Annotated in this window: 46 protein-coding genes and 1 pseudogene (1 of these 47 running past the window's edge); 22 read left to right on the top strand and 25 right to left on the bottom strand. The window is 51.1% G+C overall.

Annotation, left to right across the window (positions count from 1 at the left end; translation table 11 throughout):
* The 3 genes from BUF15_RS15600 to BUF15_RS15590 form a co-directional block, all read right to left on the bottom strand.
* Positions 1 to 2,084, bottom strand: the 5' portion of a protein-coding gene (locus tag BUF15_RS15600) for a PAS domain S-box protein (RefSeq protein ID WP_084554050.1). Its footprint begins 805 nt before the window's first position; 2,084 of the gene's 2,889 nt are visible here — the first part of the coding sequence; the start codon lies at positions 2,082 to 2,084; its stop codon lies beyond the left edge, outside the window.
* A 188-nt stretch (positions 2,085 to 2,272) separates the two neighbouring features.
* Positions 2,273 to 6,823, bottom strand: coding sequence for a two-component regulator propeller domain-containing protein (locus BUF15_RS15595; protein WP_073614635.1), 4,551 nt, complete (start codon positions 6,821 to 6,823; stop codon positions 2,273 to 2,275).
* A 171-nt stretch (positions 6,824 to 6,994) separates the two neighbouring features.
* A complete protein-coding gene (locus BUF15_RS15590; RefSeq protein WP_073614709.1) occupies positions 6,995 to 7,633 on the bottom strand; it encodes a LysE family translocator in 639 nt (212 codons plus the stop codon).
* Between the two features lie 344 nt (positions 7,634 to 7,977).
* On the opposite strand from BUF15_RS15590, the gene BUF15_RS15585 reads away from it, so the two are divergent.
* Genes BUF15_RS15585 through mmuM form a run of 5 tightly spaced genes read left to right on the top strand, consistent with a single transcriptional unit; the run spans position 7,978 to position 15,357 of the window.
* The gene (locus BUF15_RS15585; protein WP_073614634.1) at positions 7,978 to 9,180 is read left to right on the top strand and encodes an efflux RND transporter periplasmic adaptor subunit; all 1,203 of its coding nucleotides are present in this window, start codon (positions 7,978 to 7,980) and stop codon (positions 9,178 to 9,180) included.
* A 3-nt stretch (positions 9,181 to 9,183) separates the two neighbouring features.
* The gene (locus BUF15_RS15580) at positions 9,184 to 12,318 is read left to right on the top strand and encodes an efflux RND transporter permease subunit (protein ID WP_073614633.1); all 3,135 of its coding nucleotides are present in this window, start codon (positions 9,184 to 9,186) and stop codon (positions 12,316 to 12,318) included.
* Positions 12,319 to 12,322: 4 nt separating this feature from the next.
* A complete protein-coding gene (locus BUF15_RS15575) occupies positions 12,323 to 13,750 on the top strand; it encodes an efflux transporter outer membrane subunit (RefSeq protein ID WP_073614632.1) in 1,428 nt (475 codons plus the stop codon).
* A gap of 8 nt (positions 13,751 to 13,758) precedes the next feature.
* The gene (locus BUF15_RS27765; protein WP_073614631.1) at positions 13,759 to 14,388 is read left to right on the top strand and encodes a TetR family transcriptional regulator; all 630 of its coding nucleotides are present in this window, start codon (positions 13,759 to 13,761) and stop codon (positions 14,386 to 14,388) included.
* A gap of 15 nt (positions 14,389 to 14,403) precedes the next feature.
* Complete coding sequence (gene mmuM, locus BUF15_RS15565) at positions 14,404 to 15,357, top strand: homocysteine S-methyltransferase (protein WP_073614629.1); 954 nt, start codon at positions 14,404 to 14,406, stop codon at positions 15,355 to 15,357.
* A 128-nt stretch (positions 15,358 to 15,485) separates the two neighbouring features.
* Here the strand turns inward: mmuM and BUF15_RS15560 are convergent, their stop codons facing one another.
* The gene (locus BUF15_RS15560; protein WP_073614627.1) at positions 15,486 to 16,349 is read right to left on the bottom strand and encodes a YitT family protein; all 864 of its coding nucleotides are present in this window, start codon (positions 16,347 to 16,349) and stop codon (positions 15,486 to 15,488) included.
* 170 nt (positions 16,350 to 16,519) lie between these two features.
* Here BUF15_RS15560 and BUF15_RS15555 point away from each other — a divergent pair, with 170 nt between their 5' ends.
* Entirely contained in the window at positions 16,520 to 17,050 is a 531-nt protein-coding gene (locus BUF15_RS15555; RefSeq protein ID WP_073614625.1) for a nitroreductase family protein, read from the top strand.
* Between the two features lie 30 nt (positions 17,051 to 17,080).
* Here BUF15_RS15555 and BUF15_RS15550 read toward each other — a convergent pair whose 3' ends face one another.
* From BUF15_RS15550 to BUF15_RS15540, 3 genes are read right to left on the bottom strand one after another with little or no spacing between them, the layout of a single operon-like run.
* Positions 17,081 to 17,290: a SlyX family protein gene (locus BUF15_RS15550; protein ID WP_073614623.1), complete on the bottom strand. Its 210-nt coding sequence runs from the start codon at positions 17,288 to 17,290 to the stop codon at positions 17,081 to 17,083.
* Positions 17,280 to 18,197, bottom strand: a complete 918-nt coding sequence (locus BUF15_RS15545) for a MinD/ParA family ATP-binding protein (RefSeq protein ID WP_073614622.1) — start codon at positions 18,195 to 18,197, stop codon at positions 17,280 to 17,282. The genes BUF15_RS15550 and BUF15_RS15545 overlap by 11 nt, the downstream gene beginning before the upstream one ends.
* A gap of 16 nt (positions 18,198 to 18,213) precedes the next feature.
* Complete coding sequence (locus BUF15_RS15540; RefSeq protein ID WP_073614620.1) at positions 18,214 to 18,534, bottom strand: hypothetical protein; 321 nt, start codon at positions 18,532 to 18,534, stop codon at positions 18,214 to 18,216.
* A gap of 414 nt (positions 18,535 to 18,948) precedes the next feature.
* Between BUF15_RS15540 and BUF15_RS15535 the strand changes: the two genes are divergently transcribed.
* Positions 18,949 to 19,149: a hypothetical protein gene (locus BUF15_RS15535; protein WP_073614619.1), complete on the top strand. Its 201-nt coding sequence runs from the start codon at positions 18,949 to 18,951 to the stop codon at positions 19,147 to 19,149.
* A gap of 94 nt (positions 19,150 to 19,243) precedes the next feature.
* On the opposite strand, the gene BUF15_RS15530 is transcribed toward BUF15_RS15535, so the two are convergent.
* Entirely contained in the window at positions 19,244 to 19,810 is a 567-nt protein-coding gene (locus BUF15_RS15530) for a hypothetical protein (protein ID WP_073614617.1), read from the bottom strand.
* Between the two features lie 185 nt (positions 19,811 to 19,995).
* Between BUF15_RS15530 and BUF15_RS15525 the strand changes: the two genes are divergently transcribed.
* Both BUF15_RS15525 and BUF15_RS15520 read left to right on the top strand, forming a co-directional pair.
* Positions 19,996 to 20,787 carry an epoxyqueuosine reductase gene (locus BUF15_RS15525; RefSeq protein WP_200802398.1) on the top strand — a complete coding sequence of 264 codons (792 nt, stop codon included), beginning with the start codon at positions 19,996 to 19,998 and terminating at the stop codon, positions 20,785 to 20,787.
* A 29-nt stretch (positions 20,788 to 20,816) separates the two neighbouring features.
* A complete protein-coding gene (locus BUF15_RS15520) occupies positions 20,817 to 21,176 on the top strand; it encodes a tRNA-binding protein (protein ID WP_073614614.1) in 360 nt (119 codons plus the stop codon).
* 14 nt (positions 21,177 to 21,190) lie between these two features.
* Here the strand turns inward: BUF15_RS15520 and BUF15_RS15515 are convergent, their stop codons facing one another.
* On the bottom strand, positions 21,191 to 21,952 hold the full coding sequence (locus BUF15_RS15515; protein WP_084554048.1) for an SIR2 family NAD-dependent protein deacylase: 762 nt from the start codon (positions 21,950 to 21,952) through the stop codon (positions 21,191 to 21,193).
* 143 nt (positions 21,953 to 22,095) lie between these two features.
* Between BUF15_RS15515 and BUF15_RS15510 the strand changes: the two genes are divergently transcribed.
* On the top strand, positions 22,096 to 22,578 hold the full coding sequence (locus tag BUF15_RS15510; RefSeq protein ID WP_073614707.1) for a putative molybdenum carrier protein: 483 nt from the start codon (positions 22,096 to 22,098) through the stop codon (positions 22,576 to 22,578).
* A gap of 209 nt (positions 22,579 to 22,787) precedes the next feature.
* Here the strand turns inward: BUF15_RS15510 and BUF15_RS28370 are convergent, their stop codons facing one another.
* Positions 22,788 to 22,940: a PEP-CTERM sorting domain-containing protein gene (locus tag BUF15_RS28370; RefSeq protein WP_407642623.1), complete on the bottom strand. Its 153-nt coding sequence runs from the start codon at positions 22,938 to 22,940 to the stop codon at positions 22,788 to 22,790.
* 1,631 nt (positions 22,941 to 24,571) lie between these two features.
* Here BUF15_RS28370 and BUF15_RS15495 point away from each other — a divergent pair.
* Positions 24,572 to 25,516 (top strand): hypothetical protein, encoded by a 945-nt coding sequence (locus BUF15_RS15495; RefSeq protein WP_073614611.1) that lies wholly within the window; start codon positions 24,572 to 24,574, stop codon positions 25,514 to 25,516.
* 130 nt (positions 25,517 to 25,646) lie between these two features.
* Entirely contained in the window at positions 25,647 to 25,949 is a 303-nt protein-coding gene (locus BUF15_RS15490) for a Dabb family protein (RefSeq protein WP_073614609.1), read from the top strand.
* Between the two features lie 118 nt (positions 25,950 to 26,067).
* Here the strand turns inward: BUF15_RS15490 and leuD are convergent, their stop codons facing one another.
* Positions 26,068 to 26,712, bottom strand: a complete 645-nt coding sequence (gene leuD / locus BUF15_RS15485; protein WP_073614607.1) for a 3-isopropylmalate dehydratase small subunit — start codon at positions 26,710 to 26,712, stop codon at positions 26,068 to 26,070.
* 59 nt (positions 26,713 to 26,771) lie between these two features.
* Complete coding sequence (leuC, locus tag BUF15_RS15480; protein ID WP_073614605.1) at positions 26,772 to 28,175, bottom strand: 3-isopropylmalate dehydratase large subunit; 1,404 nt, start codon at positions 28,173 to 28,175, stop codon at positions 26,772 to 26,774.
* A gap of 97 nt (positions 28,176 to 28,272) precedes the next feature.
* Here leuC and BUF15_RS15475 point away from each other — a divergent pair, with 97 nt between their 5' ends.
* Together BUF15_RS15475 and BUF15_RS15470 are read left to right on the top strand one after the other, a co-directional pair.
* A complete protein-coding gene (locus BUF15_RS15475) occupies positions 28,273 to 29,136 on the top strand; it encodes a LysR family transcriptional regulator (protein WP_073614604.1) in 864 nt (287 codons plus the stop codon).
* Between the two features lie 39 nt (positions 29,137 to 29,175).
* Positions 29,176 to 29,772, top strand: a complete 597-nt coding sequence (locus BUF15_RS15470; protein WP_073614603.1) for a hypothetical protein — start codon at positions 29,176 to 29,178, stop codon at positions 29,770 to 29,772.
* Positions 29,773 to 29,778: 6 nt separating this feature from the next.
* Here the strand turns inward: BUF15_RS15470 and BUF15_RS15465 are convergent, their stop codons facing one another.
* The 3 genes from BUF15_RS15465 to BUF15_RS15455 form a co-directional block, all read right to left on the bottom strand.
* Entirely contained in the window at positions 29,779 to 30,780 is a 1,002-nt protein-coding gene (locus BUF15_RS15465) for a fatty acid desaturase (RefSeq protein WP_073614602.1), read from the bottom strand.
* 196 nt (positions 30,781 to 30,976) lie between these two features.
* Entirely contained in the window at positions 30,977 to 31,402 is a 426-nt protein-coding gene (locus BUF15_RS15460) for a hypothetical protein (protein WP_073614601.1), read from the bottom strand.
* The gene (locus tag BUF15_RS15455) at positions 31,402 to 32,757 is read right to left on the bottom strand and encodes a rhodanese-like domain-containing protein (RefSeq protein ID WP_084554072.1); all 1,356 of its coding nucleotides are present in this window, start codon (positions 32,755 to 32,757) and stop codon (positions 31,402 to 31,404) included. Before BUF15_RS15455 ends, BUF15_RS15460 begins: the two co-directional genes overlap by 1 nt.
* A gap of 428 nt (positions 32,758 to 33,185) precedes the next feature.
* On the opposite strand from BUF15_RS15455, the gene BUF15_RS15450 reads away from it, so the two are divergent.
* The 3 genes from BUF15_RS15450 to BUF15_RS15440 all read left to right on the top strand — a co-directional run bounded on the left by BUF15_RS15450 (position 33,186) and on the right by BUF15_RS15440 (position 35,292).
* Complete coding sequence (locus BUF15_RS15450; RefSeq protein ID WP_073614599.1) at positions 33,186 to 33,905, top strand: hypothetical protein; 720 nt, start codon at positions 33,186 to 33,188, stop codon at positions 33,903 to 33,905.
* 325 nt (positions 33,906 to 34,230) lie between these two features.
* The gene (locus tag BUF15_RS15445) at positions 34,231 to 34,608 is read left to right on the top strand and encodes a PilZ domain-containing protein (RefSeq protein WP_073614598.1); all 378 of its coding nucleotides are present in this window, start codon (positions 34,231 to 34,233) and stop codon (positions 34,606 to 34,608) included.
* Positions 34,609 to 34,680: 72 nt separating this feature from the next.
* Positions 34,681 to 35,292, top strand: a complete 612-nt coding sequence (locus BUF15_RS15440; RefSeq protein ID WP_073614597.1) for a nitroreductase family protein — start codon at positions 34,681 to 34,683, stop codon at positions 35,290 to 35,292.
* A 69-nt stretch (positions 35,293 to 35,361) separates the two neighbouring features.
* Here the strand turns inward: BUF15_RS15440 and BUF15_RS15435 are convergent, their stop codons facing one another.
* From BUF15_RS15435 to BUF15_RS15425, 3 genes are all read right to left on the bottom strand, one after another.
* Complete coding sequence (locus BUF15_RS15435; protein ID WP_143170735.1) at positions 35,362 to 35,586, bottom strand: hypothetical protein; 225 nt, start codon at positions 35,584 to 35,586, stop codon at positions 35,362 to 35,364.
* Positions 35,587 to 35,828: 242 nt separating this feature from the next.
* Positions 35,829 to 36,485: a CBS domain-containing protein gene (locus BUF15_RS15430; protein WP_073614595.1), complete on the bottom strand. Its 657-nt coding sequence runs from the start codon at positions 36,483 to 36,485 to the stop codon at positions 35,829 to 35,831.
* Between the two features lie 14 nt (positions 36,486 to 36,499).
* The gene (locus BUF15_RS15425) at positions 36,500 to 38,128 is read right to left on the bottom strand and encodes a DUF342 domain-containing protein (protein WP_073614594.1); all 1,629 of its coding nucleotides are present in this window, start codon (positions 38,126 to 38,128) and stop codon (positions 36,500 to 36,502) included.
* Between the two features lie 332 nt (positions 38,129 to 38,460).
* Here BUF15_RS15425 and BUF15_RS15420 point away from each other — a divergent pair, with 332 nt between their 5' ends.
* On the top strand, positions 38,461 to 39,411 hold the full coding sequence (locus tag BUF15_RS15420; protein WP_073614593.1) for a universal stress protein: 951 nt from the start codon (positions 38,461 to 38,463) through the stop codon (positions 39,409 to 39,411).
* Positions 39,408 to 42,116 (top strand): cation-translocating P-type ATPase, encoded by a 2,709-nt coding sequence (locus tag BUF15_RS15415; protein ID WP_073614592.1) that lies wholly within the window; start codon positions 39,408 to 39,410, stop codon positions 42,114 to 42,116. The genes BUF15_RS15420 and BUF15_RS15415 overlap by 4 nt, the downstream gene beginning before the upstream one ends.
* Here the strand turns inward: BUF15_RS15415 and BUF15_RS15410 are convergent.
* Together BUF15_RS15410 and BUF15_RS15405 are read right to left on the bottom strand one after the other, a co-directional pair.
* A complete protein-coding gene (locus BUF15_RS15410; protein ID WP_073614591.1) occupies positions 42,085 to 45,954 on the bottom strand; it encodes an MFS transporter in 3,870 nt (1,289 codons plus the stop codon). The two genes, BUF15_RS15415 and BUF15_RS15410, sit on opposite strands and share 32 nt — an antisense overlap.
* 187 nt (positions 45,955 to 46,141) lie before the next feature.
* Positions 46,142 to 46,924, bottom strand: a complete 783-nt coding sequence (locus BUF15_RS15405; RefSeq protein ID WP_084554046.1) for an esterase/lipase family protein — start codon at positions 46,922 to 46,924, stop codon at positions 46,142 to 46,144.
* Positions 46,925 to 47,117: 193 nt separating this feature from the next.
* Here BUF15_RS15405 and BUF15_RS15400 point away from each other — a divergent pair, with 193 nt between their 5' ends.
* On the top strand, positions 47,118 to 48,578 hold the full coding sequence (locus BUF15_RS15400) for a sigma 54-interacting transcriptional regulator (RefSeq protein WP_073614590.1): 1,461 nt from the start codon (positions 47,118 to 47,120) through the stop codon (positions 48,576 to 48,578).
* A gap of 60 nt (positions 48,579 to 48,638) precedes the next feature.
* Here BUF15_RS15400 and BUF15_RS15395 read toward each other — a convergent pair whose 3' ends face one another.
* The 3 genes from BUF15_RS15395 to rd form a co-directional block, all read right to left on the bottom strand.
* Positions 48,639 to 49,043 (bottom strand): (deoxy)nucleoside triphosphate pyrophosphohydrolase, encoded by a 405-nt coding sequence (locus tag BUF15_RS15395; RefSeq protein ID WP_073614589.1) that lies wholly within the window; start codon positions 49,041 to 49,043, stop codon positions 48,639 to 48,641.
* Between the two features lie 305 nt (positions 49,044 to 49,348).
* A complete protein-coding gene (locus BUF15_RS15390) occupies positions 49,349 to 51,142 on the bottom strand; it encodes an NAD-dependent malic enzyme (RefSeq protein ID WP_084554044.1) in 1,794 nt (597 codons plus the stop codon).
* Positions 51,143 to 51,762: 620 nt separating this feature from the next.
* Entirely contained in the window at positions 51,763 to 51,924 is a 162-nt protein-coding gene (rd, locus tag BUF15_RS15385; protein ID WP_073614588.1) for a rubredoxin, read from the bottom strand.
* A gap of 273 nt (positions 51,925 to 52,197) precedes the next feature.
* Here rd and BUF15_RS15380 point away from each other — a divergent pair, with 273 nt between their 5' ends.
* Positions 52,198 to 53,301 (top strand): M24 family metallopeptidase, encoded by a 1,104-nt coding sequence (locus tag BUF15_RS15380; RefSeq protein WP_073614587.1) that lies wholly within the window; start codon positions 52,198 to 52,200, stop codon positions 53,299 to 53,301.
* 468 nt (positions 53,302 to 53,769) lie between these two features.
* Here the strand turns inward: BUF15_RS15380 and BUF15_RS15375 are convergent, their stop codons facing one another.
* Together BUF15_RS15375 and tnpA are read right to left on the bottom strand one after the other, a co-directional pair.
* Positions 53,770 to 55,173, bottom strand: coding sequence for an arylsulfatase (locus BUF15_RS15375; protein WP_456151406.1), 1,404 nt, complete (start codon positions 55,171 to 55,173; stop codon positions 53,770 to 53,772).
* Between the two features lie 1,427 nt (positions 55,174 to 56,600).
* Positions 56,601 to 57,025, bottom strand: a pseudogene (gene tnpA, locus BUF15_RS15360) (IS200/IS605 family transposase).
* A gap of 91 nt (positions 57,026 to 57,116) precedes the next feature.
* Here tnpA and BUF15_RS15355 point away from each other — a divergent pair.
* The gene (locus tag BUF15_RS15355) at positions 57,117 to 57,635 is read left to right on the top strand and encodes a hypothetical protein (protein WP_073614581.1); all 519 of its coding nucleotides are present in this window, start codon (positions 57,117 to 57,119) and stop codon (positions 57,633 to 57,635) included.
* Positions 57,636 to 57,671 lie beyond the last annotated feature (36 nt).

Here is a 57,671-nt window from a genome sequence, read left to right as displayed (position 1 = left end):
ACCATCCCCATAGTCTCGCCCGGTATCCAGGCGAGCTCAATGTCCTCGCCGATAAGACGACGCAGCATGCTCAACATGCCGCTGACGGTCTCATTGAGATCGAGCACTTGAGGCGTGACCGTCTGTTTGCGGGCGAATGCCAGAAGTTGCTTTGTCAGGTTGGCGGAATGCCTGGCTGCCTTGCTGATTGCCTGAAGACTTGCATAAAGCGGCTTATCTGGTTCCATATGCTGGAGTGCCAGGTCGGTATGGCCAAGAATGACCCCAAGCATATTGTTAAAATCATGGGCAACTCCACCCGCCAATCGACCTACAGATTCCATTTTCTGCGCTTGCGTCAGTTGCTGCTGCAGCCTGGTCTTTTCCTCCTCTTGTTGTTTTCGCTCGGTGATGTCGTTAAAGAGTACAGCCACTTTGCCCTGTGACATCTGAAAGACATACACTTCAAAAGCACCGGATATTTCGCCATCATTAAACGTAATCTGCTCAGTTCGCCAGTTTTCTCCATAGAGAGCAGCACGACGGTAGCGATATGGAATTTCGGTCTCCTTGAGTGGTGGAAAAGCATCTTCAAGTGTCATGCCGACAAAATTTGCATTGTCAACACCAAGCATTTTGTCGGCGGCGGGGTTTGCACCGATGAAGATCAGACGGTCGTTGTCCTGCAGTTCGTACATGTGGATGCCCATGGGCGACTCGTGCACGATATTGCGAAAAGTTTCTTCACTTTGCTGTAGTTCTTTCTCCGCCTTCTTTCGATCAGTGATGTCTCGGGCAACGGCATAGATGAAATGACCTTCAGGTGCCCTCGAACACCATTCTATCCATCGGTAACTGCCGTCTTTGCACCTGTAGCGGTTTTGAAAATATTCAGTGTTCTTCCTATCTTCAAGCCTGGCCATTTCGTTAAGAGTCGTCTCGATATCGTCCGGATGCACCAGGTCTAAAAAACTCCTGCCGACAAGTTCGTCTTCGGAATACCCCAGACTTTTCTGCCATTGAGAATTGACCTTTACAAAATGGCCATGTGTTGTGGCAATGCAGAGAAGGTCGAGGCTCAGATTAAAGTACCGCTCAAGTTCCTGGTTCTTTTCCTGCAGCGCCTGTTCCATCGCTTTTTGCTCGGTGATATCATTTCCGACACAAAGAATATCGACGACCTCACCGACGGCATTGAAAGAAGGCTTATTGGTCCAGGAAATCCAGGCATGCGTGCCGTCACGGCGAACATTTTCGAATTCGTAGGTTTTATGGAGTTCAGACAAGTTTCCGATATAGTCAGTGAAAGCATGCAGATCTGTGTTGGCCGGGTCAGTGGCTTGGAGGATAGTCCCCACCACATTTCTCCCGATGATTTCGTCGGCGGTATAACCAAAAAAACGCTGAGCGAATTCATTCATGAACAGGATCCTGCCTTGACCGTCCATTCGCAAAATAATGCTGTTGGCATTTTCCACTAACTCACGGTATTGCTCTTCACTCTTTTGCAGCTTGTCGAGAAACCGCTTTCTGTCAATAGCCACCGCAATATGATGAGAGACTGCCACCAGAATCTGTAGATCAGATTCATTATACAACAAGCCGTCAGTGTAACTTTGTACAGCAATAACACCAATAACCTCGTCGCGAATGAAAAGCGGACTGCCCATCCAGACAAGCGGCTGCGACCCCCGTATGCCATTTTGTGAAGCACGCCTCTGCAGGGCCTCGGTTCGCATCAGCAATGGTTTGCGCTCTTTGACGAGAAGACCGGTGAGTGATGTGCTGGTATCGAAATCACTGATAGAAGGATAGACTCGGTCTACTGTGTCGACATGATAGGGAAAATATAAGGTTTGCTGCCTGCTGTCGACAATGGCAATGAAGAAATTGGTGACATCGATAACGCTACCGAGCACCATATGTATGGTTCTATACAGTTCGTTAAGATCTTCTGTTGTATTGACCGCGTCGGCAATAGCGAAAAGAACCCGGTTGATTTCTTCGGCATAGCTGGAGGCTGGTGCCAATGAGGATGATGAGTCGTGTCCTTTGGGCTGCTTCCTCTCCGACTCTTGCGTCTTTCTCGTGCTGTGATCAACCATAGGGTTTTATGCTTTCTGTGGCTGTCTCTTATTACCGTTCATATCTTTTTCGGTAGGAGACATATATTTACAGCAGAAATTGAGTCTCATTGACGGCTATTCATTAAAAAAATCATACCATGGGGGGCAGAATTATCATAACACAATAGGGATTTATCCCGACCATGCGGCCCTCTGGTAAGGGTTGGTTAAGGCACCTTCGGTTTCCTGTTTTCAAGAATGGTGCGGATGGTGGCAGCAAGTTCACCCTTGTCAACCGGTTTGAACAACAGGCCCTCAACAGCCAGGTCTTCACTGGTTTGTTCCTGCAGTTTTTCGCTGAATCCGGTCAGCAGGATGACCGGCAGATCCGGCCGGAGGCTCTTGGCTTGCCTGGCAAGTCTGTCGCCGGTGAGTTCCGGCATGGTCATATCAGAGATGAGCATGTCAAACTGATCGGGGTTGTTGGAAAAGAGGGCAAGCGCTTTTCGGCTGGAGGTGATGGCGGTAACCTGGTAATCGAGCGCACTCAGGATCTGTCTATAGATATCCACCAGCATTGGCTCGTCATCGACAAAGAGGATATGTTCACGACTGCCGGCGCGGACACTGGTGACTAGCGCAGGTTGGGGCAATTGTTCCGCCTCGGTAGAAGGAATCAACACAGTAATGATGGTACCCTTGTTTGCCGGACTCTGTACCTCGATCGCCCCTTGGTAGCTTTGGATAATGCCGTGGACCACGGCAAGACCGAGCCCTGTGCCCTTTGCCTTGTCCTTGGTAGTGAAATAAGGGGTGAAGATGTTTGCCAGATGTTCGGTGGGAATACCTTCACCGGTGTCGGCTATTGTCAGGCGGATATAATGACCTGGCTGCAGGTGTGGAAGGAGTCGACGGTCATTTTCTTCAAGAACCAGGGCATCGAGGGCTACGTTGATATCGCCACCGTCGGGCATTGCCTGGGCACTGTTGGTACAGAGGTTCATGATGATCTGGTGAACCTGGGTCGGATCGGCGGTTATGTTGGGCAGATTCTCGCTGATCTTGGCGTTGATACTGATCGACGCTGGAAGGGTAGATCGTAGCAGTTTCAGCGCTTCCTCGACCACCGGTGCGATCTGCATGGGTTCCAGCTTTCGTTCGTTGCGACGGCTGAAGGTGAGAATTTGTTGTACCAGATCCCTGGCTCTGGCCCCGGCGAGGCTGATCTGTTTGACCTTGGAAAAAAACGGAGAGTCTTCTTTCATTTCCAGGAGCAGTAGATCGCAATAACCGATAATGGCCGCCAGGATGTTGTTGAAGTCGTGGGCGATACCGCCAGCAAGGGTTCCTATGGCCTCCATTTTCTGGGCTTGGTACAGGGCGCTCTCCAACCTGTTTCTTTCTGCTTCTGCGTGCTTTTTGTGGGAGATGTCAAGAAACATGGCACGGATAGCGCTGACGGTACCGTCTTCTGCCATTTCCGGACTGGCGTGGAGCAGGCAGTCGATGGTTCGACCGTCACGGGTAAGCAGCTGCCGTTCTTCCGGCTGGAAGGTGCGGTTAACGATCTGGTTGTAATTTTTGCGGGCGAGAATCAGTGATCTCGAAACTGGGGCGTAATAGTTGGAGAGCAGGGTGTTTAAGACTTCTTCACGTCCATATCCTAAGGTGGAAACGAAGGTGTTGTTGGCGTCACGTATCCAGGCCTTTCCGTCCCGGTCCTCCAAAATGACATACATGATCGGCGCCTCGTCAAAGAGCTCGCGATAGCGTCGTTCACTTGCCTCGATCATGTTCAACCACTCTTTTTTCTCTGTGATATCGAGGTGGACACCGCACATGTGGGTGATCTTGTTTTCAGCATCTCGGCTGAAGGTCTTGCCGACTCCCTGGATCCAGCGGTATCTCCCGTCTTTGGCCCGCATGCGAAATTCGAGGTTAAAGCTGTCGCCCTTGTCAGCGAGGAGCTGCCGGATGAAACTTTCGTTGGGTTCCAGGTCATCGGGATGCAGGAGTTCAGCCCAGGTCTGATAATTGTGAGGAAATTCGCCGGGAGCGTAACCCAGCATGGTAAACCAGGTGTCGCTATAATAGGTCGTGCCTTCTTGGGGATAAAACTCCCATATTCCCAGCCGGGATGCTTCAAGCGCCATGCTCAGTCGCTTTTCACTCTCATGCAGGGCCTGCTCCGCCTTCTGGCGATCGGAAATCTCATGTTGTAACTCTTCGTTGATCTGCTGCACGGCAGCAAGTCGTTTCCGGTGTTGGGACGCTTTCAAGGTGACCAGGCTCGAGAAGATTCCGGCGGCCAGAAGAAGATAGAGACAGTAGGCCCACCAGCGTTGCCAGGGTGGTGCAGCGACCACAAGTGCTATACTGCTGCCTTCATTATTCCAGAGATTATGGTTGTTTGAGCCTTTTACCCGAAATAAATAGTTACCGCCGTCGAGGTTAGTGTAGGTGGCAGTGCGCCGATTTCCGGCGCTGATCCAGTCCCGGTCAAAGCCCTCCAGCAGGTAGGCATAGCTGTTATGCTGCGGGTTACTGTAATCGAGGGCAGTGAACTCAAAAGTGACTGTATTATCGGTATAATTCAGATTTATTGGCCGGGGAGCTCCCAGGTTCGGGTGAACGATACTGCCATCCTGTTTTTCGATAGTGGTGAGGTAGACTGGAGGGACGTGACTGTTGCGGACGATCTTTTCCGGTTTGAAAATATTGATACCGTCGCGTCCGCCGATCAGCATTTCCCCACTCTTGGTTCTGCAGTGGGCCCTGCTGAATTCGCTCCCCTGCAGGCCGTCATTCCGGTCAAAGTTTTCAAAGGTATTTGATTCCGGGTTAAACCGGGTCAACCCTTTCACCGTGGTGATCCAGAGGAAGGAGCGGTCATCTTCCATAATGGAGCGAATGGAATTGGAGATAAGGCCGTTCTCGACGGTAAACCGGCTGAAGCCTTTACCACTGTGAGCGAGTTTGTTCAATCCGCCGGTGGTGCCGACCCAGAGATTTCCTCTTCGGTCTTCATGAATTGCCGTGATGTTGTTGTGGCTGAGACTGTGCGGATCATTCTGGACGGAAAAAAAGTGGTCGAAACCTTGTCCATTCTGCCACATCCGGTTGAGTCCGTTGTCAGTGCCGATCCAGATGGTGTGATGGCTGTCTTCAAAAATAGTCCAGATGCCGTTGTCGCTGAGCGATTCCGGTTGGTCGTCGCGATGGGCTAGCCGGGTAATTGTGTTCCGGTCTGGGGATAGGCGATTAAGCCCGCTACGAGTCCCGACCCAGAGATTGCCTTCGCTGTCCTCCATCAGAGACCAGATCCGGTTGTCAGAGAGTGAGTCGGGACTGTCAGGGGTATGCAGATATGTTTTAAAAATCCCTGTGTGCGGATTGTAGGCGGAAAGACCATTGTAGGTTCCTACCCAGACGGTCCCCAGACGATCAACCAGGATCACTTCGGCCAGATCGCTGACCAGCGAATTGGGGTTATCCGGTTCATGGCGGAAAAGACGAGATGAGTTCCCGGCCAGATCGAGACGTTGAAAACCGCCGCCGTCATTGGCCAGCCACAGTAACCCATTTTTCCCTTCGGCAGCACCGGTTATTCCGTTATAACTCAGGCTGAACGGCTGGGTCGTATCAGTGAGCAGATGATTGAAGTGCCTTGCTCTTTTGACCAGTTTGTTCAGGCCTTCGCCATCGGTACCGATCCAGATAATATCATCTTGGCTTTCCATCATAAACCAGACAAAATCGCTACTGAGACTATTGGCTACTGTCGGGTTGTGACGGTAGGTCGAAGCCTTTCCGGTGGCCGGGTCAAAAAGCATCAGCCCGCCGCCAAAGCTCGTCAGCCAGAGAAGGCCGCTCTCGTCTTCATGGATACCCCAAATATGGTTATGACTGATTCCTCCATCGGGATTGTATTGATAATGAATGGCCCTGCCGGTTTCGGGATCGAAGCGGCACAGCCCTCCATTGATTGAACCTACCCAGAGCCTTCCCGTGCTGTCCTCGAAAATGGCGCCGATGGAATTGCTGGCGAGACTGTCGGGGTTGCTTTCCTGGTGGCGAAAATGGGTAAAACTGTCTGTATTTGGTTGATACAGGTCCAAGCCGCCACCGAAAGTGCCTACCCAGAGCCGGTGCTTGCTATCCTCATAGAGATGCCAGATGGTGTTGTTGGCAAGACTCTTCTCATTATCCGGATCATTGGTGTAACGGACAAAGGTTTTCCGGTCCGGACCCAGCCGGTTGAGGCCACCACCTTCGGTGCCGATCCAGAGGTTGCCGCTCGAATCTTCCAGCAGGGAGATTACCCCGTTATGGGAGAGTGATTGCGGATTGTCAGGTTCATGCTGGTAGCGGATGAAACTGTCATTACTGCGGTCATAGCGGTTAAGTCCGCCGCCCACCGTGCCGACCCAAAGATTTCCCTGGCTGTCTTCCGTCAGGGCATAGACCAGGTTGGAGGCAAGCGAATGCGGGTCTGTTGGGTTAAAGATGTATTCCTTGAAGGTGTAGCCGTCATAGCGGATAAGGCCATCTTCCGAGCCAAACCAGAGAAAACCGTAATGGTCTTGTAAACCACAGGTCAGGGTTTTCGAGGAGAGCCCCTGCTGTTCGTTGATCCGTTCGAAATGCAGCTGTCGGCTGGGAAGTCCTGCACCGGCTCCGTAGACTGCCTTTGGTTGCGGTGTCAGCAGGAAGGCAACAAGGACGAGCAGCCAGGCCTGGCTCCAGGCAGGCAAACGGAATTGTTTGGGCAGGTGCATGCGGATGGTTCCAGTCTCAAAAATATGCCGGCGCTCTTATAGTCGAGGAGAAGTGCAAGAGCTGGCGGAAAGTACAAAATTACAGAATGTTGATGTATCAGCGTTTTGTCAAAAGTCTACAGGAATATCCTGGCAAACGTCAAGACGGGTCGCGTGGAGAGGATAATGAGGTTATCTGTCAAGGGCAAGCCGGGCACCAATGTAGACGAGCACAGAACCGGTAAGTGTATCGAATATTCGACTAATTTTCGGCTGTTGCAGCCAGGTGCGGGCCCGGTCAACCATTGAGGCCAACAGGCATTGATAGCCCATTGCCACGGTGAAGTGAATGGTGGCAACCAGAAGCGACTGGCTGAGTGGCGGCCCGGTCGGATCGATAAACTGCGGTAGAAAGGCCATATAAAAGAGAATGGCCTTGGGATTGAGAACGTTGGAAAGAAAACCTTCACGAAACGAGCGGAGAAATGAGAAGCGTTGTTCCCGCACCGCAGGTTCTGCAAAACGAACCCCCCCACCACGATGAGTCACAACCTTCCACAAGCTGCTGCCTCCCAGCCAGATGAGATAGCAGGCTCCGACGATTTTAAGAGCCGTAAATGCCCAGGCGGTCTGCAACAGCAGAATTGAGATGCCAAGAGCTGAGATAGAGGCGTGAATGAAGAGTCCGCTGCAGATGCCAAGACTGCTCACTGCCCCGTCCCACCAACCGCCGCGGGCACTGTTACGGATAATCAACATGGTGTCGACTCCAGGGGTGAGGGTGAGCAGGGTAACAGCCGCAAGGCAGGTGAGGAAAGTGTGGAGATCCATGGAGATGTCTTTTTCGATGGGATGTTGAGGAAAGATCCGTCGGTGTTCAGGCATGGGTGACAGTTATGTGTGCCAGCAATCTACAACTTTCTATGTTTGCTGCAAAGATGAATCTTTTGGCAACAGCTGAATGGTCTCGATTCGTATAACAGATATATTCGTGTAGTTAAGCCCGGTAGAGGGTGGCGTCGCCATGTAAGACGGTATTGTAAAACGACCGATAGAGAAAAAACCTCTTTACATACATGCATGAATGTATATATAAGGACGATCCGTGTTGATGAGTTGAACAAACAATACGTCCTTGTTGGCGTGTATTTTCCAATAATGTAGGTGTAAATATTATGAAATTGCAGAAAAAAAAGCATGTTTTCATGGCGGCTCTGCTTGCAGGTCTGCTGCTTGGTGGCTGCCAGCAGGAGAAGGAGAAGGCGATGATGGTGCAGGGACCGGTCGAGGTTGATGTTGTTACGGTTCAACCACAGTCGGTGGAGCTTCAAGTGGAACTTCCAGGTCGGACAGCACCTTTCCGCGTTGCCGAAGTCCGGCCCCAGGTGAACGGCATTATTCAAAAACGACTCTTTGTGGAAGGCAGTGAAGTGACTGCAGGGCAGCTGCTCTACCAGATTGATCCGGCCGTCTATCAGGCCAGGGTTGACAGCGCTGTCGCGAGTCTGGCCCGGGCTCGGGCAGTGGAACAATCCGCACGCTTGAAAGCCGAGCGCTACCGGGTTCTGGTGAAAACGAAATCTGTCAGCGAATTGGACCAGATTGAGATCGAGGCGAGCTGGAAACAGGCGATTGCTGATGTTGCTGCCGCTGAGGCGGCATTGAACAGCGCTCGTATTGATCTTGAGTATACCAGGGTGACAGCCCCCATCAGCGGTCGTATCGGCAAGTCAATGATTTCCGAAGGAGCCCTGGTGACGGCCCAGCAGAGTACTGCGCTTGCTACCATTCAACAGCTCGATCCCCTCTATGTCGATGTCACTCAGTCAAGTATGGAACTTCTCAAATTGAAAAAGGACCTGTCAGCAGGTGTGATTGCCGGGGGCGACATGGCAAAGCAGCAGGTCAGGATTCTGCTTGAGGACGGTTCCGAATATGGTGAAACAGGATCGCTTGAATTTTCCGATGTCACCGTTGACCAGACCACGGGCGGGGTTACCCTGCGGGCTATTATTGCAAATCCGCACCGCGACCTGCTGCCGGGTATGTTTGTGCGGGCGAGAATCGTCAGTGGCCTGAAAGAGGATGCTATTCTGGTGCCTGCAGCAAGCATCAGTCGTAACAGCAAGGGCCAGGCAGTGCTCTTGCTGGTGAACAGTGAATCGAAGGTGGAGAACCGTATCATCGAAAGTGGCAGAAATATTGGTGAGAAAGTCATGGTAAATGATGGGCTCAAAGGTGGGGAAATGGTGATCACGGCCGGTCTGCAGAAGGTGCGGCAGGGTTCCGCAGTTCATGCTGTTGAACATCACACGCCGCTTGTCGGAAAGGTGACGGGGAAAACACAACAGGCGGCATCGGTCGTTCACGTGGAGTAGATCATGGCTGGATTTTTCATAGAACGTCCCATCTTCGCATGGGTTATTGCGATAGTTATCATGCTGGCTGGTGCCTTGTCGATTTTTCGTCTGCCGGTCTCCCAGTATCCTGAAATTGCTCCACCAGCAGTAACGATCACTGCCCACTACCCGGGTGCATCTGCAAAAACCGTCGAAGACAGTGTAACCCAGATTATCGAGCAGAATATGAACGGTATCGATAATCTCCTCTATATGAGTTCACAGAGTTCCTCTTCAGGCAGTGTCACAATCACATTGACCTTCCAGGCCGGGACTGACCCGGATATCGCCCAGGTACAGGTCCAGAACAAGCTGCAGCAGGTGACAAGCCAGATTCCCCTGGAAGTTCAACAGCAGGGACTGCAGGTTGCCAAGGCAAACTCGACTATCCTGATGGTTGTCGGTCTGATCTCCACCGACAACAGCATGGATAAGAACGATCTCTCCGATTTTATGGTCTCAACCCTGCGCGATCCGCTCAGCCGCACCAAGGGTGTCGGCAGTATCCAGATATTCGGCAGTCAGTACGCCATGCGCATTTGGCTCGATCCGCATAAGCTGAACAGCTACCAGATGACTCCCGGCGATGTCGCTAAAGCGATCGGTGCCCAGAACAATCAGGTAGCCGTGGGCGATCTGGGTGGGGCCCCATCCGTTGCTGGTCAGCAGGTCAGTGCCAGCATGATGGCCCAGACCATGATGAGTTCACCCGATGAATTTGCCAATATCTTGCTTCGGGTCAATGTCGACGGTTCGCAAGTGCGGTTGCGGGATGTGGCTCGGGTCGAGATTGGTGGCGAGAGTTATGATTCCGTCACCACCTATAATGGGCAGCCGGCCGGCGGTATGGGCATCATGCTGGCCACCGGGGCCAACGCACTAGATACAGCACAGGCTGTTCGCGACAAACTGACTGAGCTGCAACCCTATTTTCCAGCCGGCGTCAAAGTAGTTTATCCATACGACACCACAACCTTTGTGAAAATCTCCATTGAGGAGGTTGCGCATACACTGATTGAGGCTATTGTCCTGGTCTTTTTCGTCATGCTGCTTTTCTTGCAGAACTTTCGGGCCACGCTTATTCCGACCATCGCTGTGCCCGTTGTCCTGCTTGGTACGTTCGGTGTCATGGCGGCCCTTGGCTTTTCGATTAATACCCTGACCATGTTCGGTCTGGTGTTGGCAATTGGGCTGTTGGTCGATGACGCCATCGTCGTGGTGGAAAACGTTGAGCGGATCATGGCGACTGAAGGGTTGTCGCCCCGCGAGGCCACAAAAAAATCGATGAAGCAGATCACGGGTGCTCTGGTTGGTATTGCCTTGGTACTCTCTGCCGTCTTTATTCCGATGGCCTTTTTCGGAGGGTCCACCGGCGCGATTTATCGCCAGTTTTCCGTCACCATCGTTTCGGCCATGGCTTTATCGGTATTGGTTGCATTGATTTTGACGCCGGCACTCTGTGTCACTATGCTGCGGCCGGCAGGTGATCATGGGGAAAAAAACGGATTCTTCGGCTGGTTCAACCGCATGTTTTCCAGTAACACCGAGCGGTATGGTCGCAGTGTTGGCTATATCATTCGGCGAGCCGGCAGGTTTGGTCTGATCTACGTTATTCTGGTCGGGGGAATGGGCTATCTTTTTACCAAACTGCCGACCTCGTTTCTGCCAACCGAAGATCAGGGCGTATTCCTTTCCATGGTGCAGCTGCCTACCGGTGCAACCCAGCAGCGGACACAGGCGGTGCTGGATAAGGTTCGCGACCACTACCTCACCGATGAAAAAGAAAATGTCGATACGGTCTTCACCGTGGCAGGTTTCAGTTTTGCCGGGACCGGCCAGAACATGGGCCTGGCCTTTGTGAAGCTGAAAGACTGGAGTGAGCGTACCCGGCAAGATCAGTCGGTCGATGCGGTCATCGGCCGGGCAATGGGCTATTTCTTTACGATCAAGGAGGCGCAGGTCTTTGCCTTCAACCTGCCTGCCATCATGGGGCTCGGATCGTCCACCGGTTTTGACTTTTTCCTGCAGGATCGGGCCGGTCTTGGGCATGAAAAGCTCATGGAGGCGCGGAACATGCTCCTTGGCATGGCCGCCCAGAATTCCGGTTTAACCAGGGTGCGCCCCAACGGCATGGAAGATACGCCGCAATATAACGTTGATATCGATTTTGAAAAAGCCATGGCTCTGGGGATTGCGGTCAGTGACATCAACACCACGCTTTCCACAGCCTGGGGCTCAAACTATGTCAATGATTTTATACATAACGGGCGCATCAAAAAAGTGTATCTCCAGGCCGATGCACCGTACCGGATGCAGCCTGAAGATATCGCCGAATGGTATGTCCGTAACGAGACTGGCGGGATGGTGCCGTTTTCCACCTTTGCCAGCGGCCACTGGAGTTTTGGCTCACCCAGGTTGGAGCGTTATAACGGCAATCCGGCAGTCGAGATTGTCGGCGAGGCCGCTCCGGGACTGTCAAGTGGTGATGCCATGGCAACGATCAATCAGCTGGTCGCCCAGCTGCCTGCAGGAATTGGCTACGAGTGGACCGGCTCGTCACTGCAGGAGCAGCAGTCAGGTGCCCAGGCGCCTGGGTTGTATGCCATTTCAATTCTGGTCGTGTTTCTCTGTCTGGCGGCACTCTACGAAAGCTGGTCTGTACCCTTTTCAGTGATACTTGCCATACCTCTGGGCATACTTGGCGCACTTGCTGCCGCGTATTTGCGAGGTATGGAAAATGATGTCTATTTTCAGGTTGGTCTGCTTACCACCATTGGTCTGTCGGCGAAAAACGCTATTCTTATTGTTGAGTTCGCCAAATCTCTCTATGACCAGGGCACTGACCTGTTCGAGGCAACCGTGGAAGCATGCCGGATGCGGTTGCGACCGATTCTCATGACTTCGCTGGCTTTCATGCTCGGTGTTCTGCCGCTGGCGATCAGTACCGGTGCAGGTGCCAACAGCAGACATGCCATTGGTACCGGTGTCTTTGGGGGCATGTTGTCAGCGACTATTCTGGCAATATTTTTTATCCCGCTCTTTTTTGTGGTCGTCGTGCGGTTGTTTAGCTCGCGGAGAGTCAAAGAGAACGAAACAGCCTTGGCGGTGGAGTGTTAATTGTATGAAACAGATTGTAAAAACATGTGTTGTCGGGGGCCTCTTTCTTGCGCTGAGTGGCTGCTCCATGGCTCCGGTCTATCAACAGCCGCAATTGCCTGTCGCTTCCACTTTGCAAGACAGGTATCTGGAGACATTGCCCTCATCGGGTATAACGGGCCACATGGAAAGCATGTCCGGTGCAGGTTGGCGGGAGGTCTTCACAGATCCGGTACTTCAGCAGCTTATTGCGATGGCCCTGCAGAATAATCGTGATTTACGTGAAACAGCGCTGAATGTCGAGGCGTATCAGGCCCAGTATCGTATTCAGAAATCGAATCAGTTGCCGACTGTGTCGTCGGAAGGATATGGGAGCAAACAGCGGAATCTTGGCGGAGCCGGACATACGACGTCCGAAACGTATTCCCTTCAGGTCCGGGTTACCGCCTATGAGCTGGATTTTTTTGGTCGGGTCAAAAATCTTAAAGACCAGGCTTTGGAACAGTATCTCGCCATGGAGGAGGCCAGAAAAAGTGCGGAAATCAGTCTGGTTGCCGAGGTCTCGCGGGCCTATCTGACCTGGCTTGCCGACCGGGAGCTGTTGCAGATTACCCAGGATACTGAACGATTGGAGGCTGAGTCCTACGCCCTCGTTAAAAACCGGCTGGATGGCGGCGTCGCTACGGAACTTGATCTGGCCCAGGCGCGTTCGAGCCTTGAAGGCGTCCGGGCCAACCTTGCCATGTATCGTCGCCAGGTCGCTCAGGACTACCATTACCTGAACCTGCTGACCGGAACATCTCTTTCTGAACATGTTCTGCCGGAAAAGGGTATGCTGCATGATGTCAAACCGCTGGCGGTAATGCCTGCCTCGCTCTCATCCTCAGTTCTCCTGCAGCGGCCGGATATAATTGCTGCGGAACATGAATTGAAAGGCGCAAACGCCAATATCGGCGCGGCTAGAGCAGCATTTTTTCCCACCATCAGCTTGACCGCCGGAGCAGGGGTTGTCAGTACCGATCTGTCAGATCTGTTTAACGGCAGCTCGGGTTCCTGGCTGTTTGCACCCACCATTACGGTGCCGATCTTTACCGCTGGCAGATTGCAGGCGGAACTCGACGTAGCGCAAATTGAGAAGGAACGTTATGTTGTGCGGTATGAGCAGGCTATCCAGACCGCGTTTCGGGAGGTGTCGGATGCTCTGGTTGCGGTTGAGACCTACGAGAAACAGTTGCTGGCCCAGAAGGGGAATCTGGACGCGAGTGAGCAATATTTCCAGCATGCGAGAAACCGTTACGAAGAAGGGGTGGACAGCTTCCTTACTCTGCTGGATGCCCAGCGTTCCCTGTATAGTTCAAGGCAGGCATATCTTAGCCTGAATCTTGCCCAGTTGGAAAATCAGGTCAACCTTTATAAAGTGCTTGGCGGAGGCTGGAAGGAAACTACGGAGTAGAAGAAAATATGGCCAGAAAAACCAAGGAAGAGGCCCTGAAAACCCGGGAGACAATTATCGACGCCGCAGTGCGGGTATTTTCAGTTCAAGGAATATCCCGCACGACGCTTACGGAGATTGCCACCGAGGCTGGGGTGACGAGGGGCGCGATATACTGGCATTTCAAGAACAAGGAAGATCTGCTTGAGGTTTTATGGGACGATATATTATCACCATTTGATGTGGTTCGCCGTGCTGTTGAAAATGGTCAGGAAATAGACCCGCTTGGGGTGATGCGAAATGCTCATCTGGAACTTTTTTTGGGTTTGCAGAGAAATCCGCGCCGGCTGCAGATGCTGAAAATCCTATTGAATAGCGAATCGGCCGATGATCCATCGTATCAAATGCAGAAACATCATTTCCGCGAAGGGCAGGAGTTGAATGCGAAGCTACTGTCCAGCGCTATTAAGCAGGGGCAATTGCCGGAAACGTTCGATGTTCGTATGGGGAGCATTGCCATCATCGTTTTTATTACAGGATTGGTCCGTAAATGGATCATGTTTCCGGATCAACTGGGTATGGAGTCGGAGATTCCGGCTCTGCTCGATGGGCTGACCCAAATGATTCGTTCAGGATTTGCAGAACCGCAAAAATCGTGATTGAGAAAGGTAGCCATGAATCCCATACAGAATATTCTTACTCAATATCCATTGATTATCCTGGATGGCGCGTTCGCAACTGAGTTGGAGCGACGTGGTTGCGACCTGAACGATGCCCTTTGGTCGGCAAAGGTTCTTATCGAAAATCCGGAACTGATCAGTGCTGTCCACACCGACTACCTCGAAGCGGGGGCCGACTGCATTATCACCGCCAGCTATCAGGCGACCTATGAAGGATTCATGCATCGTGGTTTGAGTAGAAATCAGGCCCGTGACCTCATGGCGGCCTCCGTCGGTCTCGCCGTCAAGGCCCGGGAAAACTTCTGGGCGGATCCGCTGCATCGAAAAGGGCGTCCTAAACCTCTGGTTGCAGCCTCCGTGGGGCCATATGGCGCCTACCTGGCGGACGGCTCGGAGTATCGCGGCGATTACACGCCCAATGAGCTCGAACTCGCTAACTTTCATCGCCAGCGACTGGAGACGCTCATTGCAGCGGGCCCGGATATCCTTGCCTGTGAAACTATCCCCTGTCTTAAGGAGGCAAAGGCATTGGTTCGTCTGGTGCAAGAGCACCCGGGCAGCTACTGCTGGGTGACGTTTAGCGCAAAAGACGGTTTACATATCAGTAACGGTGAGTGTATCCGTGACTGTGCCTCGTGGCTGGACAGCCACGAGCAGGTGGCGGCTGTGGGGGTAAACTGCACAGCCCCTGGTTATGTCGCCTCCCTGATTGATGAGATTCGGCTGGGGACGGATAAGCCCATCGTGGTGTATCCTAACTCCGGCGAGCAGTATGACGGGTTGTCGAAAGTTTGGAGTGGAGGAGATCTTCCATGTGGCTCCTATGGCGAACTGGCCAGATCCTGGTTTGTGCAAGGGGCTCGGTTGATAGGTGGCTGTTGCCGGACGACACCCGCAGATATCCGGGCTATCTCCTCATGGGCCAGGGATTTTCAGAGTACCCTTTAGCCAGCATTTCTCGTGAGCAGTCTGAAAATTTGACACGGTTGTTCATCAATAACGTTGAGGATTTGATTGGTCGATTGTGCAAAGGTAGTTACATTCTGCTCATAAAAAATCAGGTTAACTCTCGCCCCTTAATAAATTTTCCGTTTATTGAAGTTCGAGCCGATGACGTTGTAACTGTTCTCGACGATGAAAAGTGCCTCGGCGTCGATCTTGAAAACTGATTCCTCCAGCCGTTTCAGCTGAAGGTTGTTGGTGATGGTCATTACAATCTCTTTGTCCTGATTCGTGTAAGCGCCTTTGGCCTGTATCTTTGTTGCCCCGAGATGCAATCGATCGATAATGTCCTGAGTGATTTCCGCCGATTTGTCGCTGATGATATAGACAATTTTTCGCTGGTTGGAGAGGGTGAGGAAATAGTTCAGGGCGTTGGTGGTGACAAAGGTGAGGATGATCGAGGCAATGAAAATATCAGCACTGTACTGGGCGAGAACCATTGAAAACAGCAGAATGTTGAAACCCAGATATGTTTTGCCGACGCCGATATTGAAATGGCGAAAGAGAATGACGGCAATAATGTCGAGGCCTCCGGCTGAGCCGATGGAGCGGAGAATGATTCCAGAGCCGGCTCCGCAGACGAATCCGCCGGCAATGGCGGCATAGGTCTGGTTGGTGATGCCGAAATTGACAGAAATGAATTCTGAGGCAAAGAATATCACGATTACCGCATAAAAGGTGTAGAGCATGAACCTGCGACTGATGTAAATCCAGCCGAGAACAAAGAGCGGGAGGTTCATAATCAGGTACCATGAGCCGGGCGAGAGCAGACCGGTCTTATAGTAGACGAACAGGCTCATACCGTAGAGACCGCCGGGAATGAAATTGTGATGCATGACAATGCCATTCATCCCGATGATATAGATGATTGAACCGATGGTCAGTAAGAACAGATTCCAGGGTACGGAAAAACGTAAGTCGTTGAGTTTGATGGGCATGGTCTTTCGAATTGTTTTTGTGTATCTTTCACGATATTAGGCAGCAATTCTGAACGGTATGTTCAGATAGGGCGGCTTCAATATAACCTTTTTGTAAGAATAGCAATTGTTTTTTTGTCAGGGTTCCATTTTATTGCGAAATCATGACGAGATACGATGGGAGAAAGGAAATGATTCTGGAATTGCTGAGAAAGAGGCGCTCCATCCGGCAGTTTGCTGCAACACAGGTGGAACAGGAAAAGATTGCGTATCTGGTGGAGTCTATGCTCCGTTCTCCATCGTCACGCAGTCTCAATCCCTGGGAGTTCGTGGTGGTTCAGGATGCGGCTACCATTGAGGCGCTGTCAAAGGCCAAGCCACACGGGGCGACCTTCATGAAAAACGCGCCGCTGGCCATTGTGGTCTGTGCCGATCCAAACAAGTGCGATGTCTGGGTAGAGGACTGTTCCATCGCCTCGATTCTGTTGCATCTGGCGGCAACCGATCTCGGGCTCGGTAGCTGCTGGGTACAGGTCCGGCTTCGGGAACATGACGCGTCGAAAAATGCTTCCGGCTACATTGCTGGGTTGCTGGGATTGCCGGAGGGGATGGAAGTGGAGGCGGTTGTTGCCATCGGCTATCCGAAAGAGGATAAAGCCGGGCACCCCAAAGATACACTCCTCTATGACAGGGTCCACTACGAGAAATTCGGCGGCAGGTAATTGATTGATCCGGCCGCAGGTGCTAAGCCATCAGTAGTGCGGGGGCTTTTCGCTCACGATGTCACCGGTATCGAGGCTTGCTGCCATGACATCTTCGCGCAGCTTTTTCAGCTCCTCCTGCATGGTGTCGATCTGGGCCTGCTGCCGGATGATAACCTGGTTCAGTGTTTCAACCGTATGGTCCTGATATTCGAATTTCTCTTCCAGGGTGCGGATACGGGCTTCAAGTTCACTGGACATGGGGGCCTCCTGCGGACCGTTTACGAAGATAGAGATCAATCACTTTGCCGAGTTTGACACTGCATTCTGTAAGGGCCAGAGCGGCCGGGGAGTTGGGTGCATATTCCGCCACCGGCAAAAAAGCTCTGAGTGATGCGTCTACCTCTCCATCATAGGGGATTTCACCCAGATCCGGAAGGTATATTCCAAGATATTTTTGGGCCAGTGTACGGAGCTTCAAGAGATTCAGTCTGGTGCCAGCTCGAACTTTATTGACGATGAGAAGTGGATTGAAGGTGTGTAAAGCCTGCTGGGCGAGGTCGCGGGCCCCTGGACGGATGTACTCTGCTGCCGCAAAAACCTCACTGAGCGAGTCAAAGGTGGATTCCCTCAGCGCTGTACCGACGTCGCTCTGGGAGAGAAAGCCGCTGAGCGCCTTTCTGATGGTTGCCAGTTGCAGAAAGGTGTAGAAATCCATGATGGCAGTGGGCTCAGGGCTAGTCACGCAGAGCTGGATATCGGAGTGCATGAAAAAATCGAGGGCGTGATAGCTGGTTCCGGCTCCCACATCAATCAGAAGTACGTCAGTGTCGATGGTTTCGAGACTGCGAAACAGGCGCTGTTTTTCCTGAAAGCTCAGATTGGCGGTGTGGAGGGTGTTGCCGGTTCCAGGGATGAGCTGCACCCCACAGTAGGGGATTGTCGTGATGACATCAATTATTTCCTCTGTTTGGCGGGTAAGGAAATCGGTCAGTGTCCGCTCGGGCTTTAACAGTCCGTAAAGAATATGGATGTCGGGCCCGCCGAGATCGAGGTCGACAATACAGACCCGGCGGCCCTGTTTGGTCAGCAGCAGGGCGAGGTTGGCGATCACCATCGATTTGCCAGTTCCACCTTTGCCGGAGCCCACGGAAATGGTAATAGTCATAGCTGCTTCGAAAGAGTTATGAACGTTCGTCGCTGTGCTGCCGACGTTTTCTGCGAATCCGGTAAATTTGGCGGGCCCGCTTGATTATAGTCTCAAAGGGGACCGGCTGGCTCAGGGGACCACTCCAGAGAACCCAACCCTCCTTGGCTGTCAACATCAATATCTCGTTTTCACAGGAGAAGGTTGCGCCGACAAAGTCATCAAAATCAGTTGACGGCAACGGTGGGGGCGGAGGGACTTGAACTTTTTCGCGTTTTTGTACACAGCACCAGCACACCTCTTCGTCATTACTTTCAAATAGGTTGAGCGCTCCCCCGCATTCCTTACAGAATTGCATGTACCTCTCCGTGGTTTGGTGGTGTAAATAGCGAAAAACTCCTTAAATCATAGCGCCTGGGTATAGTTTCAGGTTTTTGCGAGGAAGGAAACATTTTTTCGACAATGCCTGAAAAAAGCACAAAAGAAATTGATTCGAGAATCTCGTGGTCGACCTGCGCAAAAGATGAAACTCACGTTGTTTATCGGCACATTCGTTGGGAAACATCAGGAAATGTTACCATATTCTTCAAATGAGAAAATGCGTGTGGATGAGACCTGTCGAAATGGGATAGCCTAATTTTCCTTTTCCGATTATAGGGAAAATGAATTGATTGCAGGGGTATGGATATTGCTATATCAATCTAAATTTATTGAGAAAAAATTTTTAAGGAAGAAAATTTTTTAGGTTCCGTGAGGACGGTTGGAGAAAAAAATGCTGGTCAGGCTGATACAAATTGTCTGTTTCGCCGTATTGGTTGGAATACTGGTCTATGTCGGCGGCACCATCTGGCCGCTTGCTCTTGATAAAGCTACCGGTATTATAGGTGCCATCAGTTGTGCGTTGGGCTGTGGGCTTGTGTTTGCTGTCTATCTGGACAGCAGGGCATCAAAAAGCGATAAAGGGGGGCGGTAATAGATTGCTTTTGGTATGGAAGGACTTGGCCAAAAGGTTGAAAGAATAACACTCTCCGGGACGCCGTATCGGTAGCGTCCCGGAAGGACAGCGGTTACTTGTTCATTCCCTTGACGAAAATTCCAACGGCTTCCTGGTAGACAATGACAATCGTGTCACCCACCTTGACTTTATCCAGATTGGTGGGGTCCTCAGCTTTGACGATCCTATACGAACCGTCCGGCATCTTCAGGGTGGCTGTTTCGTTTACCTTGTCGATCGCCTCGATGGTGGCACTAACACTGGTTTCGGTGACATCCACCGCGGCAGGTTTTTCACCCGGCTCCGCCCTGCCGATGAAACCGGTGATTTCGTTTTTGGTCTCACCCGGTTCGGCCATCCTGACACTCAGTGTCTCGGCATAGGTGACATCAACCCTGTCTCCCGGGTGTACTTGCGGCAGGTTGACGACTTCTTCTCCAGCATGGATGGTAAACGTCTGGCCTTCCGGGTCTTTCAGGGTGACCATTCGGGTCTTCATGTCAACGGCTTCAACTGTTGCATACGAGGACATGATGGCGCTCTTCTCGACATTCAGTTTGCTTTGTGGCTCTGGTGTTGAGCAGGCGGTCAGGGATGCGGTAACGAATAGGGCGAGTAGAAGTTTACGGTAGTTCGACATTATTGCTCCTTTCGATGGCTGAGTATGAATTTACGGATTGATATGACGCCTGCATAATGTTAGGGAACGGTGTTGCTGTCAAGGAGTTTCAGGGGGGCTGCAGAAATAATGTGTTATATTTGTTGGCTTTCTATAGTAGAAATGAGTGTTAACGATTCAGCTCCCACATGGGGAAAACGAGAAGGATGATGAAAGAGACCATTATTCGTGAAATAAGGCAGTTTGTTGCAAATTACCAGCTTGATACAACGATATCCACACGCTGGGGGGAGCCGCTGGTGGGCTTTGCTGCTGCATCTGACCCTCTTTTTTCTGAATTGAAAAAGGTGGTTATCGACAGTCATGCGGTGCCACAGGATATGCTGTTGGAAGCGGAAACAGTTATTGCCTTTTTCCTGCCCTTTCCCAAATCTCTCTCGGTAAGCAACATCAAAGAGCGACTGAGCTCACCGGAGTGGGCTGTGGGTTATGTCGAAACGAATGTGCTAATAGGCAGGCTCAGCCAACATCTGATCGACTTTCTGGGAGAAGCGGGAGCTGCGACGGTGGGTATTCCTGCTACCCATAATTGGATAGAGGATAAGCTGATATCCAATTGGTCACACCGGCATGTGGCCTTTATTGCTGGGCTTGGCAGGTTTGGACAGAATAATATGCTGATCACCGATAAAGGGTGCAGCGGCAGGATCGGCAGCCTGATCACCACCATGAAAATAGCGCCGGACAGCAGACCGGAAACGGAGGCCTGCCTTTTTAAATATGATGGCAGCTGTAAAAAATGTGTTCGCAAGTGTGTGAACGAGGCCCTCAAAGAGGACGACTTCGATCGCTTCAAGTGCTACGCGCAACTCCTGGAAAATGTCGAGGAACATAAAAACATCGGCTATGCGGATGTTTGCGGAAAATGTCTTGCCGCGGTACCCTGTACCCACACCAACCCGGTGAAACTGAAGGGTTCTGCAAATAAAACAAGGTAATACCCATTTGATGCGAAGAGGCGACAGTCATGGCCAGTGAACTTAAACCTATAGTTTCGTTTGAAGAGTCGTTTGCAAAACTTGATATCCGGGTCGGCAGGGTGGTCGAAGTTGAATTGGAGACGAAAACTCCAAAGCAGACCTATCGGATGGTGATCGATTTCGGTAAATACGGCCGGAAGACCAGCTACGGTCGTTTCACCTGCCATCCGGTCGAAGAGGTGCAGGATCGGCTGGTGCTTGGGGTGCTGAATTTCCCACCGCGTCAGATGGGAACCGTCACCTCGGAAGTGCTGGTTATCGGCGTTCAGTATCCGAAAGCCGAAAGCGGGGAGGCGACGTTTGTATCGCCTGCGGTAAATGCCAAAATCGGCAGCAAATTGTTTTAACTCGTACCGCGATCTCAGCGCGCAGACACTCTTTCGGCAAAATCGGGCAGGGTGGTTTCCAAATCACCAGCAAAAAAGTAGTCTGCCAGCCCGGAAGGGAGGGCCTGTTCCTTGTTAAACTCGAAGATCGTGCCACCGTTCTGTTTAACAATGGCGGGCAGGCTGGCTGCCGGATAGACCTTGGCGGAGGTTCCGATCACCATCAGCAGGTCGCATTGCTGCATGAAGAAGTTGATTTCCTGGAGGTTGCGGACATTTTCGCCGAACAGTACGACGTTCGGTTTCAGCGGTGTGCTGCAGTCGACGCATGTTGGGATAGTTTTCATCCGATAGTGATCTTCTGCCACGGGTTCCAGATAACCGCACCGGATGCAGTGGAGATGCTGGTGGTCTCCATGGATCTCAAACACAAACTTGCTGCCTGCATGTTGGTGCAGGTTGTCGATGTTCTGGGTGACGATACCTTTGACATGGCCTTGTTCCTCGAAATCTGCCAGCACCGCATGCGCTTTGCTGGGCTTTTTCCCCTCAAGCTTTTTGCCGAGTTCGCGGTAGAGGTGCCAGGCCTTTTCAGGATTGTCGAGAAAGACATCCAGTGTAGCGTACTCATCCGGTGCAAATCGGGTCCAGAGTCCACCGGGGCTGCGAAAATCGGGAATGCCACTGGCAACCGAAATGCCCGCACCGGTCAGGGCTGCGGCACAGCGGGCCGAGCTAAAAGCGGTAATGGCCTCGGCCAGATGTTGGTCATTTTTTTTTGCGATTCTTTTGGTCATAGGGCAGTCTCAGGATCGTCAGGATAGGTTGCTCTTGTAAAGAGAGGCAGGTCTTAGTGGCATAACTTCCTACAGTTTCTTATACAACAGAAATCGGCAAGGAACAAATATCTATAATGCCCCTGGGAGATGGCACGCAATATATGTTCATAGTTTCAAAAATTGTATCAGGCGGGCAGACCGGTGCAGATCGGGCGGCGCTGGATGGGGCGCGGGATATGGGCTGCCCTTACGGAGGTTGGCTGCCGAAGGGGCGCAAAACCGAGGATGGATCACTGCATTCCTGCTATCTTTTGCGGGAGATGCTGAGCGCAAGCTATCAAGAACGGACTGAACAGAACGTCATCGATTCAGACGGTACCCTGATTTGCTCCCATGGCAAGCTGACCGGAGGCTCACTCTTAACCCAGCGATATGCCAAAAAGCATCATCGCCCGTGCTTGCACGTCGACTTCGATACCCTGTCCTCGGAAGAAGCTCTCACTGCAGTGGCAGAATGGATCATTCAGAACACTATTGGTGTCTTGAATGTTGCCGGCCCCCGGGCCAGCGGAGATCCTGCTATCTATAATGCTGTGAAAACGTTGATTACGGAGCTGCTGCGTTTGTCTGCCGCTCATGTATGAGAAGAGTTCGCCTCCACGTATTTTGCTCTGAAAGGGGCGTGCCGGCGCTGGTCTATCGAGGACAACATCGTCTCGCCGGAGGCTTTTGACTTATAGAAAGAGCTGTCGGACCGAAATAATGAAAGTCCGGAATGGGCTATCGGATGATGATTGTGGATAGGCAGAAGAAACTCAGATTTATCTTGCCTGTGGCCTTTTAATGTACCTTCTTACGAAGGTTTAATTTTCTTTTTTCGACCTATTGCAACAATTCCAGCCAAGCCGCTAGCAAAGAGAAGAAGGGTGGCAGGCTCTGGGGTAGGATATGGTCCTGGTGTGTAATGGGAATTGTCTCTATTTTTGAGTCCATATACTTCAGAAATGTAGTAGCTGTTGTCACGGTAGTCTTCAAGATACCACTGCGAATGCCGCTTGCCATTCTTGTCGGTATAACCCTTATCTTCGACTCCGTAGTATTTCAGGCCGTCAAATGAGTCGGCTGAGTCGGTGATATAAATCCCAAGGTAGTTGCCTGAATCGTCGTACTCATAGTTCCATGAGCCATTCTAGCCAACAAAGACTTCGGTTGCATATGATCTCCCGAACGGTTTTGAGCTCTAAGCTTGTGTTAATGGTAGGCGTGATAAGAATTACAGCTGTTCTCAGCGGGTAGAATTTAACTTATATGATTACTTCAAGATTATTTCTGTGATGTCAAGTGGAAATGATAGCTTTTGACATTTCGAATTCGTTATTGGTTAGCTGATATATTGTATGTGACCAATTTACTGGTAAATATTGACTTTTTATGTAAAGTGCAGCACAGGGTCATTGATTTCAAAATACATTTGAGGGATTGATCTGGATTCAGTTCTGCAGAATAAGACAGGAGATAAAACTTCTCTATCTTCTCCTGATAATTTTTAAACCAACTGTGCACCAGGAGTTTTTGATCCGCTTTTACAATATCCAATTCCCAATAAATACCTCTCTGGCAGCGCCTGCTATCAGACTCTCAAGTGAATTTCAGTTTTTTCTGCTGCTGCAAGGCTTTTTGCCTTCGGATACGTATCAACAGTAAAAAAATCAACCCACTCCCTTGTTGCGCCTTCGCTTTGCAATTTGGATGATTTTGGCCTTGCGACCTCCCCTTTTCCCAAGCTCGCTTACAGTGGCATGCAACGACAGAATTGATGTCGATGATTTATTCTATTTTCCGATCAGTTTCATGCCCTTGAAAAGATGCTGGCCATTGAGCAGTAATCCTTTGACGGTGGGAATGGAAGTGAGAAAGGATAGTTAGGGAAATTCCGTTTCGTTCCCATAGAAGATCTGGATGAATTTAAACATTCAGAATTCACAGATTATGATATTTTCTAATAAAAAATATTAATGTCTGATGAGTAATTCAGTAGTAGAGGAGCTGCAAATAAACCTGGAATTTTTGCCAAGTTATTGGAAATATAGATGATCCGATTTCTGCTTGAAAAAAAAATCAGTTTAAGTAGACTGGTTATGTAGAGTATGTTGATATTCAGGTGATGTTTTGTGTTTGTGATCTCGGTTGATGAATATAATTTATTCAAGAGTATATCTCTCAGATATTACAGTCATAGCTGTCCTTTTTTGCAGCCTCATTGTTGATACTTCAGCTTGCTCTTCCCGGATTGTTTTCAGGTGTTGTGACGACGTTTTTCGTGGTCGTCGTATACCGCCTAATATAACGATTATGTAGCGGTTTTCTTGATGGTAAATGTTCAATTGTGACTACATTTGATATCTGTCTACAGAGTCGTTTTGTGTGTAATTCTTCATCCGAAAGCAATCCTTCCGATGATTCCGCGCTTATCTGTGTTAATTCTTCGTTACGCTCAAAATTTTAGCCTCGATGAGAAGCGAAGACCGTTATTAACTATATGTTTGCGTTAAATTATCTCTCGCGTCTCGGGTTAGAAAAAATTATTTTCCACTGGAAACCTGGCTGGCGTGGTTTATGAAGAAATTGTAGAGACAAATGAAAGGTATTGCAGGAAATTTAGTTTGGAAGGTCGTGGTTGCGCTCATATCGCTATCCGTAGGGGCAAGGGCGGAAACCATTTCTCTCAACCATAGCATCAAAAATAAAAACGCTATTGTGCGGGCAACAACAAAAACCAGGGTGTCAGTCGTTAGTGTTGGGGTCGATGCAAAATATACTGAAGAATATCTTTCAAGATTGAAATCAGGAAGAAAATGGCCAGTCTCCAGAAGTAGTCACGAACAACCCATATCCTATGATTTTAAAAGCAAAATTACGCTGCATCCTTCAGATGAAATAATGGTTACCCATACAAATGATGTATTAATGGATAATCATTTTCGGGAAACGACAGAAATATCCCATCAAAGTAATATGTTTGAGACAGATATGGATTCAGCAATCAGGATGAGCTATGATTCAATACTTGCTGAAACTATTTTTGAAACACATTCTACTATAAACCTGTCATTTACAGACTTTGGTTATACAACAAAAAACTGGGAACCGACAACTGTTTTCCTTAGCGAATCTTTTACATCAAATTTTGGGCAAGTTTACTTACAATATATTCCGACATTGAAATATGACATAGAAGATAATAATCATTATTTTTCAAATATAATTGATGTGGAAACGCAGTTTGGTATTTTTGATGTTGAATTGTGGTCAAAAGAGCTCTTTAAAAAGAAAAGTGGATCGTTTTATTCACGGAAATTAAATGTTTCTTATGGCTATACGTCATTTGGTGTTGTTTCTCGAGAGATGGGACAAGAACTCTGGAGAAACGGACATACGGTTTTTTTGAAAAACAGATTAGACTTTGGAAGTGGAAGTCCAGACGTATCGGTGAAAACCAGCTATGGCTTGGCTACCAACTCTGATGAGAAAAAAATCTATATAGAGCTTGTCTGGGGTTTGAAAGATGGGCTTTTTCCATAGTAATAGAGCTGACTTGCTGATCTTGAAGCCCACTCAGCATGAGAGGCGATTCCGTTGAAAAATAACCAGAAGAATAATTTGTCTGTCGATCCTGAAATATTGCCGTATTATTAGAGAGATTGAACAAGAGATGATCAAACATATTGTATGCTGGAAATTGCTGAACAGAACACGGCCATTAGAAGAGAATGCTGATGCAATGGCTATAAAAGCGGCACTTGAAGATCTTCGGGGTAAGATTCCGGGCCTCACGCATCTTGAGCTGGGATTTGATTTCAGTGGCAAGGATTCTGCGGGTGATATCGTTCTTTACACTGAGTTTGAAACAAAAGAGGCGTTGAGTGTCTATCAGCATCATCCTGCCCATGTGGCGGTAGGAAAAATTGTCAGGCCGAGGACCTGTGATAGGAGAATGATCGATTACGAAATCTGATACGGTTGCCCTGTCAAAAGATTATTACAACGTGAAAAATGCTTGATGAATGATACTGGAGCGGGACGAGACAGTGAAGAGTTGTTCTGTCGCTGTCTCGTTGAAAATCCTTTGGTAATTATCTGGCATCGAACAGCCAGGGAGCCTGGCAACGGCGCGTTGCTTCATATGCCCGTATTTCAGCAGCATGAAGTAGGGTCATTCCGATATCGTCGAGACCGTTCAGCAGCCGGTGACGACGGTACTCCTCGATGACAAATTTGATCTCCCTGCCTGTTGGGGTGGTGATGGTTTTTTCTGTAAGATCAACCTGCAACCGGTAGCCAGGTGCGGCTTCGACCTCGGCAAACAGCTGATCGATTATTTCGGGCGGCAGCGTTATCGCCAGAAGGCCGTTATTTAAGGTGTTGCCATAGAAAATATCGGCAAAGCTGGGTGCGATTACCACCCTGATACCAAAATTCACCATCGCCCAGACCGCATGTTCGCGGGATGAGCCGCAGCCGTAATTTTCTTGTGCCAGGAGAATCTCACCATTACTGTAGCGTTCCTGATTCAGGACAAAATCGGGATTGATGCGTCGCTTGGTATGGTCCATATAGGGTTCACCTGGATCTACATAGCGCCAGTCATCAAAGAGATTTTCGCCGAAACCAGTGCGGTGGATTGATTTCAAATACTGTTTGGGGATAATGGCGTCTGTGTCGACATTTGGCCGGTTGAGAGGGATAACCAGCCCGTTTATTTGGGTGAATGGTTGCATTGCTTACCTCACAGAAGGTTTGTGATTGTTGAAAAGAACTTTTGAGAACAGCATACCGTTCAGCCGAGCTGCCGCACATCGACAAAATGCCCTGCGATAGCCGCTGCTGCTGCCATCGCAGGACTGACCAGGTGGGTTCGTCCTCCCTGCCCCTGGCGCCCCTCGAAATTGCGGTTGGAAGTCGAGGCGCAGCGCTCACCAGATTGCAGACGGTCACTGTTCATGGCCAGACACATGGAGCAACCGGGTTCCCGCCATTCAAAACCCGCGTCTTTGAAAATCTGGTCCAGTCCTTCTTCTTCGGCCTGCTGTTTGACAAGTCCCGAACCTGGTACTACCAAGGCCAGTTTGATCGTGTGGGCGATTTTTTTACCGCGTATCACATCAGCCGCTGCCCGAAGATCTTCAATACGACCGTTGGTGCAGGAGCCGATGAAGATCACGTCTGGACGAATCTCCATAATCGGGGTGCCGGGTGTGAGATCCATATATTTGAGGGCGTTTTTCATCCCCTCAGCTTTGGTGGCACCGTTTATATTCGCCGGATCGGGAACGATACCGCTTATCGGTGCGACCATTTCCGGTGATGTTCCCCAGCTGACTTGAGGTTCGATTGAAGCCGCATCAATCACGATTTCCTGATCAAAATGGGCGTCAGGATCACTCTGCAGCTGCCTCCAGGTATTTTCGGCCTGGGCCAGCATTTCTCCTTGAGGGCCAAAAGGCCGGTTTTTCACATAGTCAATGGTGGTATCGTCCACCGCGATAAGACCGGATCGTGCACCCGCCTCGATGGCCATATTGCAGATGGTCATTCGGCCTTCCATGCTCAAGTTCGAGATTGCCTCCCCCGCGAACTCAATAACCGAGCCGGTGCTGCCAGCTGTTCCGATCTTGCCGATAATTGCAAGAATCAGGTCTTTGGCCGTGACGCCTGTTGGCATCCTGCCGTTTACCGTCACTCGCATCGATTGTGATTTTTTCAAGACCAGACATTGAGTGGCCAGCACATGTTCGACCTCGGAAGTGCCGATGCCAAAGGCCAGTGCTCCGAAGGCTCCGTGGGTCGAGGTGTGAGAATCTCCGCAGACCACGGTCATTCCTGGGAGGGTCGCCCCCTGTTCCGGACCGATTACATGAACCACTCCCTGGCGAAGGTCATGGATTTTGAACTGCGTGAGGCCAAACGATTCGCAGTTGTCGTCCAGGGTCTGCAGTTGCAGCCGGGCCGCGGGATCTGTCGCCGGTTGGCTGCGATCAGTGGTTGGGACATTGTGATCCGGCACCGCCAGCACCGTATCCTTGCGCCACGGTTGCCGGCCAGCCAGCCGCAATCCCTCAAAAGCCTGGGGCGAGGTTACTTCATGTACCAGATGCCGGTCGATATAGATCAGGCTGGTCCCATTGTCGTTTTGACGCACAACGTGTGCATCCCATAATTTGTCATACAGTGTTTTTGTCATGGTTACTTCCTCCTTGTGGGAGATAGAAATAGCCATCTCTTACAAATAAAACAAATTCATTGTTTTCATATTTGCGATTCCAAAATAGAATAGAGAAATGGATACCAATACTTTGCAAGCCTTTCTGGCCGTGGCGGACAGAGGCTCTTTTTCGCTTGCGGCCGAACAGCTATTTCTCACCCAACCCGCAGTGAGCAAACGGATCGCAACCCTGGAAGAGGAACTGGCCGTAAAACTCTTCGAACGTCTGGGCCGCCGTGTACTGTTGACCGAGGCGGGCCGGACCCTGTTGCCGAAGGCTAAGCACATCATGAGAGAGATGGAGGAGAGCCGCCGGCTCATCGCCAACCTGTCAGAGGACGTTCGTGGTACGCTGCAGCTTGCCACAAGTCACCATATCGGTCTGCATCGTTTGCCGGACATCCTGCGTGACTATAGCCGGCAATTTCCACAGGTGGAATTTGATCTCCATTTTCTCGATTCAGAAGCTGGCTGCGCGGCGGTGGCGGCTGGAGAGCTGGAAATGGCTGTCGTGACCTTGCCCCAGGTAGCCCCGGAAAAGCTGGAGATCCACCATGTTTGGGATGATCCGCTCATGCTGATGGTGAGCCGGGAACACCGGCTGGCAGACAAAGGATCGGCGGCAGAACTGCTTGCGCTTTATCCGGGAATCCTGCCGGAAAAGGGCACGGTCACTCGTCGTTTGATCGAGAACGGGTTGGCAGCCTTCGGAGTGACGCCGAGGGTTGGGGTCGAGACCAACTATCTCGAGACCATCCGGATGCTGGTATCGGCGGGATTGGGCTGGAGCGTGTTGCCGCTATCGATGAAGGGCGAGGATCTGGCCTGCATCATTCTCGAAGATGTCAGCTTTCACCGGCAGCTGGGTATAGTTATTCATCGCAGCCGCACACTCTCCAGGGCGGCCCGGATGTTTTACGATATATTGCTTGCACCCTGATTGGGGACAATTTTTTCCAACTCTCATTCATGAGGTCTCATGAACACTCGAATCGAAGAACTGATAGCACGAATCAAGGAGTTGGAAAAAGAGCTCTCTCTTGAATTGGAGAAGGACTTGGAGGTGATCCGGCGCCATTTTGACTATTCTATTGAGCAGGGCAAGATCCGCTTTCGGCAGGGAGCTATAGCGGCTCAAAAGCGTTTAAGAACAGGTTTAGTTCAGTATATTCGAGAATCGAATATACTGTTCGTCCTGACCTCACCTGTCATCTATGCCATGATCATCCCCCTGGTCATGCTTGATCTGTTCCTGACAGTCTATCAAGCGATCTGCTTTCCGATCTATCGCATCAGGAAGGTAAAGCGTGGCGACTACCTCATCATTGACAGGCATCATCTGGTGTATTTGAACCTGGTTGAAAAACTGAACTGCATCTATTGCGGCTACGGTAATGGACTGCTCTCCTACGGCCTTGAAATTGCCTCACGAACCGAAGCATTCTGGTGCCCTATCAAGCATGCCCGGAGACCGCGGGATCCTCATTCGCGGTATCATCTCTTCTCCGAATATGGTGATGCCAAAGCCTATCGGGAGCGGCAGCAGAAATTCCGAACCCCAAAAGAAAGGGTGTAGCCGCTTTCAGGAAGATGTGGTCAGACGTCTGGCTTCGCTGAAGCTCACCAATTTCCGACTGTTTTCATCCCATAAACCCAGGAAGATATTACCTAGTCCGCTGAGAAAAGGGATAGGGCGAATCTGCTGCAGCTCGGGAATTGCGTCATAGCACTCTTTCAGCCGGTAGTTGGGGATGCGGGGGGCAAGGTGGTGGATATGATGAAAGCCGATGTTGCCGGCAAACCAGCGGAGCACCGCCGGCATCATATAGAGTGAGCTTCCTTCCATGGCAGCACGGAATCGGTCCCAGTCGCTGCTGTGAGCCCAGTAGACGTTGCGGAACTGGTGCTGCACGTAGAATAGCCACACCCCGATAAGGCTCGCCGCCGACATCATTGGCAGCATGATGAGAAGATACTCCCGCCAGCCGATGATAAGGCAGAAGGTGAGAATCATCAGAACGATCATGACATCAGTCAAAATCACGCTCGTCAGATCTTTTCTGCGAAAGCCCTTGGATGGCAGTCGGTTCATAATGAAGAACAGGAATGGCGGTGAGATAAAGAACATCACCAGCGGGTGCCGGTAGAGCCGGTAGCAGAGTTTCTCCCACCTTCCAGCCTTGTTGTATTCCGCCACGGTCATCAACCAGACATCTCCCATTCCTCGTTTATCGAGATTGGCGACCGATCCGTGGTGAATGCCATGGGTGCGCTGCCAGTCTGAGTAGGAAGTGAGGGTGATGACGCCGAGGATGTGACCGAGCATGGCGCAGGCACGCCTTGACCTGAAAAACGAGGTGTGGCAGCAGTCGTGGAAAATGATGAAGAGTCGCACAAAGATGGGCGCTGTGAGAAGCGATATCAGCACAACCAGCCAGGGCGAGGCCCCGTGTTGCAACAGAAGGATCATGAAAATAATCGAGGTCGCAAATATTCCAAGTGTCACAATGCTCTGGAGTACGGAGCGCCCGGTATCCGGTACCGCATATGCATGAAGTTTTTTTAGCAGTTCCGACTGGTTCATGGTTTTTCCCTCGCCGGATGAATCGCAGTGCAGGTTTGGAGCTTATTCAATTGTAGCAGAATGCGGTTGGGCTTTTCAAGGATCCAGTACACGTGTTGCAACTGTTTGCCTGTGTGACAGCCTCGTTGAAAAGCAACATGGCCATATCGATGGGCTATGGGAAAAGCTCGATAGGCGTCGTTGCAGATCGGGATTTTTACGAGTCCATTAGGTGTGGAGGGGGAATAAGCAGAATCCGGATGTTCTCAAGCAGAAGACAGCATTCCAGGACGATCAGGAGGTGGGCAAATATGTTCAGTTGTGAGAACCAGGGGACACTGTAGCAGCATATCAGCGCCAAGAGCACCGCCCCATATCTGATGAATGGGGTTTTATCTGTAGGTCGTCGTTCTGGGCGGCAGCAAAAAAGGAAAATGGTGATGCTGGCCGCGATTCCAAGAAGGTGGTAGATGAAAAGGCTCTGCGGGAAGATCGTCGCCAGATAAGAGCGTTTCTGGTAATAGAGATGATGCATGATACCGGCCCGGTAACCTGAAGAAAACTCCAGTCCAACCAAGGCCAGTATCATTACGACCTCTACCACCGTAATGGCAATGGTCGCCATTTTCATGACGTTGCGCATCAATTTTTCTTTGGTACTCCGGTTACGATCGGATTGGCAGGGTCTGTAGACCAGCCGATCCAGCCGTCACTGAAGATGCCGATATCGTCGAGACCATACACGTCGGCATAGGTATAGATTTCGGCCACACGCCAGCCACTGCCACACATAAAGGAGAGGTGCTTGCTGGTATCGATCCCCTGCTCGCGCCAGAGAGCGAGAAACTCTTCGGCGTTGCGCATGGTTTTGTCCGGGTTGCGGAAATACTCCATGCCGTAGGAATCCTTTTTGCCGGCGTAACCGAAGATGGCACCGGGAATGCGGCCTTTCTTGTCATGATAGGAGTAACCACTTATTTCACCTATATGTTCCTGCCAGGTACGGTTATCCACAAGAATAAAGCGATCAGGTTCGGCAAGGCCGGCCTTGGTCTCGGCCATGGTATCGATCACTTCCGGATGGCCTGGCACCGGCCCGCCGAAATCCTTTACCGGAACCGGGTTATGGCGTTCGGTTTCCAGTTCATAACCGGCCATGGTCCAGGCAAGGGTTCCTCCGTTGAGTACCCGGACATCATCTACTCCGGTATAGCGCAACACGGTGGCGACCCGGTAGGCTGCCAGCGGCTCTTCACTGGTGACGATGACAGTGTCATTTTTGGTGACGCCAATTTCCAGGGCAAGTTTGCCTAGCGTGGCATCGTCGGCCAGAATCCACATCGGCGGTTCGGTTGGTGTGGGCGGCTCTACCCTGTCAGTGTTGATATGAAAAGTTGTGGGGATATGCCCTTTGGCGTAAGAGGTTTTTTCTTCGCCCCAGCTTGCTTCGATAAGTTTGATTGGTTTATCTTGCTTGAACGTTTCCGGATACTTTCCATCCAGTATCTCTTTTACGACCACAGCCGGAACAATGAGATGATAATTTTCATACTTCGTCATGGGCAGATCAGTGTCGGCGGCCCACTGTTTTACATCATAGGTAAAGAGGTGCGGATAGTTGAGGCTGTGCAAAAACTTCGCTACGTTGTCTGCATCTTTTCCGTTGGCGTCATAGAGAACGATCTGCTTGTCCGGTGTAATCCCTTTGGTTGCGAGAATCTCCTGCAGAGGTTCCTTGAGATTTTTCTCTTCTACCTTCAACCAGTTTGCGGAAAAATCCACCGCGCCATTGATATGTCCTCCCCTGGTGATACCGTCAAGCTTCCAACCGTTGAAGGCATCGTTCAACCTTGTATCAACCACAACCCAGTTCGGGTCCTTGAGTGCCGCTACCACTTTTCCCGTATCCACCTTCGTGAATTCTTCGGCCCTTGACTGCACGTTCCAGCCCATCATTGCCAGAGTCATGACGATCGCTATGATCACTGCATTTTTCATCTGCATTTTCCTCTTGAGTTTATATCTTTGAAATGAATGGATTTGTCGTTCTGTGACTGTTGCTAAACCCGGGGAGTATATTCGAGCTGACGGGTGCAGTCAAACTGGTAAAAAAGATGTATTTCCAGGCTTGTATCGGAATATTCTATGGGTCCTTGGTTCGGGCTGACTGGTGCCGGTTGGATGGGGATTTTTTTCTCCTGAAGTGCTGCATCTGGCATCGTGTCAGTATTGGTCTGTATTGGTCATATTTTTCTGAAAATCCTGAAGCGATAGCGTTCCGTTTAACATGACGATATGGTGCCGGAAGAGGTGTTGGTCATTGATGTGTTGAAGTGGTCAGCTCATATTTTTTGTAAGTGAAAGTAACTTCCCGGGCAGGATGCGCGAAGCAGCAGACTGCTGCTGAGGCGGTACGAGGATGCACAATGAGAGTCTACATAGGTTTTGATGATACTGACGTGGCCGGCGCCGATCGCGGCACCGGCAAGTTTGCTCGCTGGTTTTCGGAAAAATTGCCTGAGGGGGTGGAGCTGTATGGAGTTGTCCGGCAGCAGTTGCCGGTGCTGGAAGGTATTCCCTACACCTCTCATAACAGTTCGGCATGTTTGGTTGTTGATAATGTAGAACCTTCCCAACTCGATGACCTGATTGAGCGGGGAACAGCACACATTCGAGAGCATTTTATTGAAGGCAGTGATCCCGGCCTCTGTGTTGTCGCAGAATGCGGCGGTCCAACCGATAACCTGATGGCTTTTGGCAGGCAGGCCTCAACCCGAATGGTCAGTCAAAAGGAAGCGATGAAGGCGATAAATGGTTTTCATCTCTCAGGCCATGGCGGTACCAACAACGGCATTATCGGGGCGGCGGCAGGGGTCGGATTGACTCTCTCTGGCTGGAGTGGTCGATTTATTGAGTTCAAGGGGTTACGCAATTTCGATACCATGGTCAGGGTTGCCGACCTTGAAGTACGAGGGATCCGGGTACTCTCGGTTGATCGCAACGCATTGGTCACCGGACCGGATGATATGGTGGATACACGCAACTGGTTGCGCCCGAGACTGTGGGCTGGCAGCGCCGTGTTGCCTGTTGAGTCATGTGGCCTGGGGCAATGGCGTTCGATCAGCGGCAAAAAGTATGCCGACTGATAGATGATTTGAAATCTTGGCAGTTGCTGCAATAGCTGTTCATACTGCTGCTTTTTTGAAAAGTACTGCTGATCAGGTATTCATGGTCGTCTGCCAGAAATGTTGGCACTGAAGGTGAGATGCATAAACTGATTCTTGATCCTGTGGTATGCAATCTTTATGAGAGAGAACTATAATTGCAATTCCGGTCGCACATGCTTTAAGATAAAGTCAGCGTTATGAAAGATAAAACCGGAAAAGCACATAAAGAGGGTTGCGGAGAGGAGTGCATATCCGGTAAATAGCAGCACGCTTCAGGCGTGACACTTACCCAGGCAGGTTGCCCATGTCTCCATTTTTGCCAAGAGATCCGAGAATTACGATCGATACTGCGGTCACGATACTCCTGGCTGCTGCCGATGGCAGGGTTTTGGCCGGGCCTGTGACGGGTGTTCTGTGCAATATCTCGAAGATGGGGGCCTGTATCGAAGTGGAAAGCCCGCTGGCGTCAGGGCATCATTTTTTTTATGAGACGCTGAACAACAGCACTTGTTCTCTCGTTGTAGAAGGAGTTGTGCCCTCAAAAGAGCCATCACAATTTTCTGTAGCTGCCTTTTCCGTCTGGATGAACGGGACCGAAGAGGAACGCCCACCAGGGTTCCGGATAGGCCTAAGGTTCCACGAGCGTCAGGCACAGCTTTTTCGCCGGTTCAAGCGGCTCTGAGTATTTCCTCTCATTGTACAGTCTTAAATTTTCACCATATTCCCTTTTTTATTGATCTTCTGTGGAGTTGTCATGTCTACACCTATTTCCAACCCTACGCTGGAAACTATTTACCAGCGTCGATCAATTCGCCAGTTTCTCGACCAGCCGGTGGATGATCATTTGATCAAACAGATTCTCGATGCTGCCAACCAGGCGCCGTCCGCACACAACCAGCAGTCGTGGCAATTTATCGTAATTAAAGGCGAGAAAAAACAGCAGCTTGGCCAGCTGGTGAGCAAGCGGGCATCGGACTTTCCCAAGGCGTCAGCAGCGATTTTGCGCATGGCAGGGAGGACGCTTGCCAGTGCACCGGTGGTGATCGGGGTGAAGAATACGGGCAGCCTCATCGCTCACGGCAGCAGTTTGTTTCAGATCGATAAGGAGCGTTCGTTTGATTTTTTTCGGACCATGGAAATCCAGAGTTCGGCGGCAGCAGTGGAAAATCTGCTGTTGGCGGCCACGTCTCTTGGGCTTGGCAGTGTTTGGCTCGGCATTCTCTATCTGATCAAAGATGATGTCCTGGAGTTCTTAGGCGAGGAGCAGGGCGAATTCATGGCAGTGATTCCAATTGGCTATCCTCGCAAAGATGCGGGCGGTCCGAAAAAGGTGCCGTTGGAATATGTGCTGAAGGAAATGCAATAGTGATCGGGCAGGCGCGAATAAAAAAAGCTGCCTGGATGGCAGCTTTTTGGGCAGAGAAGAGCGGCAACGTCATGCAAAAATATTGATGACGCTGCCGGAATCCCCGGACGAGGACAGCGGGGCGACTGTCTGAGTATCCGGAGGGGGAGAGGAGAGAGCGGCTCCCGTAACCTCTGCCGCTGGAAGTGATTTCATAATCAGGTCCAAGGCAAGTTGCGGTTGTCTATTCGCGGTACTGAGGGAGGAGAGGGCCGCGACAAACTTGGCGCCGCTCAAGCTTTCCGAAACGTTCATGGGCATTGAACTCCTGTGGTCTTTCGTGCTTCATTACGAGAAAAGATAATGCAGGGTTCACGCTCAGTCAAAGTTGTTTATGCTGGAGATGCTGAAAATTTAGGGCGAAAATGGCTGGATCGAATGGTGAGCTGGTTGTTCTGTCCTGAAATAAAGCAGATAGCAGATGCAGTTGCGGCAGTAACGGTTGAAACTTTTTTTCGTAAACATCGCTCTTGGGGCGGAAGAGAAATCGACCGTCCTTACAACGGTTCGGTGCCGATTTGGATACGATTGATTTGGGCGCCGGAGCGTCGTAAGGCATCGATCATCCCGTCGAGTTCCTCGCCGCGAACGCGGATGGTGAGCAGCCGCTTGTTTTCACCGAAGTCGTGGTGGACAGTTATGGCCTGAACAAAGATGTCGTACCTTTTGAAAATATCCATGACGGTGTAGAGCGCTCGCGATTCCTTGCCGATGATCATCTCGATCCTGGCCCCGTCACCGCCGGCACCGAGCACTTCCATGAAGGCGGAGAAAATGTCTGATTCCGTGATGATGCCGACCAGGATGCCATTGTCGTCCACCACTGGCATTCCGCCGATCTTGTGCTGGCGCATCAGTTGAGCGACAGTTTCAAGTGGGGTCAGCGGGTTGACACACATGGGAGTGCAGGCCATGATGTCGCCCACTTTCGTTGACCCTGCCAGTGAGGAGGCGCCGGAGGAGCTGCCATCGAGGATGGAGGGCAGGAAATTGAGGATATCCCGCTGGCTGACGATGCCGACCAGTGAACCTTCTGCATCGACCACAGGAATCCGCCGGATACGGTTGTCCTGCATGCAGTGCTGGGCCTCGACCACGCTTTGCTCGGGGCCGATGGTGATCAGCTCCGTGGTCATCCATAAACGGACAAACATTGTTCTTCTCCGCGTTAGAAGGAGGTTATGGTAATGGCGTTGGTGGCCCGATCGAGGTAGATGCGGGTTTTGCCCAGTTCGTGTTTGATCACGGTTGTTTCATTGCCGATGCGGATTATCGTTCCCGCGGAAATCCTGCTCGACACCGTGATTTTCGCTTCGGTATAGAAGCAGTCGGGATTCCCGAGCGAATCTTCCGGGGTACCGGGAATGAGGTTGAACCGGCTTATCTCTTTTTCGATCACCGCCATCTCTTCTTCCATGGCCTCTATGGCGCTGTTTTTCTTGTTGTGTCCATGGCGAGTATACCAGCTTTGAGTTTCTTTGAGAATCTTCTCGTAGCTTTGCTGCATTTCCTGGTAGCGTCGATAGCGCCTGGCATCGGTTCCCGCGGCAACTCTTATAGGCTCTGCGGCTGAGGAGCCGATCTGGCCCACGGTTATCGAGCCGGCAGCAACCACTTTGCCGCCCACCAGCTTGACCTTATCCGCCCCCTGAATGTTGCCGCCGGCATTGATTTCACTGTAATAGCTGCTGCCGCGGATAATGATGTTACCACCGGCATGGAGCACGCTGCGTTCGATATGGTGGATATCAGCGTCTCCGCCGACCTTAAGGGTTGACGTTGGGCCGAGAATGCCGCCTTTGACCACCACGTTGGCATGGGAGTTGACGGTGGCGGCCTGGATATTACCACCTACCAGCAGGTCGCCCTTGGTTGAGACCATGAACTCCGGCAGGATCGAGCCGGTGATGTGCACCGCATCATGGGAGCGGATATTGCCGGTGGAGAAATCAACGTCGCCGTTGATTTTCTGCTGGGCGGAGACCCTGATGGTATCTTTGCCCACAATGGTGAGTACGCCGGAAACTGTTGCCCGGACAGTGCCGTCTTCTTCATTAAAGATAGCCTCTTCCGAAACTTTGACCTGCAGGTCCATGCCATCCCGGGCAGCAAGTGGTTCTCCAGTCAGGTTCATCCCGGCGATTCCTGCTGTGGCAGGTGATTTTCTGGCAATCACCTGGTTTTCTGATACCGGGACAAACATGTTCCTCTCGCGAAAATCTATGGAGCCGTCACCAAGTTCCTTGCCGGGTGTGCTGCCTACGTCAACTTCAAAACGCAATGCCGCATCTTTGCCGTGCAATGGCGCTTTGCCCCGGGCAGCGATAAAGTGTTTTACCGGCAGGTTGGTCGCTACAGTCTTTCTGAGCGCCTTTTCGATGGCCTCAGTATCCAGGCCATATTTTACCCCCGCCTGTTCGAGAAGATCGACCAGCGTTTCCAGCTGGATCTGTTCTGCGATCGGCGGCTGGAGGGTCAAATGTGCCTCCATCATGTCTGCGGAGATGTGAAACAGCGGGATGACATTGACCACAGCTGTCTCACCCCGTTCGCCGCTTTCAATGGTGATTTCCGGATATCCATGACAGGTCGCTTCGATGCCGGTTTCATCTTTGGTGATTTGGGTGTTTTGCCCGGCAACAGGACGGATTGTTTCTTCTCTTTTGACATTGGAATCGGGCCGGGTGACAAGGAGTTGGCCTGGTTTGACGAGCTCGCTGATCTCAATCTCTTCAGGTGGGTCACAGGAGGCGTCTGTGACCGTTATGGTCCGGAAATGGGTAGTGAGAGAAGTCATGAAATTCTATTCCCAGCTGAAGATGAGTCAGGGGTGCGACGATGTTTCGCCATCGGTGAAATCTTTTCCAAAAAAAAAATCGGGATATTTCCTCTGCTTTCCTTTGAGAATATCAGGAAATAACAACTGTTGCATAATTGTTTTTGCGTAATTTCCAAATCCTCCCGGATAAACGAACCGTCTTTGAGGGAAGCGCTCTCAGGTGTTGGTGTGCCGTGTAAGGCCAATCGCTTATGATGTTGTCCATTGTATTCGTTGTTATTTATTCAAAGAGCTTCTTTCTTTTCAGGCAAACGATCAAGAAAAATTAATAAAATCATAGTAGTTGTTGAATGCTGGTAACTGATATTGTCACCTTGCCATACATGGAGTTTTTCGAGACAATAGAAAAGAGGAGACTGTCGATCTGGGGACAAGCTTCATTTTCCGGGGGCACCATGAATCCTGTGATCTATCTTGCCTACGATGGTTCGATCAATGCTGACTGGGTTGCCCGATACGCGCTCAGGATAGCCTGTACCGTAACGGACAGGCGGTTGAGACTGGTTCATATCCGTGATGGCGCCATAAGTGGTGAAAAGCTTGCCGCAAAGCTCGAGCGGATTGGTGCTGAATGCCGAGCCATGGAGGTCGAACTTTCCATCAGCACAGTAACCCTGCAGGGAGATGTTTTGACCACCCTCCTGGCGAATCTCCCGGCGGGTGAGGATGTCTATTGTCTCTGTGGCGCCCGTGCTACTTCGCGTGAGAAAGGGTTTCTCGCGGGAACTGTTTCCCAACGGCTGCTCAGGGCCCGCCAGTTCAATACCCTGGCGGTGCGGGTCGTGAATCCCGGCCAGCTGGGTTGTCCGGCTAACGTGATGTTTCCTCTGGCTGGGCATCCCCGCAAATTTACGGCAGCCATGCCGTTTCTCTCTATGTTTGCCCCCTGCATGAAAAAGCTCATTCTCCTCAGGATCATGACCGTATATCCCCTCTTTTTCCGTTACCTTTCTGCTGCAAGAGCGCGAACTCTTCTGAGGGGAGGGACCGGTTACGTTCGGGAGGTTATGCGGGATATCAAACAGGAGATGGGTGAAGTGGGGTTTCGCTTTGACGACCATGTGCTCATTTCTGATGACTGGGTCAAGGAAATTCTTATTCAGGCGGGGAAAACCCGGGCCGGGCTGATGATGCTTGGTGCCAGTGATCGGTTTCTTCAGTCACGTTTTTTCTACGGTAACAAGATCGAGCAGATCCTGCGCCATACTCCCTGTGATGTTGGGATCTATAGAAAAATATGAATAGCCGGCTTTTCCATATCGGCCGCCTGGTGCCTGACGAAGTGTTTGCTCATCTGCACAGTCGTTCGTCCGGGCTGCGAAATGATGAGGTGAGAGAGCGGTTGGCTCATGTGGGGCCGAACCGGTTCGATCAGCCGGATAGATGGAAGAATTTACGCAGGCTGGCAAGGCAGTTCACCAATTTTTTTACTCTTTTACTTTTTCTCTCAGCTGCAATCTGTATGGTGGCTCATTTCGTCAATCCCGGTGAGAGCATGAATGTGCTTGGCTGGGCGCTTTTTGGGGTGGCGCTGTTAAATGCCATGTTCAGCTTTGTTCAGGAGTATCGAGCGGAAAAGGCGATGGAGGCGCTGAAAAACTTTCTGCCGCAATTGGTGCAGGTACGGCGAGACGATCGGGTAGTCGAACAGAATGCAGAAGAACTTGTGCCCGGGGATGTCGTTCTGCTTGCGGAAGGCGATAAGGTCCCAGCCGATCTGCGGTTGGTGGAAAGTCATGATTTGCAGGTTGATAACTCCCCGCTTACTGGCGAATCGATGCCTTGCGATCTCACCAGCCGGGAAAGCGATACCCAGGCGGAGGAACCCGAAAATATCTGTTTTGCCGGTTGCACAGTGGTGCGCGGTACTGGGCTCGGTGTAGTTTTTGCCACGGGTATCCGCACCGAGTTCGGCAAGGTGGCGCATCTTTCCCAAACCATCAAGCGGAGCAGTTCGCCGCTTGAACGGGAAACCTCGCATATGGTCAGAGTGCTCACCATTATTGCCTGCATTATGGGTGTCGGCTTCTTTTTGTATGGAGTTTTGTCAGGTAAACCGCTGTGGACCAATCTGGTCTTTATGATGGGGATTATCGTTGCCAATGTACCGGAAGGATTGCTGCCGACCTTCACCCTGTCGCTGGCCATGGGCAGTCTCAGGATGGCGAAAAAGAACGTACTGGTGAAAAGCCTCAATGCCGTGGAATCACTGGGCGCAGTCCATGTGATCTGCTCGGATAAGACCGGGACGCTCACCCTGAATCGTCTGGCTATCACCCAGATGGTAGCGGCCCATTCCGGGGAAGCTCTTTCTGAGTCGGAGCAGCAAGATCTCTTACGCTTTGCCCTGGCCGCCTCCGAGGTTCGGGAAACGGAGGCGGGTCTCTTCGGTGATGCTCTGGATGTGGCGGTGGCAGCAAAGTGCGCTGGATGTGGTCTTGATTTTCATGAGGTGCAAGCAAAAATCCGCCACGTTTTTGCCTTCGATGTCCAGAAAAGACGTTCGGCCGGAGTGTTGGAGACAGAGCACGGTTCGATGTTTGTCGTCAAAGGGGCCTTCGAGGCGATCCAGCCCATGCTGGTTGGGGAGCGGGCTGCCGCTGATCAGGCTGAATCCGTGATGCAGAAAATGGCTGGGCAGGGGTTGCGGGTTATCGCAGTTGCCTGGCGGAAGATGGCGGCCGCGGAAGATGAGCGGCTCGCTGCACCCGACCCATCGCTGCAGGACGAGTTGGAGCATAACTTGGCGCTCGCCGGTTTTATCGGCATAGAGGACCCGGTGCGGCCCGAGGTGCCAAGAGCAGTAGAGAAATGCCGGAAGGCGGGGATCGACATTATTTTGATAACCGGCGATCATCAGGGAACGGCCCTGGCGGTGGCACAGAGGATCGGTATTGCCGGGGAGGGCGATGATGCTGATATGCTTTGCCTTACCGGCAAAATCCTTGAAAAACTCTCTGTAACCCAGCTGACCGAGAAGATAAATGAGGGGGTAAGGGTCTTTGCCAGGACTACGCCAGAGCAGAAAATGAAAATTGTCACGGCCCTGCAACAGCTGGAAAAGGTGGTTGCCATGACCGGCGACGGGGTCAACGACGCTCCAGCCTTGAAAGCCGCCGACGTGGGCATTGCCATGGGCAGGCAAGGCACCGATGTGGCCCGGGAGTCAGCCCAGATCATTCTCCTTGACGATAATTTCGCTTCTATCGTGGCCGGGATCGAAGAGGGGCGCACGGTATTTATGAATATTAAAAAATTCACCAACTACGTGCTGGTGAGTAACGGCCCTGAGATATTGCCCTATCTGCTCTATATTGTGCTGCCGGTGCCGTTAGCTTTAAACGTGATCCAGATTCTTTCCATCGATCTCGGGACCGACATCATCCCCTCCATGGGCCTTGGCCAGGAGCCGCCTTCAGCCGAGGTTATGGAGCAACCTCCGCGTGATCTTGCTCGCGGTCTGCTGACTCCGGCTCTCCTTGTCCACAGTTATCTGTTCCTTGGCCTCCTGGAAGGTGCATGGTCACTCTTTCTCTTCTTTTATGTGCTTGTGAACGGTGGCTGGCAGTATGGGGTGGAACTGCCGACGGATTCTCCGCTCTACCGATCGGCCACAGGCATTGCCCTGGCAACCATTTTGCTGATGCAGATCGGTAACTTGATCGGTCGGCGCTATGATCTGCGATCCGGGCTCGATCTCGGCCTATTAACCAATAAACTGATTCTTTTCGGTATAGTTATCCAGGTCTTTTTCTCCTGGGCAACCCTCTACTGGCCGCCGGTGCAGAAGGTGTTGAATACCGCTCCCGTCTCCACCGGCGTGTATGGTCTCGCCTGGCTTGGCATCATCCTCATCTTCGGATCCGACTACCTGCGTAAACGTCTGGTGTCGGCGCGGCGGAAGAGGACGAAGGTCACACCTCCTCCTGAACCAGCATCTTTTTGAGTTGCCGGTAGTCGGTCTTGCCGGTGCCAAGCACCGGGATTGTCTCGATCCGGATTGTCTGTCTGATATTGTGCAATGGGGAAAGCCCGGCCTCGCGCAGCAGGCTGTTCGCCTTACTCCGGTCAAGATCTATTGTCGTAAAAAGAACAATCTCCGGATGGCTTTCATTGTCAGTCGCCTCAATGGCAAGAGGAGGCCCATCGGTTGAGCTGGTGTGAGTGTTTTTTAGGAGAACATCCTCGATTGCCGGTAGTGAGATCATCTCGCCACCTATCTTGACGAACCGTTTCTTGCGGCCGGAAAAGACCAGGCGACCTTCCGTATCTTCCACGACATAATCGCCTGTCTGGTACCAGCGCTTACCCATGAATTCGCAAAAACCTGCCGTCGCTTCCTGGTTGAGATAGCCCCGGAAGATATTGGGGCCGCGAACGAGCAGTAAGCCGCGTTCGCCTGTTGGTAATTTTTGGCCGCAATTATCGTCGACAATGGCGTATTCGATCGATGATAACAGCCTGCCAATGGTTCCTGGGCCATTATCTCCAGGTGTGTTGATGCTGACCAGCGGTGAGCATTCTGTGATTCCGTAGCCTTCACAGAGCGTTGCCTCCTGGTTGACCGTTTTGAGTGCATGCATAACCGATTCCGGACATTTTTCAGCCCCGGTAAAGACCAGTTGCAGGCTTTCAAGCTGCTTCTTGCTGCCAGCCTGGAGAATGGATCCGAGAAAGGTCGGGGTGGAAATCAGCATGGTCGCCTGGTAGATGTCTATCAGCTTAGCCAGGGTAGCCGATTCCGTCGGGTTGGCATGATAAACGGTGGGGATGCCAAGGCAGAGCGGCATGATGATCGTACCGGTCAGGCCAAGTGAATGGAATGGCGGCAGGATGCCGAGCAGTCTGGTTTCTTGGCCCAGGTGCACAGTGCTGGTGAAATCTGTAAGGTTGGCGAGAATATTGGCATGGCTGAGTGGTACCGCCTTGGGCCGCGATTCTGAGCCGCTGGTAAAGAGGATCACCGCATCGTCAGGGATCGGTTTGCAGGCAAGACTCTTTGCAAACAGGTGAGCCTTGATGAAGGCCTGCGCTTTGTCAGCAAGACCAATTGCTGGCAGGAGTTGGTCGAGTTGGAGCCATTCAACGTCAAGATCTTGCAGATTGATACCCTGTTGCTCTTCTACCTTTTTGCACAATGGGCTTGCCGAAATGATGCACTGCACCCCGGTCTCGGCGATGCCGTGGGCGATATTGGCATGACCCACAGTCCAGTTGAACGTCACCGGGGTCTTGCCGCTAAAGAGCGCAGTCAGGTAAACGATGGTGCTACTGACTGATGCGGGCAGCATGATACCGATCCGCTCTCCCGGCTGTTGATCCAGAAACGGTTTGAGGGCGAAGATGGCGGTCAGAATGTCCCGATAGGTTTTGGGGCCACCGATCCGGTCGGCAATAATCACCTTGTTCGGGTTGCGAAGGGCCTGCTTCAAAAAGGCTTCGGGAATGGATACACAATTGCCGAAGGTGGCCGAATCCGCTATCCGTGGGGCAAACCATTTGCTGGGAGGAGGGTTCAATTCAGGGTCTTCCTGATTGAGCAGTCTACCATCGGCGGCCAGGATACAGTCGGCAACAGTTTGCAGGGCGGCCGGGTCATGGATGAGATGGCCAAACTCCTGTTCCAGCCAACTGGACAGCTCCATGATGCTGAGGCTATCGAGCCCCAGATCGTTCGCAAGATTTTGGCTGTCGGTAACAGGGAGACCGCAGAGTTCACCTATTTTTTTAGTCACCTGCTCCCGGATCGAATCAGGAATATTGCTGGTGGAGATGGCTTGCTGATCGCTGGCATCGCCAGCTTGGCTTATGGTTGTCTTTCCCTGCCATCGAAAAAAGGGGACCTCTGTGCGGGTGACGGAATCCGCATTGTAATGGGACTCCAGATAGGTGTTGATGGCTGTTCGGTCGGGCAGGGTTGCAAGCCGGTGATCCCTTACGAACTCCACGGTCACCTCACGTTTTGGTAAAAAGAACAGTCCGTTGGCAACGAGGGCGAAGATATAGGTGCGGAGCATCTTGAAGAGCGACGGCGTACCGCAGGCCCGGCTGAAGCTGCTGCCCCAGAGCCCACTGGTCCGGACTAGTACCGTCTGGAGGTCGGGGATCTGCCGGACGATATATTCCACTCCAGATTTCCCGGCCAGCTCTTCCCGGCCGTTTCTGGTCAATCGTCCTGCCGGATAGAAAAGAATGTTGTCGCCTTGACGAAGACTTGCGACAACCGTGTCGATGGCTGCATGGACCTGTTCACGGTTGTTGTTGCCGTCACGCCCCACCGTCGGTAGCAGGATCGGGTTGATTGATCGCATCAGGCTGCGGATAACAGGTTTGTCAACCTGGGCAGCTTCCGAGAGCGGACGAGGAGTAAAACGGTCGTAGATCGCAGACATCACAATTACCGGGTCGATCAGGGCAGGGTGGTTGGGTAGAAAGAGAATTCCCTTGTCATTTTCCGGGCGAATAGTCTCAAGGCCGGACAGCGTAATGCGGTACCGAAGGGCGAGCATCCGTTTGAGAAGAGAAGCAATCAATTTTGCACGAACACTTTTTCCCGGTTTCAAAAACAGAAGGATGATGGCCATCAAGATGCCGAGCAGGCCGGCAATAATCAGCAGGGTTGACGGTGATAGTCTATTCTCCAACAGGTTGAACAGCTGACCTGAGAACATGATCGCAACAAAGGAACTGAAACCGGAGGCAGCCAGCACCCTGCCTTTTTCTGAGTTGTCCGGCCGTACCTGGAGAAAACTGGTAACCGGAATGAGGAATATGCCGCCGGCGATACCGCATGCCAGAAGTGCGGTGCAAAGCCAGGCAAAGCGGCCTGCAACAGGGATGAAAATCGTCAGTCCAGCCAGAAGGAGACCAAAGGCCATGCCAATCGCGGAAATGACCAGATCGGCAGACCAGTTGCCAAGCTTGACGCGTCTGGCGGCGACAAACGAACCAAGGCAGATCCCGAGCATCAGGCAGACGGAAAGCAGGCTGGTTTTGGTCTGGGAAAAACCTAAGAAATTGAGACCAAGGGTATTGATGGTAAGAACCGTGAACGAGGCGACACAATAAAACCAGGCATCGGAGACGATCGCCAGCAGGAACTCACGGTCACGACAGATCTCACGAAGATCGCGAAGAGAATCAAAAGGTCCGAACCAGGGGAAAGGTTTGGTGGTTACGTCACTCTTTTTACCGGTTAATGCCAGTGAGGCGAGAAATCCTCCAGTGGCAACACAAAGTGTGGTGATAGCCACCAGCAGGATGCCGGGGGAAAAGTTCTGATATTCAAACCAATGCTGATCAAGAGAAATACCGGCAGTTGCCACCCCGGCCAGGATCGCGAGCGTCGTGGTGAGCTTGAGTACCGCATTGACCTTTGGCACCTGGTCCTCCGGATACAGCTCAGGAACTGCGCCGTTTAAGGCGGGGCTGAAAAAGGTGGACTGCAGACCCATGAGAAAAACCATGGCCAGGATGCAGAACCAGTTGCCGGCAAGCAGGCCGATGGCACCGGTGGCCATGGCCCCCACTTCGAGCGCTTTTGAGAAAACGACTACCCGTTTCTTGGCAAAACGGTCGGCGCACCAGCCGCCATGAGCAGCAAAAAGAATAAAGGGTAAGGCAAAAAGCACAGTTGCCCAGCCCTGGAGTTGGTTTAAACCTGCCGATACGGCCAGCAGCATTGCGGCTTGTTTGAAATAGTTATCGTTGAAGACGCCGAGGCAATAGGTCGCAGCCATCGGTACAAGGGGACGACGTGGCGCTTGCGTGGTTGTTGATTTCATGGTGAAACTCCCTGGGTTGTGAATGATCTCGGTTGAGTATTGTTGTCGTTTGCTATTGAGCATGAAACGTGCCAAAAGAGGATTTCTTGTTAATTGTTTGAAATCATATGAAAATGTTAATTATCTACTGGTGCTGAGTGATTGGTTGCATGAAGAGGCAACAGAAATTGTCTATTCGTATGTGCATTTAGTGTATATTGCTTTGGTGGATAAAGGAGCCCTGCTCAAGGAAATGGATAATTTGGGTGAGCACTTCATTGTTCCACATGATCAGGGTGTGGTTGATGGGCAGAACAAGATGGTCCTGCATGCCGGGAAGTCTGGTGCTTGCCACCGTGACCTTGCCATCGTCTTCACCGGGAAGGAGGGCAGAGAAAAGTGGGTTCCATGATCTGGCACCGGCGATGACGCCGAGGTCTGAAGGAACAGACGGTAGAGTGTTGGCAAGTGAGGTAGTGGCGGTGGCCAGCTGAGAGGCGGCAGGGCCCAATGTTTTTCTGAGAAGCAGGTCGTTTGCGGCGACAGCGTCGATTAATTCGCTTCCACCATTTGGCGGGGCCAGCATGACGATTCTGCCAATCTCGTGGGTCGGGTGATCAGCCAGATACTGCCGGACCAGGATGCCGCCCATGGAATGACTGACGATGTGAACAGGCCAACTGTGTGCGGCCGCACGTTCCACTGCCGGTGAAAGATATCGTTCGCTTAGCTCAGGAATGCTCAGCCTGGTGGATGGGTAATCGAGGTTTTCGACAACATAACCATGCTTCGCAAGACCTCTGGCAATATAGGTCATGGAGAGCGATGTGCGTGCCAGACCGTGGAGGACAATAACGGATCCTTTCGGGGATGGAGCCGGTTGCGAGATGGGTACAGCCTGGATAGATCTGCCGAAGATCAGCAGAATAAACATGATAGCTATGGCGGTAAGAATGGCGATACGTGGTGTACATTTTTGCTGTTTCTGCATGTTGTTCCTCCTGAATGATTGGTGAAGATAGCGAAGCATTCGCAGGAAGCATGCCAGGTTATGGATTGTGATTTAAGTTGCTGATATTGTATATAAGTGTTCCATGATATGCCGGATCGGCTTTGGAAGTGCCAGAGTGATCTTCAAACAAAATGTGATAGGTATATGTACATCAAATGTATAGAGGGCGGATATGCAAGGTGTTGAACGGGATTTCTTTCGGACGATTCGGGATGCGATTCTTTCCAATCCATTTGGTCGAACCAGGCAGGAGCTTGACCTCGTGGCCACCGGGTTGCCTGCAGAAACTCCGTTAAAAGAGATTCTGGAGCGACTGGTGGCCAAGGTGGGCCAGCATATTCATGAGGTGGAGTCTCGGCAAGTGGAGCTGGCCGCCGAAGATCGGCGGCTTCTGGAATACGGCAAGCTGTTCTACACCTTTCATCTGTTCTGCGACGCCTATGACGAGCATATCCGTAAGCAGGAGGTAAGAGGAGAGACGTGCTGTCAGGTGGTCTTTGCTCGTGATGTGCTGTCAATGCTCACCGGCTACGGATTTTCTGAACCGGATGCGCTCAGGCTTTTTGCTCTCTTTTTCCAGATGCGGCGGGCCTACTACTTTATCAGGACCATCGCGGGAGAGAGCCGTTCGGTTGTCGGCTTCCGGCACGCACTCTGGAATAACGTCTTCACCGGTGATATTCGCCTCTACAACGATTACCTCTGGGATCGGATGGAAGATTTCTCCACAATGATCCTGGGGGAGACCGGAACAGGAAAGGGCATGGCGGCGGCCGCCATCGGTCGATCGGGATTTATTCCTTTTAACCCGAAAACCTCTACATTCAGCGAGAGTTTTGCCAAGGCCTTTATCGCCATCAATTTATCACAATACCCAGAACAGCTGATCGAATCGGAGTTGTTCGGTCACAAAAAGGGTGCATTCACTGGCGCGGTGGACAACCATCAGGGTATTTTCGCCCGCTGCAGTCCCTGTGGTGCTATCTTTCTCGATGAGATTGGTGATGTAAGTGTGCCGGTGCAGATAAAACTGCTGCAGGTCCTGCAATCACGAACCTTTGCGCCGGTGGGAAGTCACAAGGTCGAACGGTTCCAGGGCAGGGTGATCGCCGCCACCAACCGGGATCTTACAGCGTTGCGTAAACTTGGCGCTTTCAGGGATGATTTTTATTATCGGCTCTGCTCAGACATCATCGAGGTGCCGCCCCTTCGCCGACGGCTGGCCGAACATCCGGGCGAGCTGCGTCTTCTGCTTGAGGTGACCGTGCGCCGAATTCTCGGTAAAAATTCGGAAGAGATTGTGGAGAGGGTGGAGACGTATATTGAGCGACATCAGCCGTCCGGCTACAGCTGGCCTGGCAACATCCGCGAACTGGAACAATGCATACGACGGATACTGCTGAACAATAACTACTTATGGCAACAGCAGTCAGAAGACGGCAGTCCGCAGCAGCTGGCGAGGGAGCTGGAACAGGGAGAATGCACCGCCCAGCAACTGCTGACCCGCTACTGTGGTCATCTCTATCGGCTACACGGAACCTATGAAGAAGTGGCCCGGCTGACGAACCTTGATCGGCGGACCGCCAGAAAATATATCCTGGCTGCGATTGAGGCAACCAAAGGCAATGGTTGATCATGAGCGAAGAGAAGTGCTGGTATCTGTTCACAGCTGTTGCCGAACAGCGTGAAATGGTCAGCCGAGCTTGCTTATAAGAGCATCAACCAGCGGAATGTCAGCAGGAGCCCATTGCACCGTAGCAAGTTCCTCGGCGGTCAACCAGCGGATGGCATCGTGGTCGGTGAGATGAAAATCGCCGCGGGTGTGGCGTGCATGAAAACCGAGCAGCCGGATGATTTTCGTACCGTAATCGTGGAGAGATTCTGCCAGGAACGGTCCAATCTCACAGTGAATGCCCAGCTCTTCGGTCAGCTCACGCCGCAGGCAGTCCTCCGGCGTCTCATGTGCTTCCAATTTGCCGCCGGGAAACTCCCAGTATCCTGCCAAATGGAGGCCGTCCCGTTTGCGAGCTGCGAGAATTCGGCCATCTTTTTCAATGATGGCGGCGGTGACGGTGATAATGGGTGTCGTTTTGAGCATATATTGTCTGCTGAAAATCGATGAGAGGAAGGGTGTTTGACTACGCAAAACATACACTCTTTGCGCGGACCTCTCCACCATTAGAAGATGATTTCCAGAGAACTGCAAGTCGGATGGGGACAGCTTCACGCTGAGGTACGTCCAAACAGATCCGGCCGGTGAATCATGGATTCACCGGCCAGAGAGATATCAGCCGCTGCTCTGTGTGAACATTGTGCAAATTTGGTACTCCTATCTTTCTGGTTCAATGCGTTATTAAGACGCGATCCCAGCTAAATTGACACAATGTTCATGAGAAATCCGGGTCAGACGTACGAGGTATACTCCGGTTCATACATCAAGCCGGCAATATATTCCTCCAGGTTATCAGGGCGGGACACTGAGGCCAGGCCCTGACGGTAGGCAATTTCCGCCACTTCGACGGCGATGGCCAGGGAGACTTCCCGGATACGGGGGAGTGGCGGGAAAATCCGGCCAATGCGCAGATCAGTCTCGGAAACTTCCTTGGCCACTGTTCTGGCGGCAGCAAGAAACATCTCGTTCGTGACCTGGGAGGCACGGCTGGCCATAACGCCCATTCCCACACCTGGAAAGATGTAGACGTTGTTGCCCTGGGCCGGCAGGAATTTTTTCCCCTTATAAACCACCTGATCAAAGGGGCTGCCACTGGCGAAAATTGCCCGGCCATCGGACCAGTTATAGGCCTCTTCAGCAGTGCATTCCGCTTTTGAAGTCGGGTTTGACAGTGAGAAAATAATCGGGCGCTCGTTGATTCTCGACATGGCCTCGACCACAGCCTGGTTGAATCGTTTCGGCTGGCCAGAGACACCGATGATCGCAGTCGGTTTCAGCGCTTCAACTGCAGCAAGGAAATCGGTGATCGGCTCATGGTCGTGGGCGTAGTCGAGTTTATGGCCGCTAAGGCCTTCACGGCTTTTCACGATCAACCCCTTGGAGTCGACAAACCAGCAACGCTTGCGTGCTTCTTCAAGAGACAGCCCATCTTCCATCATGGCGGAGACGGCAAGATCGCCGGTGCCGATACCGGCTTCACCGGCGCCGAGGAAGAGGAAACGCTGATCGGCGAGAGAGCCGCCTGTAATACGCATTGCCGAGAACAGCCCGGCCAGAGTGACCGAGGCGGTACCCTGGATATCGTCGTTAAAACAGCAGATATCATCTCGGTATTTCTGGAGGAAATTAAATGCGTTGTTGTTGGCGAAATCCTCGAACTGGATCAGTACGCCGGGGTAGACCTGCTGGGCCGCCATGATGAATTCATCGACGAGATCCTGGTAAACCTGGCCGCGGATACGGGGATGTTTCATACCGATATAGAGCGGGTCATTCAGCAACGTTTCATTGTTGGTGCCGACATCAATGGTCACCGGCAGGCTGAGTGAAGGATGAATACCGCCGCAGGCCGTGTACAGTGCAAGTTTGCCGGCCGGGATGCCCATGCCGTCGGCTCCAAGGTCGCCGAGGCCCAGGATTCGCTCGCCGTCGGTAACGACAATAACCCGGATGTCCTTATGGGGCCAGTTGCCGAGCAAGTCAGCAATCTTTCCACTGTCGTTCGGGGTAATGTAGATGCCACGCGGCCGACGAAAGATCTGACCATACTCAAGGCATGCCTGTCCAACCGTAGGGGTGTAGACGATAGGCATGAGATCTTCAATATTGTCAATCAATACCCGATAAAACAGCGTCTTGTTACGATCCTGCAGGCTGGTAAGAAAGATATACCGCTCCATGTCGGTCGGTTTTTTTCGTAAATTATATAAGATCCGTTCAACCTGCTCGTCAATGGTGTGGACCTTTGGTGGCAACAGCCCGCTTAAGCCGAGCTGCTCGCGCTCCTCAATGGTGAACGCTGTGCCTTTATTGAGCGAAGGATTGCGTAGCAGATCAAAATTTTTCGGGAAATTACCTATTTTTGTTTTACTGCGGATGTTATCGCTTGCGCCGATACCTTTGCTCTTTTGTAGCAGTGACTGCAGGCTGATGTGACCGAGGAATTTCGAGAGTACCTCTTCGTCTGCAAGATCCTTCTCAAAGCGAATTACAATGTCTTGTTTATCATGGGAAACTTTGTACATAAATCCTTCCTGCTGTAAAGAGTGAGCGTATACGGCTGATTTGTTGCGAGTTTATGATTGTGCGCAAGCCGGGCCAACAATTGACACAGAGTGGCTATCTACCACTAACCCCTGTTGCCTGCAATTGGATTCTCTGCTGTCAGGCAGAAGGGTCGTATCGGTGTATTGGATTTTTTCTTCATAAGTGTTAGAAATTATTGTTTTTGATGATAGTTAATCCCTCTGCATCAGTAATCTTTATGGCAAGGGATATTGCATTTGTAAACGAGGGAAAATAACAGATTGTCATGATGTAAATAACTGATTTTGATATATGAAGATTATGGAAACCAGGTTTCCATGAATTGCTGCTTAAACGTGTTCCAAATGACCCCTCGATGTTGTGATTGAGGGCTCTTTCCTCACTGCCAACGAGATATCGTTGGCACGGTGAAAAGAGTGGAGGAATGTCAGGTGATAATCAGAGATGAAAGCAATGGGTTAGTAACAGTGGTGCGGAAATGTTAAGATTGGATAAAAGTGTGGTGGTCTGTTGATCTGGCGGAAAGACAACGGTTCAGGCAGATTTTTGCAATTCGCCTGAACCGTAGATATTGCTTATCTATATAACGGTGTAATAATCAGTCGGCAGGGCTGAATTCCGACTTGGCGACACCGCATACCGGGCAGGTGAAACTTTCCGGCAGATCTTCAAAAGCAGTTCCCGGTGCAATACCCTGATTTGGTAAGCCGATTTTTGGGTCATATTCAAAACCGCATACATCGCATACATACTTTTTCATGCTGATCTCCTATCGAGAATGATTGTGTGGGTGACATAACTGTTAGGGAAATTACACCAATTAAGACGAAATGTCTTGAAAAAGCAACTCCACGATGGTACCGCCTAAAGGGATTCAGAACGGCTGAGGAGGGGAATTCCTTGAATTACCTGATACCTCATAGGGTTTTAGAATTTTTTCAAGCCTGTCAACCTTGAAGTTGAATAGTTGGTAGAGAGGTGGCAGCGCTTTGCTGTCTTCTCTCTTTCACTTTTTTATTTTCCCGGAGTCAATATGTTTGAAGCTCGAGTACAGAAATTATATAGCGCTATTGGGCGACGTGGTATGACCGGAGCAGTAGTCAACGCCGGTCCAACCCTCACCTATCTGACCGGCCTGCATTTCCATCTGATGGAGCGGCCAGTGGTTGTAGTCTTTGTACCTGGTCGAAACCCCACTATTATTCTTCCAAAGCTTGAAGAGCGAAAGCTGGAGCAGCTCAGCTACGATATGAGGGCGTACACTTACGATGATAATCCGAAAGGCTGGGCTAAAGTTTTTAAAGATGGACTTGATGGGTGCGGGCTTCATGGTGCCAGGGTGGGGGTGGAACCGGGCCAGATGCGACTATTGGAGTACAATTATCTGCGCGAAGCGGCCAACGCCGAATATCTGGATGGTTCAGAACTTTTCGCCGACTTGCGAGCTGTAAAAGATGCAGACGAAATCACCCGAATGCGAAAAGCGGTACAGATTGCCGAAAACGCGCTTGAGGCGACGCTACCTATGGTGAAGATAGGGGTGAGTGAAAAAGAGATAGCTGGCGAACTGTTCATCCAGCTCATGCGCCACGGTTCAGACGGCGAATTGCCATTTTCCCCGATCATCGCAGCAGGACCAAACGGCGCCAACCCGCATGCAACCCCGACCGAGAGGCAGCTTGCGGCTGGTGATCTGCTGATTGTCGACTGGGGAGCGGCATATGACGGTTATGCTGCCGATCTGACGAGGACCTTTGCCATTGGCGAAATTGATGCCAAGGCCCGGGAAATCCATACTGTCGTTCAGCAGGCAAATGAAGCGGGCCGCAAGGCTGGCAGGCCGGGTATCGCTTGTGCCGAGGTGGACCAGGCAGCACGCCAGGTGATAGAAGATGCCGGATACGGCCAGTTCTTCACCCACCGCACAGGTCATGGCATCGGCATGGAATGCCATGAGAATCCCTATATTCATGGGCAGAATAACGAACTTCTGATCGAAGGCAATGCCTACACCATTGAGCCTGGCATCTATCTCGCCGGTGAAAACGGAGTGCGTATCGAGGATGATGTGGTGGTCACCGCCGACGGGGCTGAGTCTCTGTCGACCATGAGCCGGGAAATACGGGTTTTGGGGTAAGGGGCGAGGAGGGATGGGATTAGGTGTTTTGAGAAGGAGAGGAGTGTCATTTTGAGGAATCATAATGATCACTTCTCTGCCTTTATTATGTTTTATTGCCCAAATAAGATAGGGGATTAAGATAACACCCGGAAAAGATAGCCGGTAAATGAAACTACAATACGTATATGATAGTATTGCTAAATAGAAATACTACCTCGATTTCATCAAATTCGATATGGATGCCCTCAGAAAGATGTGAGGCAGCTTGCCGCCAGCCACTATCCCTATCGGAAAGCAGGATCATCCTGAGCCTCGATTATGTAAAAAGCAACTTCAGCTGGCAGGCTCCCCCGAATCTTAACTGAAACTGCTATTAACCAGCGAGGAAGGTTTGGAAGTAAAAGCTTGGAATTGACAGTTTGAATGTGGAGTTCAGCGGCGCAGATCACTGCGTCCGCTGAACTGTTAGGACGGCGGTTGGTTTCACTATTGAGGGGTGCCGGGTCGATACGGATCAGGTGTGCCCATCAATATCAGCGGATGCTGTTTCACGCTTTGCTCGAACTCGTTCACGATCTTCAGACTAGGACCGACTACCCACGAGTCGGGTGTTGGTTTTTTCTCAAGGGGATCAGTGTAAAGGTTGTAGATAGTCGGAACGGGGTTCATGACCGGCGGGTCGAACATGTTGTCCTGCCGGTAGAAGTGCAGTTTCCAATTGCGCCACTTCACAGCCATTAGTCGTTCGGCGCACCAGATTGGGAAGCCCTCGCGTGCCGACTTTTCAGTTTTGCCGAGGAAAAAGTCCGACTGATCGATGCTGTCGAAAGGTCTGTCGGTGGGAACCTTCGCGACACCGAACTGGGCAAGCGTGGCGAACATGTCTACGCCGTGAACGATCTCGTTGCTCTCGCGCCCTGCAGCAATCTTGCCGGGCCAGCGAATCATGAAGGGCACGCGAATGCCGCCTTCAAGCGCAGTTAAGTACTGACCGCGCCAAGGACCGACCCAGCCATCCCAGGGGCGAATAAATTCTGGACCGTTGTCGCTTGTAAAGATGACAATAGTGTTTTCACGGATACCAGCCCTGTCTACTGCATCGAGCATCTGGCCGACGTTGGCGTCCATTTCGGTGAGCATGTCCGCCCAGTCGCCGTTGCCCGTCCGCCCCTTGAATGTCGGGTTCGGCTCGCTTGGCAGGTGAGGTTGCGTAAGTGCCACGTACGCGAAGAAGGGCTTGTCAGACTGTGCTTGCTTGCCGATAAACGAAACTGCCCGACGAGTGATCTCCGCATCAATGAGGCGACGCTGTGTCACGTCATACACCCCCAACGGGCGGCTTTTTTCGCCCTTGCGACCTTCCATCATCTCTTCAGCGGGCATGATGTCCGCGGACCAGCCCGGCGAAGACGGCCACAGTGATTCATCGGTCGTCCGGGGAATGCCAAACCATTCGTCGAAGCCTTGGTCGTTGGGAAGTCGCCCATCGTGGTTGCGGAGGTGCCACTTGCCGTAATAGCCCGTCGCGTAGCCCACTTCGGACAGGGCCTCACCGATGGTCACTTCCCATTGCGTCAGGCCGTCGGCGACGCCTCCGAACGGCACTGAGTGTGTGCCGGAACGAATTGCCCAGCGGCCGGTCATCAGGCTCGACCGGCTAGGCGTGCATTGCGTCTCCATGTTGAAGTTCAGGAAGCGCATGCCTTCCCGAGCTAACGAATCGATACGAGGCGTCGGCGCTCCGCGCGTAACGCCCCCCCCATAAACGCCTACCTCACCGTAACCGAGATTGTCCGTGAGAATAAATAGGATGTTGGGCCTGCTCGTCTGGGCGAGTAGGTACGTGGGCATCAACGAGAATGCCGATACGAAAGCCAGGATCAGTGCCATGCGCAAATTCATTAGGAATTCCAGCACCTCCTCCTGGGAGATACTGGTGAGGTCACGTTGACCAAATCGCTCAGTAAAGCGCCAGAGCACGAACTCACATGTCTTGATGGTATTTTTTTTTCAAGTTAGCTCGGTGGTACTACAGATGGAAATCGACCGCTTGGGTTACTTTCATGGTGCACCTCCTGTGGTTGGGGTTGTACGGGCGGTATGCCCACACTTGAGTATACACCATGATGCGGATAGGCTGGAGGGGAGTGCTACTGGCTCAGGAAAAACATCAAATCGCACTGACAGACATTTCTTTTAACTTGCCAATTGTGAGGCCCAATGGTTGGCTAAGGTTCTTCTGTGATTTAAAACAGTATTATGCGACAGTGCTCAGCAGTTATGAGAATCCATTTTCTTATGCAGCAGATTTTAAGACCTTCAAGGAATACTTCTGCTCAAAATTTGCGGCTATATGGTCGGTTCGGTAGCGCTTTGGCCTCAAATCTGCCTACTCGCAGATTGCGCCTACAAAATTTCTCGAAGAGACATCGAAAATAAAAGATCATCACCTCCGGAAAACAGCAGTAGTATTGATTGGATGAGTACTATCGAAGGACACTGCGTCCCATTTTCATAACAAGAAGTGCTATTGGGCTTGCGTGCATAATTAAATCAAATATATCGATAGGCTTATTCAGGTTGCCACTGACGAGCATCCCTATTTTTTCGATGAGATGAGGTACAGGTGTAAATGGAGCAAGCCCTAAAGTTAACGACAGAATTACAAGTAAGGAAAGAGGTATCTTATCTAGCCAATGCATTTTTGCTATCTCTCTTTATTCACAAGGATTATTTGTATCAAATATTCACTGATGGTTGATCTGACTTTATCTGTTGTAATAAACCTTGTCAGACAAGCCCGTCAACAAATTCTGCTACAAACTTGACATAGTGATTCTCATTTGACAGCAGCACGTCGGGTTGAACAAAACAGTCTTGGCTAGAAATTACCTGCCAAAAAAGGAAAGTCAATTATGGATGGGGTATTGTTTAAGTTTTTTTAATGGAAAATCATGACTTTAGTGCAGATTAATTCAAGCATGACCATGTGATCATAACTCTTTCTTTTCAAAAAAGTTGAAAGGTACTCCTTGTTAGAATCACGGAGAGTCTCAATTTTCCCATATTTCCATATTGTTTGTGGTTAAACCCGGCAAGGTAATGTCAAAAATGATGAATGATTGTCATCAAATTTCCTCCTATATTCAGGTACTAATATTTGATTTATCAATAATGCATGTGGTAGATTGTAAAAAAGATAGGGACAAGCAGTATGCAAGAATGTAGAGCTTTCACGAAACTAAATAACCACCGACTTAAGTCGGTGGGTTTGCATATCGCGGACTGAAAGTCCAGCAACACCGGCATCCACCGGTTTATTCGATATCAAAACGATCGTTGGGGTCTGTTTCAAAATGATGGGACAAATAGTCTTCAATCATTTCTTTCGTGAGTTAACCAGAGCTGACACAAAAATACCCCCTCGCCCAGAAATGACGACCCCAGTATCGCTTCTTTACCATAGGGAATTCTTCGAAAACCTTTCGTTAAACCCGACCCTTCACTCTTCGCATGATGTAAGGGGGTGAGATATCGGGTTGCGCAGAAACCAGAATGTGGACATGATCTTTGCTGATTAAACCTCTCAGTATCTGAATCTCCAATCGTTCACATGTTTGTCGAACCAGTGCACGCACCCGCAGCCCAAGGTCACCCTGCAGCACATGGTAGTGGTACTTGGAACCCAAACAAAATGGTACTCAATCTTGAATTTTGTATGACTGCCCTGGCGATAATCCATGTGACCGATTTTATATCAACTGCTAGCACAATGCTACCCGCCTGAAGGGCGGGTTTTTTAACCTTTTTCAGGAACAAAAAAAGGGATTTTTATGGACTGGCTAGTACCATCAATTTTGGCCACTATGGCAGGAACTGCAATTCTTTCATCCTTGTATTTTTATCTTTTTTACCAGGACCGTAAAAAATATTTAAAAATATGGTCAATCAGCTGGGCTATCTATTTTTTGCGCTATGTTTTTATGTTGGCATTTCTCCTTTGGATGAAAAACCCCTTTATGTTGATTGGCAATCAAGTCTCAAGCCTTGTCAGTGGAGTTCTATTACTGTATGGCTCATATCTGTTCATCGACAAGAAGCTACCTAAATTTTTTCTATATTTTTCCGCTTTAGATATCTGCTGGATTTTCTTTAGCATTTTGACTGAATTAAACTTTCTAATGATGTCTTTGCCCACGTTTGCTTTTCTTGGCATCGTTTATATCTGGACTGGTTACATCTTTTTAAGACATCACAAAGAGGCTCAGATCATTGGATATGCGTTTATCTTTTGGTATCCGCTAATTAAACCCCACTTATTGATTGCGGCAAAAGGAGGTCGGCGGCTTTGAGCCTGTTCGGTAGCAGCTCTTCGTAATCGCTCTGCG

It is taken from the genome of Desulfopila aestuarii DSM 18488, from assembly GCF_900143695.1.
Classification (GTDB): Bacteria; Desulfobacterota; Desulfobulbia; order Desulfobulbales; family Desulfocapsaceae; genus Desulfopila; species Desulfopila aestuarii.
This window is presented reverse-complemented; position numbering and strand designations above follow the sequence as displayed.

Coding starts and splice junctions, on each gene's coding strand:
- BUF15_RS15405 (WP_084554046.1), bottom strand. CDS start 46,924: ATGCAGAAACAGCAAAAATGTACACCACGTATCGCCATTCTTACCGCC.
- BUF15_RS15585 (WP_073614634.1), top strand. CDS start 7,978: ATGAAATTGCAGAAAAAAAAGCATGTTTTCATGGCGGCTCTGCTTGCA.
- rd (WP_073614588.1), bottom strand. CDS start 51,924: ATGAAAAAGTATGTATGCGATGTATGCGGTTTTGAATATGACCCAAAA.
- BUF15_RS15520 (WP_073614614.1), top strand. CDS start 20,817: ATGGCCAGTGAACTTAAACCTATAGTTTCGTTTGAAGAGTCGTTTGCA.
- BUF15_RS27765 (WP_073614631.1), top strand. CDS start 13,759: ATGGCCAGAAAAACCAAGGAAGAGGCCCTGAAAACCCGGGAGACAATT.
- BUF15_RS15515 (WP_084554048.1), bottom strand. CDS start 21,952: ATGACCAAAAGAATCGCAAAAAAAAATGACCAACATCTGGCCGAGGCC.
- BUF15_RS15355 (WP_073614581.1), top strand. CDS start 57,117: ATGGACTGGCTAGTACCATCAATTTTGGCCACTATGGCAGGAACTGCA.
- BUF15_RS15450 (WP_073614599.1), top strand. CDS start 33,186: ATGAGAGTCTACATAGGTTTTGATGATACTGACGTGGCCGGCGCCGAT.
- BUF15_RS15445 (WP_073614598.1), top strand. CDS start 34,231: ATGTCTCCATTTTTGCCAAGAGATCCGAGAATTACGATCGATACTGCG.
- BUF15_RS15550 (WP_073614623.1), bottom strand. CDS start 17,290: ATGTCCAGTGAACTTGAAGCCCGTATCCGCACCCTGGAAGAGAAATTC.
- BUF15_RS15530 (WP_073614617.1), bottom strand. CDS start 19,810: ATGTCGAACTACCGTAAACTTCTACTCGCCCTATTCGTTACCGCATCC.
- BUF15_RS15590 (WP_073614709.1), bottom strand. CDS start 7,633: ATGGATCTCCACACTTTCCTCACCTGCCTTGCGGCTGTTACCCTGCTC.
- BUF15_RS15395 (WP_073614589.1), bottom strand. CDS start 49,043: ATGCTCAAAACGACACCCATTATCACCGTCACCGCCGCCATCATTGAA.
- BUF15_RS15390 (WP_084554044.1), bottom strand. CDS start 51,142: ATGTACAAAGTTTCCCATGATAAACAAGACATTGTAATTCGCTTTGAG.
- BUF15_RS15460 (WP_073614601.1), bottom strand. CDS start 31,402: ATGCGCAACGTCATGAAAATGGCGACCATTGCCATTACGGTGGTAGAG.
- BUF15_RS15535 (WP_073614619.1), top strand. CDS start 18,949: ATGCTGGTCAGGCTGATACAAATTGTCTGTTTCGCCGTATTGGTTGGA.
- BUF15_RS15400 (WP_073614590.1), top strand. CDS start 47,118: ATGCAAGGTGTTGAACGGGATTTCTTTCGGACGATTCGGGATGCGATT.
- mmuM (WP_073614629.1), top strand. CDS start 14,404: ATGAATCCCATACAGAATATTCTTACTCAATATCCATTGATTATCCTG.
- BUF15_RS15380 (WP_073614587.1), top strand. CDS start 52,198: ATGTTTGAAGCTCGAGTACAGAAATTATATAGCGCTATTGGGCGACGT.
- BUF15_RS15540 (WP_073614620.1), bottom strand. CDS start 18,534: ATGCAATTCTGTAAGGAATGCGGGGGAGCGCTCAACCTATTTGAAAGT.
- BUF15_RS15595 (WP_073614635.1), bottom strand. CDS start 6,823: ATGCACCTGCCCAAACAATTCCGTTTGCCTGCCTGGAGCCAGGCCTGG.
- BUF15_RS15455 (WP_084554072.1), bottom strand. CDS start 32,757: ATGAAAAATGCAGTGATCATAGCGATCGTCATGACTCTGGCAATGATG.
- BUF15_RS15430 (WP_073614595.1), bottom strand. CDS start 36,485: ATGTTTGTCCGTTTATGGATGACCACGGAGCTGATCACCATCGGCCCC.
- BUF15_RS15555 (WP_073614625.1), top strand. CDS start 16,520: ATGATTCTGGAATTGCTGAGAAAGAGGCGCTCCATCCGGCAGTTTGCT.
- BUF15_RS15425 (WP_073614594.1), bottom strand. CDS start 38,128: ATGACTTCTCTCACTACCCATTTCCGGACCATAACGGTCACAGACGCC.
- BUF15_RS15420 (WP_073614593.1), top strand. CDS start 38,461: ATGCTGGTAACTGATATTGTCACCTTGCCATACATGGAGTTTTTCGAG.
- BUF15_RS15560 (WP_073614627.1), bottom strand. CDS start 16,349: ATGCCCATCAAACTCAACGACTTACGTTTTTCCGTACCCTGGAATCTG.
- leuC (WP_073614605.1), bottom strand. CDS start 28,175: ATGACAAAAACACTGTATGACAAATTATGGGATGCACACGTTGTGCGT.
- BUF15_RS15375 (WP_456151406.1), bottom strand. CDS start 55,173: ATGGCACTGATCCTGGCTTTCGTATCGGCATTCTCGTTGATGCCCACG.
- BUF15_RS15545 (WP_073614622.1), bottom strand. CDS start 18,197: ATGACTATTACCATTTCCGTGGGCTCCGGCAAAGGTGGAACTGGCAAA.
- BUF15_RS15465 (WP_073614602.1), bottom strand. CDS start 30,780: ATGAACCAGTCGGAACTGCTAAAAAAACTTCATGCATATGCGGTACCG.
- BUF15_RS15510 (WP_073614707.1), top strand. CDS start 22,096: ATGTTCATAGTTTCAAAAATTGTATCAGGCGGGCAGACCGGTGCAGAT.
- BUF15_RS15490 (WP_073614609.1), top strand. CDS start 25,647: ATGATCAAACATATTGTATGCTGGAAATTGCTGAACAGAACACGGCCA.
- BUF15_RS15525 (WP_200802398.1), top strand. CDS start 19,996: ATGATGAAAGAGACCATTATTCGTGAAATAAGGCAGTTTGTTGCAAAT.
- BUF15_RS15580 (WP_073614633.1), top strand. CDS start 9,184: ATGGCTGGATTTTTCATAGAACGTCCCATCTTCGCATGGGTTATTGCG.
- BUF15_RS15410 (WP_073614591.1), bottom strand. CDS start 45,954: ATGAAATCAACAACCACGCAAGCGCCACGTCGTCCCCTTGTACCGATG.
- BUF15_RS15475 (WP_073614604.1), top strand. CDS start 28,273: ATGGATACCAATACTTTGCAAGCCTTTCTGGCCGTGGCGGACAGAGGC.
- BUF15_RS15440 (WP_073614597.1), top strand. CDS start 34,681: ATGTCTACACCTATTTCCAACCCTACGCTGGAAACTATTTACCAGCGT.
- BUF15_RS15415 (WP_073614592.1), top strand. CDS start 39,408: ATGAATAGCCGGCTTTTCCATATCGGCCGCCTGGTGCCTGACGAAGTG.
- BUF15_RS15470 (WP_073614603.1), top strand. CDS start 29,176: ATGAACACTCGAATCGAAGAACTGATAGCACGAATCAAGGAGTTGGAA.
- BUF15_RS15575 (WP_073614632.1), top strand. CDS start 12,323: ATGAAACAGATTGTAAAAACATGTGTTGTCGGGGGCCTCTTTCTTGCG.
- BUF15_RS15495 (WP_073614611.1), top strand. CDS start 24,572: ATGAAAGGTATTGCAGGAAATTTAGTTTGGAAGGTCGTGGTTGCGCTC.
- leuD (WP_073614607.1), bottom strand. CDS start 26,712: ATGCAACCATTCACCCAAATAAACGGGCTGGTTATCCCTCTCAACCGG.
- BUF15_RS15435 (WP_143170735.1), bottom strand. CDS start 35,586: ATGAACGTTTCGGAAAGCTTGAGCGGCGCCAAGTTTGTCGCGGCCCTC.